Raw genomic sequence first — 57,143 nt, 5'->3', positions numbered from 1 at the left:
CGGGGGCGGCCTGCTGGGCTGGGCCTACTTCCCCAAGGACTACAACAACGGGCGCGACTACCTCGACGGCGTAGTGATGCTCGACGAGTCGATGCCGGGCGGCACCGCCGGCAAGTACGCGCTCGGCGACACCCTGGTCCACGAGGCCGGGCACTGGCTCTCGCTCTACCACACCTTCCAGGGCGGCTGCACGTGGTCCAACGACTTCGTCGCCGACACCCCTGCCGAGGCGCACCCGCAGTTCGACTGCCCCGTCGGCGCCGACTCCTGCGACGCTCCCGGTCTGGACCCGATCCACAACTTCATGGACTACACGCAGGACTCCTGCATGGACAGCTTCACCGCCGGTCAGGCCAAGCGCATGAGCGACGCCTGGCAGTACTTCCGCGACCCGGCCAACGCCTGATCACGCGTCCTGCCCCGCCGACGCGGCCGGCGGGGCCGTCGAGGCCGTTGAGGGTGCCTCAGCCCTTGACGGCCCCGCCGTTGGCGCCCCGGACGAGGTGCCGCTGGAAGACGAAGAACAGGACGGCGACCGGGATGGTCGTGATCAGGGCCGTCGCCATCTTGAGCGGGAACTGCGTCCCGGACCCCAGCCCACCCGCGGTCAGGTCCGCCAGACTGGTCACGAGCGTCTTGTGCTCGGGGCTGCCCGTGACCACCAGGAAGTGGCTGAACTCGTTCCATGAGCCCTGGAAGGACAGGATCGTCAACGTGATCAGCGCGGGCCGCGCCATGGGCAGGATCACCGACCAGAACGTCCGGAAGACCGAGGCGCCGTCCAGGCGGGCGGCCTCCTCGATGGTGACCGGCACGCTGTCGAAGAACTGCTTCATGATGAAGACGCCCGCCGCGTCGACCAGCAGCGACAGGATCATCGCGGCGTAGGTGTCGTAGATGCCGAGGTACTTGACCATGAGGAACTTGGGGATGAGCAGGGCGACGCCGGGGACCGACATGACGGCCAGGACCAGGGCGAAGACCGCGCCGCGCCCGCGGAAGTGCAGCCGCGACAGGGCGTAGCCGGCGAGGGAGTCGAAGAACACCCGGCCGGCCGTCACGGCCACGGTCACGACCACCGAGTTGGTCAGCCACCGCAGGACGGGCAGCTGGCTGTCGCCGCTGCCGAGCACCGCGCCCCACGCCTGGGTCGAGAGGGGGTGGGGGAGCAGCGACAGGGGGTTGGCCGAGGCGTCCGGGTCGGTCTTGAGGGACGTGGCCACCTGGATGACGAAGGGGTAGAGGTAGACCACGGCCGCCGCCACCAGCACGGCATACGCCAGGGTGCGTCGCAGGCTCATCATCCCACCTCGTCGCCCTCGGTCATGACCCGGCGCTGCACCCAGGTGAGCAGCACGATGATCACGAAGATGATGAAGGCCATCGCGGCCCCGGTCCCGAACCGGCCCTGCTTGAAGGACTGCTCGTAGGACAGGTAGGCCGGGGTGAGCAGGGTCTTGCCGGGGGAGCCGCCACCGGTCGCGTAGACCTGGTCGAAGACCTGCCAGGTGCCGATCAGGCCCAGCGTGACCACGAGGAAGAGCACGGACCGCAGCTGGGGGACCGTGACGTACCACAGCTTCTGCCAGCCCGTGGCGCCGTCGAGCGCGGCCGCCTCGTCGACGTCCTCGGGCAGGTCCTGCAGGGCGGCGAGGAACATCAGCATGAAGGTCCCGGTCGTGGTCCACACGGCCAGCAGGATCAGGACGAGCATCGCGACCGACGGGCTGCCGACCGAGGTCATGAAGTCGCGCCCGGTCAGGCCCTGGCCGGACAGCAGCGTCGCGTAGTTGTCCAGGCCGACCAACGGGGCGTTGGCCTGGACGAACGGGTCGCCGTTGCCGCTCCAGCGCGTGAAGGAGACGTAGAGCGCCATACCGATCGGCACGATCATGAAGGTGCCGAGGACCACGATCATCGGCAGGGTGAAGGCCCAACCCGCGGCGGTCTGCCCGGCGTGGATGCCGGGCCCGGACCGTCGCGAACGTCGCTCCGTCGTGGGGCTTGTCATGGCGTCCTCTCGCTGCCGACGGCCCGGTCAGCCCTTGATCGCTGCCTCAGCGTTGAGCTGCATCGTCGTGAGGATGGCCTTGGGGTCACCGGTCGCCAGGGACTCGATCTGGGGCGTTGGCGTCCGCGAGCACCGCGTCGAAGCCAGGCGTGGTGGGCATTCCCTTGCCGTACTACGCCCCGGCGACGAAGGCGGCGTCCGCCGGGGTGGCCGCCTTGTACTTGGCCATCGCGGAGGTGGTCGACGGCATGACCCCGAAGGCCTTGGCGGCGCTCAGCTGCTGGGCGTCCTCGCCGAGGAACTTCACGAGGTCCACCGCGGCGGCCTGGTTCTTGCTCTTGGCGGCGATGCCCCAGCAGTTGGTGAACATCAGGGTGCCCTTGCCCTTGGGGCCGGCGGGCAGCTCGACGACCTTGACCTTGAGGTCGGGGGCGTCCTTGGCGAGCGCGCCACGGATCCAGTTGCCCTCGATCGTCATGGCGGCCTTGCCCTTGACCAGGGCCTCGCCGCCCCAGCCCGCGTCGACCTGCTTGGAGAGCTTCATGGCACCGCTGCGCAGGAGCTTCTGCGCCTCGGTGAGGCCGGCGAGGTTCTCGGGGGAGTCGGCCGTCGCGGTCTTGCCGTCCTCGGACAGCACCCAGCCCCCGGCCTGGGTCATGAAGGCACCCACGCGCTGGAACTCGGGGGAGATCACCAGCCCCGTCTGGGATCCGGTGGTCAGGCGGGTGGCGACCCGCTCGAGGCCGGCCCAGTCCTTCGGGACGTCGGCGTTCGTGAGGCCGGCCTTGGTCCAGAGCTCCTCGTTGATCACGAGGGCAAGGGTGGAGAAGTCCTTGGGCGCGCACTGGAGCTTGCCGTCGATGGTGAAGGTCTGCCGCAGCGAGGGGACGTAGTCCAGGCCCGTCAGCTGGTCGCCGTAGGCGTACAGGTTGCCGGCCTTGGTGAAGGTGCCCACCTGGGCGGGCTCGAGGTAGAACAGGTCGGCGGGGGAGCCCCCGGCGAAGCCCTTGGCCAGCTCCTCGGGCAGCTTGGCGGTGCCGGTGACCTGCACGGAGCTGCCGGTCTTGGCCGCCCACGCCTCGGTGGCCTTGCGGACGGCCCCGAGCTCGACGTCGTTGGAGACGCCGACCAGCATCCGCAGGGAGGCCAGCCCGGACTGCGCCGCGGGTGCGCTGCTGCTCGGGGCGGCGTCGAACCCGCCTCCACCGCACGCACCGAGGGCGAGGGCGGTCGTGGCCGCGAGGCTGACGAGGACGACGGTGCGGGTGGGGAGAGTCATCGTTGGCTCCTGGTGGTCCGGGACGATCGGTGGGTGGCGCTTCGTGGGTGCTCGGGGTTGGATCGTTCAAATCTGTGGATCGACGGGTATGCCGCCCACCCGCCGCGGGGCGGGGTCGGGCTCGTGGTGAGGTCGCCCTCTCGTCAGGGCCGTCTCGTGCTGCCGGCCAGGCGCAGGGTCGGGGCCAGCAGGGCTCCCTGCGCCGGCTCGTCGCCGTCGGCGAGGAGGACGTCGATCTGGGTGAGCAGGTGCTCGACGATCTCGGCCAGCGGCTGCACGACGGTGGTCAGGTCGAACATGCCGGCCGTGCTGGTCCCGTCGAAGCCGACGAGGCCGATGTCCCGGCCGGGGACGAGGCCGGCGTCGACGACGGCCTGCCGGGCGCCGAGGGCGACCATGTCCGAGACGCAGACGATCGCGTCACCCGGTTGGAGCGACCCCAGCAGGTCGGCCGCGGCGGCCTGGGCCTGCGGGAGGTCCTGCTCGGTGCGAGCCACCAGCGACTCGTCGAGGACGCCGAGATCCGCCGCGGTGTCGCACCACCCGCTCAGGCGGTCGTCCCCGACGGCCGAGCCCTCGGGCCAGCCGAGGAAGGCCACCCGCCGGTAGCCCTGGTCGACGAGGTGACGCACCGCGGCGGTCGTGCCGGCGCGGCCGTCGACGTCGCCCCAGGCGGTGAACTCGGGGTCGTCCCAGACCCGCCCGAAGGTCGCGAAGGGGATGCCGTGCTCGTTGAGCCACTCGGGGCGCGGGTCGCCGTGGTGGGTGCCGTAGAGCACGAAGGCGTCGACCAGGTGGGCCCGCACCATGGACTCGTAGCCCGAGGTGGTGGGCGTGGGGGAGTCCGTCCCGAAGGTGACGACGTGGCAGCGGTGGCTGCGGGCGGCCAGGGAGAGCTGGGTGAGGAAGGGATAGGCCACCTCGGCGCTGGCGGCGTCGCCGCGGGCGTCGAGCTCGAGGCCGATCGCGCCCGCCCGCTGCTCGCGCAGGGACTTGGCGGCCGAGCTGGGGCGGTAGGAGAGACGGTCGATCTCGATCTGCACCCGCTGCAGCGTCTGGGGTGCGACGCGATCCGGCCGGTTGACGGCGTTGCTCACGGTCTGCCGTGACACGTTGGCCGCCCGGGCGACGTCGTTGATCGTCGCGCGGCGGTGCCCCATGCTGCTGCTCATCGTCACCATCGACTCCTTGGACAGGCTGTGCGATCGCTGCGAGGTATCATCACCTTTGAACGATCAGAATCATCGTCACCCCGGGCAATCAGCCTGTCAACAGCGGCGCTCGGGTCTCCACGAGAGGTCGTCCCGTGCCGGAGCAGAGCCGCTTGACACCAGACGCCAGCCGCCGGCAGCCATGGCTGCACGAGCTGGAGCTGGCAGTTCACGGTCATGCCACGGCGCTGTCCGCGCGCGACGGGACGATGACCGCGCCTGGCACGGGGGTCTTCGTCGACGACCGTCGTGTCGTCTCCCACCTCAGGGTGCTGGCCGACGACCACGCCGGCGACCTGGTGATGTCCTCGAGCGTCGGGCCCGAGACCCATGTCCTCACCTCTCTGCGCCACCTCGGCACCCCCGGCCCGGACCCCACGGTCGAGCTGCGGCGCGTCCGGGCGGTGCACGACGCGGGGATGACCGAGACCATCCGCCTGACCTCACGCGCGGCCGAGACCGTCCGCACCCGCCTGGTGGTGGAGATCGGCGGGGACGGGGCCTCCCTGGGCGCGGTCAAGTCCGGCGAGCCCGCGGGCCCGCTGCTGCCCACGATGACCGCGGGGGCCCGCACCCCCGACGTGGTCCTCACCTGGTCGGACGACCGGCACCTCACGCACGTCGTGACCGAGCCGCGACCCTCCGCCGTCGAGGCGGGGGAGCCGGACCGGCCCTCGCGCATCCGCTTCGACCTCGAGGTGCCCCCGGGCCAGACCAGGTCGGTGCGGGTGTCGGTGGTCACCCAGCGCCTCGCCGCCACGGCGTTCGACGCCGACCCCGGCGCGGACCTGGTGGACTGGTCCTCGGTGCTGGTCGAGGCCGCCGACACCCGCCTCGACGTCGTGGTCAGCAGCGCGCTCGAGGACCTGCGCCAGCTGACGATGCGGGACCCCGACGCCCCGGACGACGTCTTCGCGGGTGCCGGGTCCCCGTGGTACCTCACGTTGTTCGGTCGCGACTCGATCTGGGCCGCCCGGCTGTCCCTGCCCTTCGGGACCACCCTCGCGGGGGGCACCCTGCGCACCCTGGCCCGACGCCAGGGCCGCGTGGACGACCCCACGACCGCGGAGGAGCCCGGCAAGATCCTGCACGAGGTGCGCCGCGAGCGGTACGTCGACGACGTCACCGGCCTGGCCCTGCCGTCCACCTACTACGGCACGGTGGACGCCACGTCGCTGTGGGTGTGCCTGCTGCACGACGCGTGGCGCCACGGCCTCCCCGAGGACGAGGTGCGTGACCTGCTCCCGCCCCTGCGGGCGGCCCTCGGGTGGATCGCCCGACAGGTGCAGGACAGCCCCGACGGGCTGCTCCGCTACGTCGACCGCAGCGGGACGGGGCTGGCCAACCAGGGCTGGAAGGACAGCGGCGACTCGATGCGCCGCTCCGACGGCTCCATCGCCCCCGCGCCGATCGCCCTGCTCGAGGCGCAGACCTACGCGGTCGAGGCGGCTCGCGAGGCCCGAGCGCTGCTGGAGGCCCTGGACGCCGGCACGCCGCAGGAGCTCGCGGACCTGGACCGGCTGGCCGACGCGCTGGCGACCCGGGTCCGCGAGGCCTACTGGGTGCGCGGGCCGCGGGGTCCGCACCTGGCCATGGCCCTGGACGCAGACGGGCGCCCGGTGGACGGGATCGGGTCCAACATGGGCCACGCCCTCGGCTCGGGTGCCCTCACTGCGGACGAGGCCGCCCTCGTCGCCGACACCCTGACGGGGCCTGACCTGCTCGGCCCCTACGGCATCGCCACGCTCTCGCGCAGCAACCCCGCCTACAACCCCATCGGCTACCACACGGGCTCGGTGTGGGTCCACGACACGGCTATCGGGCTCCTCGGCCTGGTGGCCGAGGGCCGCACCGAGCGGGCCGGGGACGTGGCCCGCAGCCTGGTCGCCTCGTCGGTCGCCTTCGGCTACCGATGGCCCGAGCTGTATGCCGGGGACCCGGTCCTCGGTCGCCCGGCGCCGTACCCCGCGTCCTGCCGCCCCCAGGCCTGGTCCGCAGCGTCGGCCGCCGCCGTCGTGACCGCCGTCCTCGGCCTGCGCGTCGACGTGCCCGGGCGGCACGTCGAGGTGCGGCCGCTGCCGTCGCTTCCCTTCGGCCCGCTCACCGTGCGGGGCCTGCGCTTCGGCCCGACGGCGTTCTCGGTCACGGTGGCGGCGGACGGGACGGCCACGGTGGAGGGCCTGCCCGACGACGTCACGGTGGCGACCGCCTGACGGCACAGGGCGTGGGCACAGGGAGCACGGCGTCCGGCATACGGGGTCCGGCATCCGGCATCCGGCATCCGGCATCCGGCATCCGGCACGATCGGCGGGGACGACCACGTCCCGGGCGTCCCGCCGCCGAGGGTCTGTCAGAGGCCCGCGGCACACTGGTCCCATGACCGCGCACGTCCCACCCGGCTGGCCCGGGGAGATCCCGCCGCCCGAGAGCCAGGGCTGGCGCGAGCACGCCGTCCCGTGGCTGCTCGACCAGTGTCCGGCCGACTTCCGCGGCTACGCGTCGTGGCGCCGGCACCCGCAGGCGCTGGCCTGGGTGGCGGTGCAGCACGTGGACGCCCAGCTCGCCGCGATGCGGCAGGCCTACCGCCAGGTGCGGGTGGCGCTGGGCGAGGACCTGCCCCCGGAGGCGCTCCGCGACGTCATGGCCGACCTCGAGGCGGAGGGGGTGCGCCTGCGGGCCACGGCGCGCAGCGTCCACCTCGTGCACGAGGCCATGCAGGGGCGCCGGTTCGTGCCCCGGCTCTGAGCCCGCCGCGCCCGTCCGGGACCACCCGCTGGTCTAGACTCGCAAGTCGCGTCCTCTTCCGAAGGAGTCGGATCCACTCGTGGCTCAAGGTGTGCTCTCGACCATCACCAGCCCGACGGCACTGCGTCGGCTGCCCGCCTCTCGCCTCCCCGCCCTGGCGGCGGAGATCAGGGAGTTCCTGGTCAACCAGGTGGCCAGGACGGGCGGACACCTCGGCCCCAACCTCGGGGTCGTCGAGCTGACCATCGCGCTGCACCGCGTCTTCGAGTCGCCGCACGACACGATCGTCTACGACACCGGACACATCAGCTATGTCCACAAGCTGCTGACCGGGCGGCAGGACTTCTCGGCCCTGCGCGCCCAGGGCGGGCTCTCCGGCTACCCGTCCCGCGCCGAGTCCGAGCACGACGTGGTCGAGAACTCCCACGCCTCGACCTCCCTGTCCTGGGCCGAGGGGATCGCCATCGCCCACCAGCTCACGGGCGACCGCCAGCGACACACGGTCGCCGTCATCGGCGACGGGGCCCTGACCGGCGGCATGGCCTGGGAGGCGCTCAACAACATCGCCGCCCGCAAGGACCTGCCCCTCGTCGTGGTCGTCAACGACAACGAGCGGTCCTACGCCCCCACCACGGGCGGGCTCGCCGAGCACCTGTCGACGCTGCGCACCACCCAGGGCTACGAGCGGATGCTGAGCATCGGCAAGCGCGCCATCTCGGGGGCTCCCGTGGTCGGGCGCCCCGCCTTCGAGACCCTGCACGGGATCAAGAAGGGTCTCAAGGACATCGTCGCGCCGCAGGGCCTCTTCGAGGACCTCGGCATCAAGTATGTCGGTCCGGTCGACGGGCACGACGAGCATGCCCTCGAGGTGGCGCTGCGCCAGGCCAAGGGCTACGGCTCGCCGGTGCTGGTCCACGTCCTGACCAAGAAGGGCAAGGGCTACCGCCCCGCCCGCCAGCACGCGGACGACCAGTTCCACGCGGTGGGCGTCATCAACCCCGAGACCGGCCTGCCCCTCGAGGTGTCGGGCCGCTCCTGGACCGACGACTTTTCCGACTCGTTGGTCGCCCTCGGCCAGGAGCGCGACGACGTGGTGGCCCTGACCGCCGCCATGCTCATCCCCGTCGGGCTGCGCGACTTCTCCCTCAAGTTCCCCGAGCGGGTCATCGACGTCGGCATCGCCGAGCAGCACGCCGTGACCATGGCCGCGGGTCTGGCCTACGCCGGGCTGCACCCGGTCGTGGCGATCTACTCGACTTTCCTCAACCGCGCCTTCGACCAGCTGCTCATGGACTGTGCGCTGCACCGGGCGGGCGTGACCTTCGTGCTGGATCGGGCCGGCGTGACCGGGTCGGACGGCGCGTCGCACAACGGCATGTGGGACATGACCCTGGCCAACGTCGTGCCGGGGCTGCACCTCGCGGCCCCCCGCGACGGCGAGCAGATCGACCTCGCGCTGCGCCGCGCGGTCGACATCACCGACGCCCCCTCGATCATCCGCTTCGCCAAGGGCAACCCGCCCGCGCCGATCCCCGCCCTCGAGGAGCGCGGCACCGTCGACGTCCTGCACGGCCCGGGGGAGGAGCACGTCGACACCCTCGTGGTCGCGGTGGGCTCCATGGTGCCGACCGCCCTGGGCGTGGCCACCCGGCTCGAGGACGCCGGCCGGTCCGTCCGGGTCGTCGACCCAGTGTGGGCGCTCCCGGTCAGCGACGACGTGGTGGACGAGGCTCGCCGCGCCGACCAGGTCGTCGTCATCGAGGACAACCTCGTCTCCGGCGGCGTGGGCTCCGCGATCACGCTCGCGCTGCAGCAGGCCGGCGTCACGGCGCCGGTGCGACCCTTCGGGATCCCCAAGGAGTTCCTCGACCACGCCTCCCGCGGGCAGGTGCTCGCGGCCATCGGGCTCACCCCCGACGCGATCGCCGAGACGCTGCTCGCCTGAGGACCAGCCGAGGTCTACCGACCCGGCACCCACGGGTATGCCTGTCCCATGACCCGATTCGGCTACACCCTGATGACCGAGCAGGCCGGTCCCAAGGACCTGGTCCGCTTCGCCCGCAAGGCCGAGGACGTCGGCTTCGACCTCGAGGTCGCCAGCGACCACTACTTCCCCTGGCTGAGCGCCCAGGGTCACGCGCCGTTCGTCTGGAGCGTCCTCGGTGCCGTCGCGCACGTCACCGAGCGCGTCGAGCTCATGACCTATGTGACCTGCCCGATCCTGCGCTACCACCCGGCGGTCGTGGCGCAGCAGGCGGCCACCGTCCAGATCATGGCCGACGGCCGGTTCACGCTCGGGCTGGGCTCCGGGGAGAACCTCAACGAGCACGTCGTCGGTGCGGGCTGGCCCGCGGTCTCCGCCCGCCAGGACATGCTGGCCGAGGCCATGGAGATCATCCACGAGCTGCACTCCGGCGAGCTGGTCACGTACGACGGCGAGTACTACCGCGTCGACTCGGCTCGTATCTGGGACCTGCCAGACGAGGGCGTCGACATCGCGCTCGCCGCGGGCGGCCCCAAGGCGCTGGAGCGCTGCGCGGCCTTCGCCGACCACCTCGTCGCGACAGAGCCGGACCCCGACCTGATCGCGGCGTGGGACGACCTGCCGGGCAAGCCGAGCATCGGCGCCGGCGCCCGGGCCATCGGGCAGATCCCCATCAGCTGGGACCCCAGCAAGGACGCCGCCGTCGAGCGCGCCCACGAGCAGTTCCGGTGGTTCGCGGGCGGGTGGGACGTCAATGCCGACCTGCCGACCACGGCGGGCTTCGCCGGCGCCACGCAGTTCGTGAGGCCCGAGGACGTCGCCGAGAGCATCCCCTGCGGACCTGACCTCGACGCCATCGTCGAGAGCGTGCGCCCCTACTGGGAGGCGGGGTTCACCGACGTCGCGCTCGTCCAGATCGGTGGCGACACCCAGGACGCGTTCCTGGAGCAGGCCGCCGGACCGCTGCTGGAGCGGCTGCGGGAGGCCTCCCGTGGCTGACCTGCGACCTGGCGTCCTCTTCGACGTCGACGGCACCCTGCTCGACACCAACTACCTGCACACCCTCGCCTGGTGGCGGGCGCTGCGCGCGACCGGCCACGACGAGATCACCATGCAGCAGTGCCACTCGGCCATCGGCATCGCCAGCGCGGGGCTGGTCCGCCACCTCACCGGCGGCGAGGACGAGGAGGCCGTGGACCGGCACAGCGAGGAGTACGAGCCCCTCAAGGCCGACCTCACCGCCTTCCCCCGCGCCGCGGACCTGCTGCGCGCCTGCCACGACGCCGGGCTCCTGGTCGTGCTCGCGACGAGCGGCCAGGAGGGTGACCTCGACTGGATGGTCCCGGCGATCGGCGTCTCGGAGGACGTCCTCGCGGGTGCCACGACCAGCGGCGACGTCGAGGAGGCGAAGCCCGAGCCGGACCTCCTGACGGTGGCGGTCGAGCGCTACGGCCTCGACCCGGAGCAGACGGTCGTCGTCGGGGACACCGTGTGGGACGTCGCGGCGGCCGAGCGCGCCGGCCTGCGGTCGATCATGGTCACCTGCGGCGGGATCGGCCGGGCCGAGCTGCTCGAGGCCGGGGCCGACGAGGTGTATGACGACCCCGCCGACCTGCTGGCCCACCTCGACTCGTCCCTGCTGGGGCAGGTGGCGCGGGCGGTGCCCGACGACGTGGCCGGACGCTCCCAGCGCCAGGCCTCCGACCGCTGCGGTCAGACCTGAGGTCAGTCGAGGCCGTGCCGGTCCAGCAGGTGCTGCACGTCGGGGTCCTGCCCGCGGAACCTGCGGTAGACCTCGGTGACGTCCAGCGACCCGCCGCGGGCCAGCAGCTCGCGCCGGAAGCGCTCGCCGGTCTCGCGCGAGAGGCCGCCGTTCGCCTCGAACCACGCCACGGTGTCCGCGTCGTAGACCTCGGACCACATGTAGGAGTAGTAGCTGGCGGCGTACCCGCTCGCGAAGACGTGCGAGAAGTAGGTGGACCGGTAGCGCGGCGGGACCAGGTCGAAGGCCATGCCGGCCTGCTCGAGCGCCGCCCGCTCGAAGGCCTCCACCTCGTCGACGGACGACGGGAGCCGGTCCAGCGGGGTCTGGTGCCAGGCCTGGTCGAGCAGCATCGCGGCATACGACTCGGTCATCTCGTAGCCCTGGTCGAAGTGCCGGGCGTCGAGCAGGGTCGTGATCCACGCCGCGGGCATCGGCTCGCCGGTCTCGTGGTGCACGGCGTAGCGCGCGAGCAGCTGAGGGTCCCAGGCCCAGATCTCGTTGACCTGGCTCGGGAACTCGACGAAGTCCTGCGGGGTCGCGGTGCCCGACCGCGACGGGTAGCGCACGTCGGACAGGAGCCCGTGCAGGTCGTGCCCGAACTCGTGGAACAGCGTGATCACCTCGTCCCAGGACATCAGCGTGGGACGGCCGGGGGCGGGCCGGGACAGGTTGCACGTGTTGGTGACCACCGGGCGGTGCCCGAGCAGGGTGCTCTGGTCCAGCAGCGAGGTCATCCAGGCGCCACCCTGCTTGCCGGGCCGGGTCCACGGGTCCAGGACCACGGCACCCAGCACCGCGCCGTCCGGCTCGCGCACCTCGTAGACCCGGGCGTCCGCCGTGTAGCCCACGAGCTCCGGCTGCTCGTGGAAGGTGATGCCGTAGAGCGCGGTGGCCGCCGCGAAGACGCCCTCGTGGAGGACGCGCTCGAGCTCGAGGTAGGGGCGCAGGAGGCTCTCGTCCAGCGAGTAGCGTTCGCCGCGGACGAGGTTCGCGACATACGCCCAGTCCCAGGGCTCGAGCACGGCGCCCGGCTCGATCTCCTGCAGCCGCTCCTGCAGGACCTCGGCCTCGGCGCGGGCGTTGCGGACCGCGGCCGGCCCCACCCGGGTGAGGATCTGCATGACCGCCTCGGTCGACCCCGCGCAGCCGTCGGAGGCGACGTAGGCCGCGTAGTGCTCGTGGCCGAGCAGGGCGGCCTTCTCCGCCCGCAGCCGCGCCGTCCGCACGACGAGCTCCCGCGTGTCGTGCTCGCCCTCGAGCCCCCTGCCCACCGAGGCGTGGTGCAGCTCCTCGCGCAGCGACCGGTCGGCGAGCACGGCGAGCCGGGGCTGCCCGGTGGTGTTGACGAGCTCGACCAGCCAGCCGTCGAGACCCCGCGCCTCGGCGGCGGCGCGGGCACCCTCGAGGTCGGCCTCGTCGAGGCCCGCCAGCCGGTCCTGGTCGGTCACGTGCACGGCGGCGGCGTTGCGTCCGGCCACGGCGCGCTCGTTGAACTCGGCCGCCAGCGTGGCGAGCTCGGCGTTGATCGCCCGCAGCCGGGACTGCCCCGCCTCGTCGAGGGCGATGCCGCCCCGCTCGTAGCCCCGGACGGCCTCATGGAGCAGCCACGCCGTCTCCTCGTCCAGCGTCATGTCGCCGGCGTCCACCCGCGCCCGCAGGGCGAGGAGCCGGTCGTAGAGCCGGCGGTCGAGCATGATCGCGTCCCCGTGGGCCGCCAGGAGCGGGGCCAGCTCGGCGCGGATGGCGTCCCGGCGCGCATTGGTGTCGGCCGCCGCCACGGGCCAGAAGGCGTCCATCGATCGGCGCAGGGTCTGTCCGGAGCGTTCCCAGGCCTCGACGACGTTCTCGACGGTCGGCGCCGACGGGTCGGTGGCGACGGCGTCCAGCTCGCGCAGCTGCTCGGCCATGCCCTCGAGGATCGCCTCGCGGTAGTCCTCGTCCTGGAGGTCCGGGTAGGGCGGCAGGTGGTGGGGGAGGGCCGAGGGCGAGAGCAGGGGGTTGGTGCGCGTCATGCCTCGTAGTCAATCCCATCCCCGGGGTCCGTGTCGCCGGGCCCGCGCACTAGCGTGGTGGGTGCGCCCGCATTGACGGCGCCTATGCACCACATGCACACAAACGATCGACTCTGACTTTCGTTTCCGGGTCGATTCATATAGGTTCTATATCGGCAGTTCCCACCAGCACCGTAGCCAAGGAGCACGCATGAACCTCATGAACACCAAGATCCTCCCGTTCTCCACGACCGCCTTCAAGAGCGGCGAGTTCGTCGACGTGAGCGAGAAGGACGTCCTCGGCAAGTGGGCCATCTTCTTCTTCTACCCGGCGGACTTCACCTTCGTGTGCCCGACCGAGCTCGGTGACGTCGCGGACCACTACGAGGAGCTGCAGAAGCTCGGCGTCGAGGTCTTCTCCGTGTCCACCGACACGCACTTCGTGCACAAGGCCTGGCACGACACGTCCGACACGATCGGCAAGATCGACTACTACATGCTCGGCGACGCCAACGGCGTGATCACCAACAACTTCCAGAACATGCGCGAGGGCGCCGGCCTCGCCGACCGCGCCACCTTCCTGGTGGACCCGGAGGGCACCATCCAGTTCATGGAGGTCACGGCCGAGGGCATCGGTCGCAACGCGACCGAGCTGCTGCGCAAGGTCAAGGCCGCCCAGTACGTCGCCGCCCACCCGGGCGAGGTCTGCCCCGCCAAGTGGGAAGAGGGCGAGGCCATCCTCACCCCCGGCCTGGACCTCGTCGGCAAGATCTGACCTCACCTCGGGAGTCTCCCGAGCAGGTCGTATGGCGAGCCCACCCGCTCGCCGACGCACCACCACGTGCCGCGGCGGGTGGCCGGACCCCGGTCACCCGCCGCCGCCGTCCGGCCCACCCCAACCCCGCGCATCTACCCCACCTGACCTCACCTCGGCGCCGCGCAGCACCTGCGTCGCGCGCCCACCCCGCCGCCGTCTCGTCATACGCGATCCAAGGAGTGTCCCGTGCCCGTGCTCGACGCCGCCATGACCACCCAGGTCAAGTCCCTGCTCGTCAACGTCAAGGAGCCGATCGAGCTGGTCGCGTCCCTCGACGACCGACCCAAGGCCGGCGACATGCGTCAGCTCCTCGAGGAGATCGCGGCGCTGTCGGACCTGGTCAGCCTGCGCACGGACGGCACCTCGAGCCGTCGTCCGTCCTTCCGCATCGAGCGCGCGGGCACCGACGTGGGCGTCGAGTTTGCGGGCATCCCGCTCGGCCACGAGTTCACGTCGCTCGTCCTGGCGCTGCTGCAGGTGGGCGGGCACCCGATCAAGGAGGACGCCGAGACCATCGAGCAGGTCGCGGCGATCGACGGCGACTTCGAGTTCGTGACCTACATGTCGCTGTCCTGCCAGAACTGCCCCACGGTGGTCCAGGCCCTCAACGCCATGTCCGTCATCAACCCCCGGATCAAGCACACCGCCGTCGAGGGCTCGCTCTTCCAGGACGAGATCGAGGAGCACGGCATCAAGGCCGTCCCCACCGTCTACGTCAACGGCGAGCTGTTCGACTCCGGCCGCATGACGATGGCCGACATCCTCGGCCGGATCGACGCGGGCGCGGTGGACCGGGCGACCGAGAAGCTCAACGGCAAGGAGCCCTACGAGGTCCTCGTCGTCGGCTCCGGCCCGGCCGGCGCCGCCGCCTCCATCTACACCGCCCGCAAGGGGATCCGCACCGGCCTGGTCGGCGAGCGGTTCGGCGGGCAGGTGCTCGACACGATGGCGATCGAGAACTTCGTGTCCGTGTCCTACACCGAGGGTCCGCGCTTCGCGGACGCGCTCAAGGAGCACGTCGGCCAGTACGACGTCGACGTGGTCTCCGGCCCGGCGGCCACCGAGCTCGTGCCTGCCGACACCGAGGGTGGCTACCACACGGTGAAGTTCGGCGACGCCTCCCTGCAGGCCCGCTCCGTCGTGCTCGCCACCGGGGCGCGCTGGCGCCACATGGGCGTGCCCGGCGAGGAGGAGTACCGCAACAAGGGCGTGACCTTCTGCCCGCACTGCGACGGCCCGCTGTTCAAGGGCAAGCGCATCGCCGTCATCGGCGGCGGCAACTCCGGCGTGGAGGCCGCGATCGACCTGGCCGGCGTCGTCGGCCACGTCACCCTGATCGAGTTCCTCGACGAGATGCGCGCCGACCAGGTCCTGCAGGACAAGCTGCACAGCCTGCCCAACGTCGACGTCATCCTGTCCGCCCGGACCACCGAGGTCGTCGGCGACGGCAAGCAGGTCACGGGTCTGCGCTACGAGGACCGCGCGTCCGGCGAGGCCAAGGAGCTGCAGCTCGAGGGGATCTTCGTCCAGATCGGCCTGCTGCCCAACACCGAGTGGCTCAAGGGCGCGGTCGAGCTGACCGAGCGCGGCGAGCTGGTCGTGGACGCGATGGGCCGCACGTCGGTCCCGGGCGTCCTCGGCGCCGGGGACTGCACCAACGTCCCCTACAAGCAGATCGTCGTGGCGCAGGGCGCCGGAGCGACGGCCGCGCTGTCCGCCTTCGACCACCTGATCCGCACCTCGGCCCCGTCCCCGGCGATGGCCTGACGGGTCCCCCGTGAACCTCAGAGACCTGGAGTACCTCGTCGCCCTGGCGGACCACCGGCACTTCGGCCGGGCGGCCGCTGCGGCATACGTCAGCCAACCCACCCTGTCCACCCAGCTCAAGAAGCTCGAGACCGAGCTCGGCGTGGACCTCGTCGAGCGCGGCACCCGCCAGGTGCTGCTGACGGGCGCGGGGGAGCGCGTGGTCGAGCGGGCCAGGTCGATCCTGGGGCAGGCCCAGGACATCCGCGACATCGCCCGCTCCGCCCGGGACCCCCGGGCGGGGCGGCTGCGGCTGGGGTTCTTCCCCACGCTGGGGCCCTACCTGCTGCCCCACGTGGTGCCGGCGCTCCGCGAGCGGCTGCCGGACGCCGAGCTGCTGCTCACCGAGGCCAAGACCGGTGAGCTGCGCGAGCAGCTGCTGGCGGGCACGCTGGACGCCGCCCTCATCGCCCTGCCGGTCGTGGACGACGCCCTGCACGTGCGGCCGTTGTTCCGTGAGGACTTCCTGCTCGCGGTGCCCGCCGACCACGAGCTGGCGGGCGAGACCGGGAGGCTGCCCGCCGAGCGGCTCGCCGGCGAGGACCTCCTCCTGCTGGCGGAGGGTCACTGCCTGCGGGACCAGGCGCTGGACGTCTGCCAGACCGCCGGGGCCCGGGAGCAGTCCGGCTTCCAGGCCACCAGCCTGGAGACGCTGCGCCACATGGTCGCCGCGGGCGTCGGCACCACCCTGCTGCCGCGCCTGGCAGTGTCGCCGCCGAGCCGCAACCCGGACGGGGTCGTGCTGCGCGAGTTCGTGGGGGCGGCGCCGCACCGCGACATCGCGATGGTCTGGCGACGCAGCAGCGTGCAGGCGCCCCTCCTCGACGAGGTGGCCGAGGTGCTGGGCCGCCTGCCGGCCGGGCTCGTCACCCCGCTCTGACGCGCGGCTGCGGGTCGGTCCAGCCGTCCGCGCTGCCTCGTCGGTCAGTGTGCGGAGTGGCCCTCGGCCGGCTCGCCCTTGCCGCGCTTGACGAGGTGCAGGATCGTCACGATCACCGCCCCGACCGCCAGCCCCACGATCGCCGAGCAGATGGTGTTGGTCAGCCAGCCCAGGACCCCGCCGAGCGGTCCGGTCGCGTGCTTGACGGCCTCCTCCAGGTGGTGGACGAAGGCGTACGGCGGGGGCCAGCCCAGCGTGTCGACCCCCATGAGCAGGATGTGGCCACCGACCCACAGCATGGCCACGGTGCCGATGATCGCCAGCCAGCGCAGGAGCACGGGCATCGCCTTGACCAGGCCGTTGCCGATCGACTGCGACGCGCCGTTGCTCTGCTTGGCCAGGTGCAGGCCGATGTCGTCCATCTTGACGATCAGGGCGACGAAGCCGTAGACGCCGAGCGTGATGAAGATGGCCACGATCACCAGCGTGATGGCCCGGGTCCAGAAGGCCTCCTTGGCGACCTCGTTGAGGGCGATGACCATGATCTCGGAGGACAGGATGAAGTCCGTGCGGATGGCGCCGGACGTCATGGTCCCCTCGGCCTCCTCCCCGCTCATGGTCGCCGTCGCCTCGTCGGCGTCGTGCCCGTGGCCCGAGACCTTCTCCCAGATCTTCTCCGCGCCCTCGAAGCACAGGTAGGTGCCACCGAGCATCAGCAGGGGGGTGAGCGCCCACGAGGCGAACTGGCTGAGCAGCAGGGCCGCCGGCAGGATGAAGAGCAGCTTGTTGCGCAGGGAGCCGATCGCGATCTTCTTGATCATCGGCAGCTCGCGGTCGGGCGTGAACCCGGTGACGTAGCGCGGCGTCACCGCGGTGTCGTCGACCACCACGCCGGCGGCCTTGGCGCTGGCCCGCCCGGCGGCGGCGCCGACGTCGTCGACGGAGGCGGCGGCCAGCTTGGCCATGGTGGCGATGTCGTCGAGCAGGGCAGCGAGTCCGCCGGCCATGGAGGTCCTCCGAGGGTCGGGATGGGTGCGAGGGGAGTCTAGAGCGAGCACAGCACGGGAGGGGCGTTGGGAGTGCGCAGGGAGTGCGCGGGGCACGAGGGCGCGCAGGGCGTCGAGAAGGGCCCGCCCCACGATACGTGGCGCGGACCCTCGCCGGGCGCGATGCTGCGGACCGGACGACGGGCCGGCGACGCGGTGCCGCCGCCGGCCCGTCGCCCGGCGGATCAGATGTCGCGGAAGGTGCTGACGCCCGCACCGAGGGCGGTGAGCCGCTCGGCGAGGTCCTCGTAGCCGCGGTTGATGACGTAGACGTTGCGCAGCACCGACGTGCCCGGGGCCGCCAGCATCGCCAGGAGCACGACCACGGCGGGACGCAGCGCGGGCGGGCACACCACCTCGGCCGGACGCCAGCGGGTCGGCCCGCTGATCATCACCCGGTGCGGGTCGAGGAGCTGCACGTTGCCGCCCACGCGGGTCAGCTCGGTGAGGTAGATCGCGCGGTTCTCGTAGACCCAGTCGTGGATCATCGTGGTGCCCTCGGCCGTCGCCGCGATGAGGGCGAAGAACGGGAGGTTGTCGATGTTGAGCCCTGGGAAGGGCAGCGGGTGGATCTTGTCCCGCGGCGCCGTCAGCGGCCCAGGCACGTGCGTCAGGTCGACCAGGCGGGTCTTGCCGTTGCCCGAGAGGTACTCCTCGGACAGGGTGTAGCGCATCCCCATGGTCTCGAGGGTCGCGAGCTCGATCTCCATGAACTCGATGGGGACCCGCTTGATGGTGATCTCGGACTTGGTCACCACACCGGCGGCGAGCAGGGACATGGCCTCGATCGGGTCCTCCGAGGGGGAGTACTCGACGTCGCGGTCGATCACGCGCTGGCCGCGGACCGTGAGGGTGGTGGTCCCGATGCCGTCGACCTCGACCCCGAGCTCCTGGAGGAAGAAGCAGAGGTCCTGGACCATGTAGTTGGGCGAGGCGTTGCGGATGACGGTCTCGCCCTCGTAGCGGGCAGCGGCCATCAGGACGTTCTCGGTCACGGTGTCGCCGCGCTCCGTCAGCACGATCGCCCGGCGCGGCCAGGTGTCGGGGGAGACCTCGGCCTGGTAGGCCCCCTGGGTCGCCTCGACGGCGAGCCCGAAGTGGCGCAGGGCGATGAGGTGGGGCTCGACCGTGCGGGTGCCGAGGTCGCAGCCTCCGGCATACGGCAGGGAGAAGTCGTCGAACTCGTGCAGGAGGGGGCCGAGGAACATGATGATCGTGCGGGTGCGCTTGGCCGCGGCCTCATCCATCGAGGCAAGGTCGATGGTGGCGGGGGGCGTGATGCGCAGGTCGTTGCCGCCGTCGACCCACTCGGTGCGGACGCCGATGCTGCTCAGGACCTCGAGGATCCGATTGACCTCCTCGATCTTGGCGAGGTTGCGCAGGGTGGTCGTGCCCTTGTTGAGCAGGGAGGCGCACAGGGTCGCGACGGCGGCGTTCTTGGAGGTGCGCACCTCGATCGACCCGGCGAGGCGACGCCCGCCCTCGATGCGTAGGTGCTGGGGCCCGGAGTGGCCCATGGAGACGAATTCGGCCTCCAGCTCCTTGCCCAGGGCGGCCAGCACGTCGAGGCTCAGGTCGTGGTCGCCCGCCTCGATCTGCTCGATGTCGGTGCCGGTCATCCCGACCCGCTCGGCGAGGTCCTGGGTGGTGAACCCGCGTCGGACGCGCGCCTCGCGGACGAGCGTGCCGATGCGGCGGAGGTAGCCATCAGTCATGCCTTCCATCGTAGGTCAGCGAGAGCCGCTCGCCCGGATTCGTCCGCCTCCTCGGAGTGGCACCAGGGCAGACGGCGAGGAGCGCGGTGACGTCCCCCGACGACGGTCGTTGCTCGTGCGCAGGCCGCCCGGACGGTGCGCCGGCGTCGATGGACCGGTCCGACCATGCTGCCACGCAGCCTGGCCGGACCGGTGAACCCGTCGCTCGGTCAGCGGGTTGCGTCGGCGGCCCCCGCGGGCAGGAAGCGACGCCCCGTGACGCGCTCCGACGTGCCGGTCCGGTCGAGCAGCGGCGTGAGCCCGCCGTTCCAGAACTGGAAGCCGGCACCGGTGATCATGGCCAGGTCTAGGTCCATGGGGGCGCTGACGACGCCGCCGTCCAGCATGATCCGGGCCTCCTCGGCCAGGCCCGCCAGCACGCGCTCGCGCACCTGCTCCGCGGTCAGGACCTCAGGGTCCGCCGGCGTCTCGTGCAGGGCCAGGACCTCCGGGTCCAGCACCGTGCGCCCGTCGACCTTGGTGTAGTAGCCACGCTTGCCCGCCTCGACCACGCGACGCAGGTTGGGCGAGACGTAGAACCGGTCGGGGAAGGCCGCGGCGAGCGTCTCGTTGTTGTGCAGCGCGATGGCCGGACCGACCAGGCCCATGAGGACGAACGGCGGCATGGGGGCGACCCCTGCGAAGCCCTGGTCCGCCACGTCGACCGGCGTCCCGGCGTCGACGATGCGCGCCATGTCGGACATGAACCGACCGAGTAGCCGGTTGACGATGAAGGACGGTGAGTCCGCGCACAGCACGGTGGTCTTCTTGAGCGTCCTGCCGACGGCGAAGGCCGTGGCCAGCGTCGCGTCGTCGGTGCGCTCGCCCGAGATGATCTCGAGCAGCGGCATGACGGCGACCGGGTTGAAGAAGTGGAAGCCCACCACGCGCTCGGGGTGCTGCAGCCGCGAGGCCATCTCGGTGATGGACAGCGACGAGGTGTTGGTGGCGAGCACGCACTCGGGCGAGACCACGGCCTCGACCTCGGCCCACACCTGCTGCTTGACCGACATCTCCTCGAAGACCGCCTCGACGACGAAGCCGGCGTCGGCCATGCCGTCCTTGGACGTGTCCCCGGTGATGAGGGCCTTGTAGCGGTTGACCTGGTCGGCGCTCAGCCGACCCTTGGCCGCGAGCGTGTCGATCTCGGTGTGGACGTAGCCAACTCCCTTGGCGACCCGCTCCTCGTCGAGGTCGGTCATGACGACCGGCATCTCGAGGCGCCGGACGAAGAGCAGCGCCAGCTGGCTTGCCATCAGGCCGGCCCCGACGATCCCCACCTTGGTCACGGGGCGCGCGAGCGCCTTGTCGGGGGCACCGGCGGGTCGCTTGGCCCGCTTCTGCACCAGGTCGAAGGCGTAGAGCCCGGCGCGCAGCTCGTCGCTCATGAGCAGGTCGCCGAGGGCCTCGTCCTCGGCCGCGAAGCCCTCCTCGCGGCTCGTCGTGCGAGCCGCCGCCAGCAGGTCCAGGGCGCGGTATGCCGCCCGCGACCGGCCACCCGTGCGCTGCGTCACGGTGCGCCGGGCCGCCGCGACGGCGGCGTCCCAGCGGGACTCGTCGCGGTCGACCTCGGGGCGCTCGACGGTGACGGCGCCGGTGAGGACGTCCGCCGCCCAGGCGACGGAGCGAGCGAGGAAGTCCGCGGGCTCGAGCACCTCGTCGTACATCCCCAGGCGGGCCGCCTGGACACCGCTCAGCATGCGGTTGTTGGACAGCGGGTTGTCGACCACGACCGTGAGGGCGCCCTCGACGCCGACGAGGTTGGGCAGCATCCAGCAGCCGCCCCAGCCGGGCACGAGGCCCAGGAAGACCTCGGGGAGCGCGACGGCGGGGACCGAGGAGCTGACGGTGCGGTAGTCGCAGGCGAGGGCGATCTCGACGCCGCCGCCCATGGACGCGCCGTTGACGAAGGCGAAGGACGGGACGCCCAGCGAGGACAGCCGGGAGAATACCTCGTGCCCGAGCAGGCCCATGGCGACGGCCTGCTCGCGGTCGGTCACGCGCGGGACGCCCGTCAGGTCGGCCCCCACGGCGAACACGAAGGGCTTGCCGGTCACGCCGACGGCGGCGATCTCGCCGGCGGCGGCGCGCTCGGCGCAGCGGTCGAGGACGTCGCGCAGCTCCAGCAGGCCGCGCGGGCCGAAGGTGCTGGGGCGGGTGTGGTCGTGGCCGTTGTCGAGGGTGATCAGCGCCATGGTCCCGACGCCGCCGGGGAGCTGGACGTCGCGCTCGAGCGCGTGGGTGACGACCTCGTCGTCGAAGGCTGCCAGCAGGTCGGTGTCGGTCATCGCTGCTGCTCCTGCGGGTCGGTGGACGGGCGGTAGTCGGCGTGGTGCGGGTTCTCCCAGATGACGGCGCCGCCCATGCCGATGCCGATGCACATCGCGGTCATGCCGTAGCGCACCTCGGGGTGCTCGGCGAAGTGGGCGGCCAGCTGGGTCATGAGGCGGACGCCGGACGAGGCGAGCGGGTGGCCGGTGGCGATCGCGCCACCCCAGGGGTTGACCCGGGCGTCGTCGTCGGCGATGCCGAAATGCTCGAGGAAGGCCAGCACCTGCACGGCGAACGCCTCGTTGAGCTCGAACAGCCCGATGTCCTCGATGCTCAGGCCGGCCTGGGCGAGGGCCTTCTCGGCGGCCGGGACCGGGCCGTAGCCCATGACCTCGGGCTCGACCCCGACGAAGGAGTAGGTGACCATCCGCATCTTGACGGGCAGCCCCAGCTCGGTCGCGGCCTCCTCGGACGCGAGCAGGCAGGCGGTGGCGCCGTCGTTGAGCCCGGCGGCGTTGCCGGGGGTGACCCGCCCGTGAGGACGGAACGGCGTCTTGAGCGTGGCCAGGTCCGCCATGGTCACCCCGGGGCGGGGCGGCTCGTCGGCCGTGGCCAGGCCCCAGCCCTGCTCCGCGGAGCGGACCGCGACCGGGACCAGGTCGGGCTGGACCTTGCCGGCGGCGTAGGCCTCGGCCAGCTTGCGCTGCGAGCCCACGGCGAAGGCGTCGCTGCGCTCCTTGGTCAGGCTCGGGTAGCGGTCGTGGAGGTTCTCGGCGGTCTTGCCCATGACCAGCGCGGACTCGTCGACGAGCCGCTCGGACACGATCCGCGGGTTGGGGTCGACGCCCTCACCCATCGGGTGCCGTCCCATGTGCTCGACTCCTCCGGCCACGACGACATCGGTGGCGCCCATCGCGATGGACCCGGCGGACGTGGTGACGGCCGTCATGGCACCGGCGCACATGCGGTCGATCGAGTAGCCCGGGACGGTGCTGGGCAGTCCGGACAGCAGCGCTGCCATCCGGCCGAGGGTGAGCCCCTGGTCGCCGATCTGGGTGGTGGCCGCGACGGCGACCTCCCCGATGCGCTCGGGTGGCAGGGACGGGTTGCGGCGGACGAGCTCGCGGATGCAGGCGATGACCAGGTCGTCGGCGCGGGTCTGGGCATAGATGCCCTTGTCCCCGGCTCGGCCGAACGGCGTGCGGACGCCGTCGACGAAGACGACCTCGTGCAGGGTGCGGGGCACGGTGGCCTCCCAGGTCGAGGTGATCGGTACCCGTCGGATGCTACTTGCGGGTAATCCCGATGTCAGCACCAGCGCGCCGGGACGTGACGGGACCCACGTGCCGAGCCCCACGTGACGGGACCCACGCGCCGAACCCCGTCCTCCGGCCTAGGCCCGCGGGGGATAGGGGTTGTCCGACGCGGCCTCGGCCAGCAGCGGGGAGACGAGGGCCGCCTGCCACGGTCGGGCTCCGAGGTCGAGGAGGATCTCGCTGAAGCCGTGGGCCGACTCGTCCTCCGGGGGCGCCCAGATGACGCGCCGCCGCGTGTCGGGGGTGAGGAGGTTCTCCGCAGGGATGCTCACGCTGGCGCTCAGCCCGGTGACGAGCTCCTTGACGGCGCCGAGCCGGGCCGCGGCGACCGGGTCCTTGTCGGCCCAGGCACGTTGCGGGGGTGGTCCCTCGCTGGGGAGGTGGTATGCCGGGAGCTCGTCCTCCGGCAGGAGCATCGCGCGGTCCACGGCGGCGAGCCACACCTGCGGGTTGCGCTGCACGGCGCGGGGGGTGCGGCGGGGGCCGTCCGCGCCGGACGGCAGGGCCAGCTCGACGATCGCGGCGTCGCCGAGCACGCGTCCGGGGCTGCAGTCCCGGTCCTGGGCCAGGCGGTCCCGGGTCTCCCACAGCTCGCGCACGACCGCCAGGCCGCGCCGCGTGCGGACCTTGTGCAGGCCGGAGGTCTTGCGCCACGGGTCGACCTTGGGCGCCGGTCCGCGGAAGTGGGTGAGGGCCTCGAACTCCTCGGCGGCCCAACCGGACTTGCCCTGGGAGCGCAGGTCCTCGTCCACGGCGTCGCGCAGGTCCACGAGCACCTCGACGTCGAGCGCGGCATAGACGAGCCACGGCTCGGGCAGGGGCCGGGTGGACCAGTCCTGGGCGCTGTGCTCCTTGGCGAGGGTGATGCCGAGGTAGTGCTCCATCGCGGCGGCCAGTCCCACGCGGGGCCGGCCGGCGAGCCGCGAGCCGAGCTCGGTGTCGAACAACCGGGTGGGGTGCAGCCCCAGGTCCGCGAGGCACGGCAGGTCCTGGGTCGCGGCGTGCAGCACCCACTCGACGTCGGCGATCACGTCCTGCAGCTCGGACAGGTCGGGGCACATGACGGGGTCGATCAGCCAGGTGCCGGACCCGGCCCGGCGCAGCTGCACGAGGTAGGCCTTCTGCCCGTAGCGGAAGCCGGAGGCGCGCTCGGCGTCGATGGCGATCGGGCCGTGCCCGGCGGCGACGGAGGCGACCAGCTCCCGCAGGCGACGCTCGTCCTCGACCACGGGCCGCAGCGGCTCCGCGGGCGCCGAGACCAGGCGGGGCTCGGGGGTCTCCGCAGGAGCGTCCGCGGTGGGGTCGTCGATAGAGGTCAGGTCCGTCACGCCCTCCAACCTAACGCCCCGCGAGAGGTGTCCCGCGGCGACGTCCCGGCGGTCAGGTGATGAGGCCGCGGCGGAGCGCGGTGTAGGTCATCGCGGCCCGGTCACCGGTGCCGAGCTTGCGGGCGATGCGCGCCAGGTGGCTCTTGACCGTCAGGGCCGAGAGGCCGAGGGAGGCCCCGACCTCCTTGTTGGTCTTGCCCTGCGACACCAGCTGCAGGACCTCGACCTCGCGGGCGGAGAACTGCTCGTTGCCGGCTCCCCGGGTCCCCGGACCGGCCGGCGGCTGCCCGCCGGTGCGGATGTAGGCCCGGACACCGGTCTTGAGCGCACCCCGGACGTAGATCGGGTCCTCGGAGTCCGACAGCACGATCGTGCGACGCCACCCCCGGGCGCGCAGCTCGTGCAGGAGCGGGATGCCGGAGCCGTCCGGCAGGGTCAGGTCGGCGATGCAGAACTCGCCGGCCGGCACCTCGCGCGCCACGATGCGGGCGCGCTCGATGGTCTGCGCCTCGATGATGTGCCCCTCGGTGATGCGGCCGAGCGCGCGGCGCACCATGGCTCCCGTGTGCGGCCCCGCCGAGATGACCATGGCGCTGATGGGCTGCGGGCGTGCCATCCGGGCGTTCTTGGTGATGACGCTCACGGTGCCCCCTCCGTCTCTCCTGCACGACAGTGCTGATGTTGAAGACTGTAGAACAGGACTAGTGCCGAACGGGTGAGATTGGCCGACTTTCGTGACTGCCCGTGGTCACCGACGCGAGGTGAGCAGGGCGACGCCCTCCGGCAGCGGGGGCAGTCCCCCCAACGTGCACAGCAGCTGGGTCCAGGCCTCGAAGTGTGCCGCCAGGTCGTCGTCGACCGGCGTCCACGAGGCGCGGATCTCCATCTCGACCGTCGTCGCCTCGCCCTCGAGCTCACCGAACCGCTCGCTCACCACGTGGGTGACGGTGCCGGCCAGGGCGGTCGCGCTCGCCCCGGCGTCCGCGATGGCGTCCTCGAGCCAGGTCCAGCCCACCGCCCCGAGGGCGGGGTCGCCGGCGAGCTCGGTCTCCAGCGCGGCCTTGGCGAAGGTCACGACCCGCCACTGCCCCTCCCACTGCTCGGGGGAGGACGGGTCGTAGAGCACGACGAACCGGCCGGAGGCGACGTCCTCGTCGGTGCGCCGGTCGGGCACGACGTCGGCGGCCAGGGCCACGGAGAAGGGCGCCAGCCGCCCGGGGGCAGGCACCTCCTCGACGAGCACCTCGGGCCGACGCCGGGCGTCGCGCAGCCGGGCGAGCACCGCGTCGAACCGGCGCGCGCTGTCGTCCGTGAGGGGTCGATCGGCCACCTCACGAGGCTATGCGGACGACCACGCGAGGCCCGGGCGGCGCGCCGACCGCCCGGTCGGTCGTGCGAGGATCGTGCGCGTGGACACCCCTGCAGCCAGCCCGGCTCCCTCGACCCCGGCCGACAGCCTTCTCGTGCGCGCCGCCCGCCGTCAGCCCGTGCCCCACCCCCCGGTGTGGTTCATGCGCCAGGCCGGTCGCTCCCTCCCGGAGTACCGCGCGGTGCGTGAGGGCACCACGATGTTCGAGGCCTGCCGCAACCCGGAGCTCACCACCGAGATCACCCTGCAGCCCGTGCGCCGTCATCACGTCGACGCCGCGATCTTCTTCAGCGACATCGTGGTGCCGCTGGCCGCCGTCGGGGTCGACGTCGACCTCGTGGCCGGCGTCGGGCCGGTCATGGCCGAGCCGTTCCGCACCCGGGCCGACCTGGACCGGGTCCCGGAGCTGAGCCCGGACATGGTCCCGTACGTCACCGAGGCGGTCCGCCAGACCGTCGCCGCGCTCGGTGGGACGCCCCTCATCGGGTTCGCCGGAGCGCCGTTCACCCTGGCGTCATACCTGGTCGAGGGTGGGCCGTCCAAGAACCACGAGCGCACCAAGGCCCTCATGCACGGGGACCCGCAGCTGTGGCACGATCTGTGCGCCCGGCTCGCCCAGATCTCCGGCACCTTCCTGCGGGTGCAGGCCGAGGCCGGGGCCTCCGCCGTCCAGCTGTTCGACTCCTGGGTCGGGGCCCTTCCCCGCCGCACCTACGAGGCGCAGGTGCAGGAGCACTCCGCCGCCGTCCTGCGCACGGTGGCCGAGGCGACCGACGTGCCGCGCATCCACTTCGGGGTCGGCACGGGGGAGCTGCTCCCGGCGATGGGAGCGGCCGGGGCCGACGTCGTGGGCGTCGACTACCGCGTGAACCTCCTCGACGCCGTCGAGCGCCTCGGACCGGGGTATGCCGTGCAGGGCAACCTCGACCCGGCGCTGCTGTTCGCGCCCTGGGACGCCCTGGAGCGCGAGGTCCGACGCATCGTGGACGAGGGCCGCGAGGCTCCGGGCCACATCTTCAACCTCGGCCACGGGGTCCTGCCCAGCACGGATCCGACGGTGATCACCCGCGTCGTCGAGCTCGTCCACGAGCTGGGCCGGTAGCATGGGTGCTCGCGCCCGGTCCCGCCGGACGCCGCTCTCGACCCGTCCCGCCCGACGGCCCACCACCGGGCCGTCCCGACAGATGGTTGCCGCATGACCGTAGTCAAGATCGTCCTCGAGGTGCTGCTCGTCCTGGGCGGCCTCTTCCTGACCCTGCTGATCCTGCTCCACAAGGGCAAGGGCGGCGGCATGTCCGACATGTTCGGCGGCGGGGTGTCCAACACCCTGGGCGGGTCCAGCGTGGCCGAGCGCAACCTCGACCGCTTCACCATCGCCGTCGCGATCGTCTGGTTCGCGTGCGTCGTCGCGCTCGGGCTGATCCAGCGGTTCAGCGGCTGACGGCAGCCGCTCACCGGAGCCGGCGGCTCCCTGCGGAGCCGCCCTCCCACGCACTTGCGGGCACCTGGGCCCGCCCCGGTCCTGCAGCCAGTCGGGACCGGTAGCTCGAGGAGAAACCCATGTCGGGTGGTAACGCCATCAGGGGCAGCCGCATCGGAGCAGGCCCCATGGGCGAGGTGGAGCGCGGCGAGTCCGCGCCGCGGCTCGTCATCAGCTACTACTGCGCCCGCGGTCACGAGACCCGCCCGGCCTTCTCGCAGGAGGCCGGCGACGACGTCCCGGCCGAGTGGGACTGCCAGCGGTGCGGGCTGCCCGCCGGGCTCGACCCGGACGACCCACCCAACCCGCCGCGCACCGAACCCTACAAGACCCACCTGGCGTACGTGAAGGAACGACGCAGCGACGCCGACGGCCAGGCGCTGCTCGACGAGGCGCTCGCCGGTCTGCGGCGCCGCGGCCTGATCACGTAGCAGCGCGGCCGGATCACGTAGCAGAGGTCCCGCCCCGGTCGCCGACCACCATCGTCGGGCGGCCCGGGGCGGGTCGGCCGGTCAGGCAAGCTCGAACAGGGCAGGTCGATCAGGGCAGGTCGATCAGGGCAGGTCGGCGGCAGCGGCCTCGTCGACCAGCCAGAGCGTCCGGCGCCGACCGGTGACGCCGGCGGCGGGCGCCTCGTTCACGTCGGCCCCTCCGGTCGCAGCCGCGACGGCCTGGGCCTTGTCGCCGCCCGCGACCAGCAGCCACACCTCGTCGGCCGAGCACAGCACCGGCAGCGTCAGCGACAGCCGGGCCGGCGGAGGCTTGGGCGAGTCCTCCTCGGGCACCACGGTGCGGTCGGTGAGGCCGAGCGTGTCCTTGCCGGGGAAGAGGCTGGCGACGTGCGCGTCGGGGCCGACGCCGAGCATCACCACGTCGAAGGTCGGTGCGCCCTCGCCCCCGCGGTCCGACGTCCCCGCCACCCGCGCGAGCTCGGCGGCGTAGCGCTCGGCCGCCGCACCGATGTCGTCGCCCTCGGGATCGTCGATCGCGGGCATCTCGTGGACGTGCTCGGGGTCCAGCCCCAACGCGTCCATGCGGCCGAGCCCCGCCTCGCGCGCCTGGGTGGCGTTGCGGTCTGCGGACTCGCGGTCGACATACCGCTCGTCGCCCCACCACAGGTGCACGAGCTCCCACGAGACTGCAGGGGCGGCGGGGGAGTCGACGAGCGCCTCGATCAAGGCGTTGCCCATCGAGCCGCCGGTGAGGACGACGTGCGCCTCGCCGTGCTGGGCCTGCGCGTCCGTGATCGCCGTGACGAGGCGGGCGGCGATGGCGGCGGCGAGGGTCGCCTTGTCGGGGTGGACGATCACCTGCGAGGTCATGAGGATGCCTTCTTGCCGGTGGACTTCTTCGTGGACGACTTCGTGGTGGTGGACCTGGAGCCGGACGACTTCGTCGCGGCCGGCTTCTTGGTCGCGGATGCCTCCGCGGCCGGCGCGCTGCCCTGGCCGACCGTCGGCCCGTCGGAGACGCGGCTGCCGATGCGCTTCTGCCCCTCGGCACGGTGCCCGACCTCGGAGTCCGTCGCCTTGTCGGTCGCCACCACCTGGTCGCGCTCGGTGTCGACGGTCACCATGTCGCTGGACGTCTGCCGCGACCTCTCGCCGGCACGGCGGGCCATCAGGCGCGCCTCGTCCGGCGACGGCGCCTTGCCGGCCCGCACGAGGGCGCTCGCCAGCGAGGACCGGTCGGTCACGCGCCGCAGCCCCTCGACCAGGGCGAGCTCGTAGACCTCGTCGGGGTCGAGCCGGCGCAGCTCGTCGGTCAGGCAGTCCGCGTCGGACCGGCGCGTGAGCCCCACCCGGCGGACGGGCTGATCGGGGTGCGAGAGGGTGGCGATGGTGGTGCCCTCGGGCCGGACCAGGTCCAGGGGGCCGGAGGGTCGGTCGAGGCGGACGCTGATCAGGCCCGAGCCCTGGGGGCTGCGGCCTCGCGTCACCGGCACGTCCAGGGCCTCGGCGAGCCAGCCCGCGAGCAGGTCGGTGGCGGAGGAGTCGATGCCGCCGACCACGACCGCGCCTGTGACCGGCTCGTAGGGCTGCTGGTCGAGCGCCGCCGCGAGCAGGGCCCGCCACAAGGTGATGCGGGACCAGGCGAGGTCGGTGTCGCCCGGGGCGTAGTTCTTGGCCCGGCGCTTGAGCTCGGCGTGCGGGTTCTTGGCGACGGCCGAGTCGTTGATGCGACGCTGGCACATCGCGCCGACGGGGTCGCTCGCCAGGTCGGTGGGCGCATCGCAGGGCCACCACCCGACGACGGGGGAGTCCGGCAGCAGCAGCGGCAGCACGAGCGCCTCGCCGTGGCCGTTGACCTCGCCGTACAGACGCATCACGACGACCTCGGAGGCCCCGGCGTCCCCGCCGATACGGATCTGCCCGTCGACGCGGCTGGAGCCCCGGCGGTTGCCGTGGACCAGCGCGACCACGCGGCACGGATGCATGTGCGAGGCCTCGATGGCCGACTCGATGGCATCCTCGGCCCGGTCCTCGTCCACGACGATGATGAGCGTGAGCACCCGGCCGAGGGCCATGGCTCCGCTGTCGTTGCGGATCTGGACGAGCTTCTTGGTGAGGGCGGAGGTCGAGGTGTTGGGCAGGTCGATGATCACGGCATCCTCCACTCGCGGCCGTCACGGGCCATCATCTCGTCGGCACTGGCGGGTCCCCACGTGCCGCTGGGGTAGGGCTCGGGCCGGCCGTTCGCCGCCCAGTACTCCTCGACCGGGTCGAGGATGCCCCAGGACAGCTCGACCTCCTCGTTGCGCGGGAACATCGACGGCGCCCCGAGCAGGACGTCGAGGATGAGCCGCTCGTAGGCCTCGGGGGACTTCTCGGTGAACGAGTTGCCGTAGGTGAAGTCCATGGTCACGTCGCGGACCTCCATCTGCGCGCCCGGCACCTTGGAGCCGAAGCGGAGCGTGATGCCCTCGTCCGGCTGGACCCGGATGACGATGGCGTTCTGCCCCAGCTCCTCGGTCTCCGTGTCGTTGAACGGCAGGTGGGGGGCCCGCTTGAAGACCACGGCGATCTCGGTGACCCGCTTGCCCAGCCGCTTGCCGGTCCGCAGGTAGAAGGGGACGCCGGCCCAGCGGCGGGTGTCGACCTCGACCTTCATGGCGGCGTAGGTCTCGGTCGTCGAGCCGGGCTTCATGCCCTCCTCGTCGAGGAAGCCGACGACCTTCTCGCTGCCCTGCCAGCCCTCGGCGTACTGCCCCCGGGCGGTCGAGGCGCCGAGGTCGTCGGGCAGCCGCACCGAGGCGAGCACCTTCTCCTTCTCGGCCCGAAGGTGCTGGGCGGTGAAGGCGGTCGGCTCCTCCATCGCCGTCAGCGCGAGCAGCTGGAGCAGGTGGTTCTGGATGACGTCGCGGGCCGCGCCGATGCCGTCGTAGTAGCTGGCCCGACCGGCCACGCCGATGTCCTCGGCCATGGTGATCTGCACGTGGTCGATGTGGTGGGAGTTCCAGACCGGCTCGAACAGCTCGTTGGCGAAGCGCAGGGCCAGGAGGTTCTGGACCGTCTCCTTGCCGAGGTAGTGGTCGATGCGGAAGACCGAGTCCGGGGCGAAGACGCCCTCGACGATGTCGTTGAGCTCGCGCGCCGACTCGAGGTCGTGGCCGAAGGGCTTCTCGATGACGACACGGCGCCACTGGCCCGGCTCGGCCTCGGCCAGGCCGCTGCGTTCGAGCTGCTGGCACACCTGCCCGAAGAAGCCCGGCGGGATCGACAGGTAGAACGCGGTGTTGCCACCGGTGCCGCGATCGCGCTCCAGCTGCTGCACCGTCTCGGCGAGCAGGTCGAAGGCCTCCTCGTCGTCGAACGTGCCGGGCACGAAGCGGATGCCCTCGGCGAGGGCCTTCCACGTCGACTCGCGGAACGGCGTGCGCGCGTGCTCCTTGACGGCGTCGTGGACGATCTGGCCGAAGTCCTGGTCCGCCCAGTCGCGCCGGGCGAAGCCCACGAGCGAGAAGCCCGGCGGCAGCAGGCCCCGGTTGGCGAGGTCGTAGATCGCCGGCATGACCTTCTTGCGGGACAGGTCGCCGGTCACGCCGAACAGCACCAGGGCGCACGGGCCCGCGATGTTGGGGAGGCGCTTGTCCCGGACGTCCCGGAGGGGGTTGTGGTCGGCGGTGACTGCGGTGGGGCTCACGTGTGGTCTCCCGTCAGCGGTGGGTGCTCCCGCGGCCGCTCAGCGGCCGGGCGGGTGCGGTGCAACGTTATCGGAGTCGCACCGTGAGAGGGTCGTATGCCGCCGCGGCCCGCCGCACGACGTGCGAGGGTCCCCGCCGTGGTGGCGGGGACCCTCGCACGTCGCTGTGGTGGGGCCGGTCGGCAGCGGTGGGGCTGCTCGAGGTTCAGTGCTTGTCGAGCTCGCCCTGCACGGTCTCGAGGAGCTCGGTCCAGGACTTCTCGAACTTGTCGACGCCCTCGCGCTCGAGCTGCTCGACGACCTCGACGTACGAGATGCCCTGACGCTCCAGGGCGTCCATGACGGCGTCCGACTCGTCGTAGGTGCCGGTGATGGTGTCGCCGGTGATCTCGCCGTGGTCGGCCGCGGCGTCGAGGGTCTTCTCCGGCATGGTGTTGACCGTCTGGGGGGCGACCAGCTCGTCGACATACATCGTGTCCTTGTAGGCCGGGTCCTTAACGCCGGTCGAGGCCCACAGGGGACGCTGCACGTGCGCGCCGTCGTCGGCGAGGTTGGCCCAGCGCGGCGTGCCGAACTGCTCCTGCCAGGCCTGGTAGGCCAGGCGCGCGTTGGCCAGGCCGGCCTTGCCCTTGAGCGCGGCGGCCTCGTCGGTGCCGACCTCGTCGAGGCGCTTGTCGACCTCGGAGTCCACGCGGGACACGAAGAAGGACGCGACCGAGTGGATCTGCGACAGGTCCCGACCCGCCTCGCGAGCCTGCTCCACCCCAGTCATGAAGGCGTTCATGACGGCGCGGTAGCGGTCCAGGCTGAAGATGAGCGTCACGTTGACCGAGATGCCCTCCGCCAGGACCCGGCTGATCGCCGGCAGACCCTCGACCGTGGCCGGGATCTTGATCATGACGTTGGGCCGGTCGACCGCGGCATACAGCTCCTTGGCGACCTGCACGGTCCGCTCGGTGTCGTGCGCCAGCCGGGGATCCACCTCGATGGACACGCGGCCGTCGACGCCGTCGGTGCGGTCGTAGACGGGACGCATGATGTCGCAGGCGTCCCGGACGTCGGTGGTGGTCAGGGCGAACACCGACCGCTCCACGTCCGCGCCCTCGGCGATGAGCTCCTTGACCTGGGGCGTGTACTTCTCGCCCTTGGCCAGGGCCGACGCGAAGATCGAGGGGTTGGTGGTGACCCCCACGACGCCCTTGGTGTCGACGACCTCCTGCAGGTTGCCGGTGGAGATGCGCTCTCGGGACAGGTCGTCCAGCCAGATGGAGACGCCTGCGGCCGCGAGGGCCTCGAGGTTCTTGCTCGTCATACGATCACTTGCCTTCCTGGCGCTCGGCCGGGGCGGAGGACTCGAAGCCCGGGTCCTTGGAGGCGTAGCCGGGCGCCGTGTCGCCGGGGGTGGGGTCGCCGGACTCAGCGATCGAGGCCTTGGCGGCGTCGACGACGGCCTCCGGCGTGAAGCCGAACTCCGTGAACAGCGTCTTGGCGTCCGCAGACGCACCGAAGTGGTCGATGCCGATGACGCGGCCGGCGTCGCCGACGTAGTCGCGCCAGCCCATGGTGGAGCCGGCCTCGATGCTGACGCGGGCCTTGACGGCCTTGGGGAGCACCTGCTCGCGGTAGGACTCGTCCTGCTGGGCGAACCACTCCTGGCAGGGCATGGAGACGACGCGGGTCGCGACGCCCTGGGCCTCGAGCTGCTCGGCGCCGGCGATGGCGACCGACACCTCGGAGCCCGTGGCCATGACGATCACGTCGGGGGTCGGCTTGCTGCCCTCGACGAGCACGTAGGCCCCCTTGGCGACCTGCTCGACCGAGGTCGAGGACGGGTCCAGGATCGGGAGCGCCTGGCGGGACAGGGCGATGCCGGTCGGGTTGCCGTGGCGGGTCAGGATGGTCTGCCACACGTGGGCGGTCTCGTTGGCGTCGGCCGGGCGGACGACGTCCAGGCCCGGGATCGCGCGCAGCGAGGCGAGCTGCTCGATCGGCTGGTGGGTGGGGCCGTCCTCGCCGAGGCCGATCGAGTCGTGCGTCCACACGAAGATCGAGTCCGCCTCCTGGATCGCCGCCAGGCGCACGGCGGGACGCATGTAGTCCGAGAACACGAGGAAGGTGCCGCCGTAGGGCCGGGTGAGGCCCTCGAGCGCGATGCCGTTGACGATCATGCCCATGGCGTTCTCGCGGACGCCGAAGTGCAGGGTGCGGCCGTAGGGGCCGCCCTGCCACTCGGAGGTCTGCCGGTCCTCGGGCACGAAGGAGGGCTGACCACCCATCGTCGTGTTGTTGGACTCGGCGAGGTCGGCGGAGCCACCCCACAGCTCGGGCAGCACGTCGGCGAGGGCGCCGAGGACCTTGCCGGACGCCGCGCGCGTCGCCAGGCCTTTGTCGTCGGGCTCGAAGGTCGGGAACGCCTCGGCGTAGCCCTCGGGGACCTCGTGGGCCCGGACGCGGTCGAGCAGGGCGGCAGCCTCGGCGTGGGACGAGCGCCACGCCTCGTAGCGCTGGTCCCAGCCCTTGCGCAGCTCGGCGCCGCGGTCGCGGACCTTGCGCACGTGGGCGAGGACCTCGTCGGAGACGTCGAAGGTCTGGTCCGGGTCGAAGCCGAGGAGCGACTTCATGGCCTTGATCTCGTCGTCGCCGAGGGCCGAGCCATGGGACTTGCCGGTGCCCTGCTTGGTGGGGGCGGGCCAGGCGATCACGGTGCGCAGCACGATGAACGTGGGCTTGTCGAGGACCTTGCGGCCCTCCTCGATCGCGGCGTGGAGCGCGTCCACGTCCTCGACGTAGTCCTCGTCGCGGACCCCGTGCTTGGTGCGCCACTCGACCACGCGCACGTCCCAGCCGTAGGCCTCGTAGCGCGCCGCCACGTCCTCGGAGAAGGACACGTCCGTGTCGTCCTCGATGGAGATCTGGTTCTGGTCGTAGATCAGGGTGAGGTTGCCGAGGCGCTGCGTGGCCGCCAGGGAGCTGGCCTCGCTCGCCACGCCCTCCATCATGCAGCCGTCACCGGCGATGCAGTAGACGTCGTGGTCGAAGATGCTCTCGCCGGGGGCGGCCTCAGGGTCGAAGAGCCCGCGCTGGCGGCGCTGCGCCATGGCCATGCCGACGGCGGTCGCGACGCCCGAGCCGAGCGGACCGGTCGTCAGGTCCACGCCGGCGGTGTGGTGCACCTCGGGGTGGCCCGGGGTCTTGGAGCCCCAGGTGCGCAGGGCCTCGATGTCGCCGAGCTCGAGGAGGCCGGCGTAGTACAGCTGGATGTACTGCGTCAGGCTCGAGTGCCCGGCCGAGAGGACGAAACGGTCGCGGCCCAGCCAGTGCGGGTCAGCGGGGTCGTGGCGCATGACCTTCTGGTAGAGGAGGTAGGCGGCGGGAGCGAGGCTGATCGCGGTCCCGGGGTGACCGTTGCCGGTCTTCTGCACGGCGTCCGCCGCCAGGGTGCGCACGGTGTCGACGGCGCGGACGTCCACGTCGCTCCAGCCGACCTGCTCGGCGACGGGGTCGGACACCTGGCGGCCGTTGGCGTGGGGGGTGATGCTCACGTGGTCACACTTCCTTCGTGGTCGGAGTCACATCGAGCCTATCCATTCCTACCCACCGCGCGTGAGGTTGATCCGGCGTGGGCGAGGTCATAGCGGCCGGTGCCGCGCGGCGCGTCGCGCGCCTTCGCTCCCGCTCCCCGGAAGGGATAGGATCGGGGGGCCTATCCGCGACCCCCTGCTGTCGGCGCGAGCGCTCGCCCGGCCCCGACGGCACACGGTTTGGCTCGCGCCCGACGACCGAAGGACACCGTGACAGCTTCGCAGCCGCGCACCGCGCCGCGTGACCGGACCGGTGCCTCGTCGTCGCGCTTCTCCTACACCGTCAAGAACTACATGGCGCTGACGAAGCCCCGCATCATCGAGCTGCTCCTCGTGACGACCTTCCCGGTGATGTTCCTCGCGCAGCGCGGGTTCCCGGACTTCTGGCTGGTCGTCAACACCCTGGTCGGTGGCTCGCTGTCCGCCGGTGCGGCCAACACGCTCAACTGCTACCTGGACCGTGACATCGACCGGCTCATGGCGCGGACGCAGAACCGCCCGCTGGTGACCGGCGAGATCTCCCCGTCGAACGCGATGCGCTTCGGGATCGTCCTCACCGTGGTGTCGACGCTGTGGCTGGGCTTCCTGGTCAACTGGCTGTCGGCGGTCCTGTCGGTCAGCGCGATCCTGCTCTACGTCATCTTCTACACGCTCGTCCTCAAGCGCCGGACCTCGCAGAACATCGTGTGGGGCGGCGTCGCGGGCTGCATGCCCGTCCTCATCGGGTGGGCGGCGGTCACCGAGTCGATCTCGTGGACGCCGATCGTGCTGTTCCTGTGGATCTTCTTCTGGACGCCGCCGCACTACTGGCCGCTGTCGATGCGGTTCAAGGACCAGTACGCCGCCGCCGGCATCCCGATGCTGCCCGTTCTCAAGCAGGACACCTCGGTCGCGCGCCAGATCGTGGCGTACGCCTGGGCGACGGCGCTCATCTCCCTGGTGCTGGTCCCGGTAGCCGGCATGGGCTGGATCTACCTCGTCACGGCGATCCTGTCCGGCGGTCTGTTCCTGCTCGAGTCCTACAAGCTGCTGGGCCGCGCCAAGGACCCCGCCAACGCCACGATGGCCTCGCTCAAGCCCATGCGGCTGTTCCACTACTCGATCACCTACGTGACGCTGCTGTTCATGGCCGTGGCGATCGACCCCCTCGTGCACCTCCCCCTCCCGACCTCCCTCGGCTAGCACAGACCTACCTCAGGTAGTCACATCCGCCCGCCTTCGCACGGCAGGCCGATGTGCCCGAGGCCGGCTGATGTGACCAACCCCGGCTGACGTGACCAACCCGGGCTGACGTGACGTGGGCGGGCTGACGTGACCAACCCGGGCTGATCGTGCTGATCGTGGTGCCGGGCCACCAGCTCGTATGCCGAGCGCCCGCCGCCAGGACCAAACGTTCACCCCGCTCACCCCGCTCACCCCACAACAACGTGTGGGTTTCGTCCGACATTCTTGGACGAAACCCTCACGATCGTGGGGAGCGGTCAGCGGCGACGCGCGGTGAGGACGCCCTGGGTCAGCAGGACCGTGAAGACGGCGGACAGCAGCAGGTGCACCGCGACGACGGCGATCGGGCGGCCCGTGAAGTACTGCACGTAGCCGACCAGGCCCTGCAGCAGCGACAGCGCGAGCGTCCAGTCCCAGGCCCGGCGGAACGGCGCGGGCACGTCCACGAGACGAGACGCGACGACCAGCGCCACCGTCAGCCCGAGGAAGAGCATGACCGCGTCCGCGTGCAGCCAGCTGGTGGCGTGCGGGTCGAAGCCGAAGCGGACGTTCTCGTACTTGTCACCGCTGTGCGGGCCCGAGCCGGTGACGGCGGTGCCGAGCACGCACACGACGCCGCCCACGGCGGCCGCTGCCCAGGCGAGGCGCTGCACGACGGTCGGCACGACACGCTCCGGCGCCGAGTCGCCCTCGCGGTAGCGGTAGAGCAGGTAGGTCGCGTTGGCGACGAGGAACAACGAGATCAGGAAGTGGGGGGACACGGTGCGGGGGTCGAGCCTGGCCAGCACGATGATGCCGCCGACCACGGCCTGGACGAGCACGAAGAACAAGGGGATCGCGCAGGCGTAGACGAAGCGCCGACGGGACCTCCAGAACCGCCGGACGGCGAGGACCAGCACCCAGAGCGCGACGACGACGAGCACGGGTGACATCAGCCGGTTGCCGAACTCGATGAACTTGTGGAACCCCTCGGTCTGGTCGCCCGTCGGGACCAGCGACCCGGGGGTGCACTCGGGCCAGGTGGGGCACCCCAGGCCCGATCCCGTCAGCCGGACCAGACCTCCGGTCAGGATGATCGCGATGTTGCCGACGAGATTGGCGATCAGCGCGATCCACATCCAGTCGCGCGCCCCGCGGGGTGGTGCCACGACGTCCGTGGGGGAGTGGGTCGGTGCGCCGGGGGTGGTCGAGGTGCTCACCCGCCCAGCCTAGTGCGCGCGTGCACAAGCGCTGACGAGGGGCCCGGGTGCGTCCCCGTCGAGCGGCGACCGGGTCAGTCGGACCAGCGGAAGAACCGGGCCGCGGCGGTGCAGAGGATCGCACCCCAGACCAGCAGGACCACCAGGGCCTGCAGCGGCAGCCCGTGGTGCTCGAACGCGGAGCGGAAGCCGTCACCGAGGGCGGCGGACGGCAGGTAGGACACGACCCGGGACCACGGCTCGGGCAGGCTCGACCCGGGGATCAGCACCCCACCGAGCCCCAGCATGAGGACCCACACGAGGTTGGACAGCGCCAGGGTCGCCTCGGCCCGCAGCGTGCCGGCGAACAGCAGCGCGAACCCCACGAAGGTCGCCGTCCCGAGCAGCCAGAACGCGACGAAGGGGAGCACGCCCACGACGTCGGGTCGCCAGCCCATCGCCAGGCCCACGGCCGACAGCACGACGAACTGGATCACCTGGACCGCCATCACCGCGAGGACGCGGGCGAGGACCAGGCCCCCCTTGCCGAGCGGCGACGCCCCGAGCAGCCTCAGCACGCCATACCTCCGGTCGAAACCGGTCTGGATGGCCTGGCCGGTGAACGCGCTCGACAGCACGGCCAGGGCGAGGACGCCGGGCACGACCACGTCCGCGCGGCGGCCGGGTCCGAGGTCGGGCCAGGGCGCCAGCACCCCGCCCACCAGCGCCAGGGCGGGCAGCACGATGGACACGAGCGTCTGCTCGCCGTTGCGCAGGAAGGTGAGGGTGTCGAAGGTCGCCTGGGCGCGCACGCGCGCGGCGGTGGGTGCGGGGCGGCTCATCGGGCCTTCCTCGTCAGCTCGAAGTAGACGTCCTCGAGGGACCGGCCCGCGCACAGGTCGTCGGGGGAGCCGTCCCCGACGACGCGCCCGTCGCTGATGACGACGAGATGGTCGGCGAGGCGCCCGGCCTCCTCGAAGGAGTGGGTCGTGACGACGACGCCGACCCCGCGGTCCCGGGTCTCGCGAACGAGGTCCCAGACGTCGAGGCGCGCGTGCGGGTCGAGTCCGGCGGTCGGCTCGTCGAGGAACACCACCTCGGGGTTGCCCACGAGCGCCGCGGCCAGGGCCACGCGCTGCCGCTGCCCCCCGGACAGACGGCGGACCGTCGTGCCGGCGAAGCAATCGATCCCCAGCCGCGAGACCAGGTCGTCGAGGTGCACCGGGTCGGCATACAGGCTGGACAGGTGGCGCAGGAGACCGACCGGCCTGGCGCCGTTGGGCAGCCCGCCGTCCTGGAGCATCACCCCGACGCGGGCCCGGTGCTCGGCCGACGCGTTCCACGGGTCCGTGCCGAGCACGCGCGCGATGCCCTCGTCGGGTCGCTGCAGGCCCTCAAGGATCTCCATCGTCGTGGTCTTGCCGGCACCGTTGGGCCCGAGGACCGCGGTCACCCGACCGAGCTCGGCGCTCCAGGTCATGTCGTCGACGGCCCGCACCGAGCCGAAGCTCCTGCGCAGCCGCTCGGTGGTCACCGCTACCGTCACGGTCGGCGAGTGTACGCGGGATCCCCGGATCGCCCTGCGGCGGACCGGGTCACGCGCGTGATGATGGAAGGGTCGGCCTGGGCGAGGGCGGCCCGGACCGGGCACCACCCGAGGATAGGCAAGCCTTGGTAGATGCCTCCCAGGGAATTAGGTAACACTGGTGTTGTGTTTATCGGACGTGAGGCAGACGCGATGGGTGACCTGACCCCGCAGCGCGCCCGGACCGTCGAGGCGGTGCGGGAGTCCGGCACGCGCGGACGCGTCCAGCAGTTCGTCTCCGAGCACGGCCCCATCACCGCGACCGCCATCGCCGAGCGGCTCGGCGTCACCACCACCGCCGTCCGCCGGCACCTCGACGCGCTCACCGCCGCCGGGCTGATCGAGGAGCACGCCAGCGCGCCCGCGACCCGTGGTCGTGGCCGTCCGGCCCGCGCCTTCGTCCTCACCTCGGCCGGTCACCAGGCCCTGGACAGCTCGTACGACGACGTCGCCACCTCCGCCCTGCGCTACCTGTCCGAGCAGGTGGGGGAGCACGCCGTCGAGGCCTTCGCCCACCAGCACGTCGCGTCCTTCGAGGACCGCTACCGTTCCCTGGTCGAGGCGGCCGGCGAGACTCCCGAGGCCCGTTCCCGGGTGCTCGCCGAGGTGCTCACCAGGGACGGGTATGCCGCGTCCAGCCGCCCGCTCACGCTGGCGGACGGCTCGACGACGCTGGGCGTCCAGCTGTGCCAGGGTCACTGCCCCGTCCAGCAGGTCGCGTCCGCCTTCCCGCAGTTCTGCGAGGCCGAGCAGCAGGCCTTCTCCCGGCTGCTCGGCGTGCACGTCCAGCGCCTCGCGACGCTGGCGCACGGCGAGCACGTCTGCACCACCTTCGTGCCGGTGAGCGCGCTGAGCGCCCCGCCGGACACCCACACCGACGACCTCATCCACCCCCACCCCACCGACCCCGACGAAAGGTCCGAGCGATGACCACCAACATCGAGGAGCTGAACCCTGGACTGCAGGGTCTCGGCCGATACGAGTACGGCTGGGCCGACAGCGACGTCGCGGGCTCGACCGCCAAGCGCGGCCTGAACCCCGACGTGGTGCAGGACATCTCGTCGCGCAAGAACGAGCCGCAGTGGATGCTCGACCTGCGGATGAAGTCCCTGCGGCTGTTCGACAAGAAGCCCATGCCGAGCTGGGGCAGCGACCTCACGGGCATCGACTTCCAGAACATCAAGTACTTCGTGAAGTCCACCGAGAAGCAGGCCACCTCCTGGGAGGAGCTGCCCGAGGAGATCAAGGCGACCTACGACCGCCTCGGCATCCCCGAGGCGGAGAAGCAGCGCCTCATCGCCGGTGTGGCCGCGCAGTACGAGTCCGAGGTCGTCTACCACCAGATCCGCGAGGACCTGGAGGAGAAGGGCGTCATCTTCGTTGACACCGACACCGGGCTGCGCGAGCACGAGGACATCTTCAAGGAGTACTTCGCCAGCGTGATCCCTGCGGGCGACAACAAGTTCTCCGCCCTCAACACCGCGGTCTGGTCCGGCGGCTCCTTCATCTACGTCCCGCCGGGCGTCCACGTCGACATCCCGCTGCAGGCCTACTTCCGGATCAACACCGAGAACATGGGCCAGTTCGAGCGGACGCTGATCATCGCCGACGAGGGCTCCTACGTGCACTACGTCGAGGGCTGCACGGCGCCGATCTACAAGTCCGACTCGCTGCACAGCGCGGTCGTGGAGATCGTCGTCAAGAAGGGCGCCCGCGTGCGCTACACGACCATCCAGAACTGGTCCAACAACGTCTACAACCTCGTCACCAAGCGAGCCACCTGCGAGGCCGGCGCCACCATGGAGTGGGTCGACGGCAACATCGGCTCCAAGGTCACGATGAAGTACCCCGCGGTCTTCCTGCTCGGCGAGCACGCCCGTGGCGAGACGCTGTCCATCGCCTTCGCGGGCGAGGGCCAGCACCAGGACGCCGGCGCCAAGATGGTCCACGCCGCGCCCCACACCTCGAGCTCCATCGTGTCCAAGTCGGTGGCCCGCGGTGGCGGCCGGACGTCATACCGCGGTCTGGTCCAGATCGCCGAGGGCGCGCACGGCTCCAGGAGCAACGTGCGCTGCGACGCCCTGCTCGTCGACGACATCTCCCGCTCGGACACCTACCCGTACGTCGACGTCCGCGAGGACGACGTGCAGATGGGCCACGAGGCGACGGTGTCCAAGGTGAGCGACGACCAGCTGTTCTACCTCATGTCCCGCGGGATGTCCGAGGAGGAGGCCATGGCCATGATCGTGCGCGGGTTCGTCGAGCCCATCGCGCGCGAGCTGCCCATGGAGTACGCCCTCGAGCTGAACCGCCTGATCGAGCTTCAGATGGAAGGAGCCGTCGGCTGATGCCAGTCGAGCTCAAGTCACCCCCCACCCTCGCCGGGATCCCCGAGGCCTACGTCCCGGACCAGTCGCGCGGCGAGCGCCGCACCTCCTACGACCTGGCGGACTTCCCGGTCCCCAACGGTCGCGAGGAGGACTGGCGCTTCACGCCGGTCGACCGCCTGCAGGAGCTGTTCCAGCAGGCGCCGTCCGACGTGGCCGGCATCAAGACCGACATCCAGGTGCCCGCGGGCATCAAGGTGTCGGAGGTCCCCGCCGGCGACCCGCGGCTCGGCACGGTCCTCACGCCGGCCGACCGCGCCTCGGCCGCGGCCTGGACGTCCTTCGCGGACGGCCACGTCGTGCAGATCCCGCAGGGCCGCGAGTTCGGCGAGGCCGCCCGCCTCACCGTGCGTGGGTCCGACCAGGCGCGCATCAACGGCCACCTGGTCATCGACGCCGGCGCGCACTCCTCGGCGACCGTGCTGCTGTCGCACCAGGGCTCGGCCCAGTGCACCGCCAACGTCGAGATCCGCGTCGGTGACGGCGCGCACCTGACGGTGGTCACCGTGCAGGAGTGGGACGACGACGCGATCCACCTGGCTCAGCACGACGTGCTCGTCGGCCGCGACGCGACCGTCAAGCACATCGCGGTCACCCTCGGCGGCTCGATCGTGCGGCTGTCGACCAACGTGCGGTATGCCGGCCCCGGCGGCTCGGCCGAGTGCCTCGGCGTCTACTTCACCGACGAGGCGCAGCACCAGGAGCACCGGCTGTTCGTCGACCACGAGGCGCAGCACTGCACCTCGAACGTCGAGTACCGCGGCGCCCTGCGCGGCGACACCGCCCACTCGGTGTGGGTCGGCGACGTCCTCATCCGCGCCGCGGCCGAGGGCACCGACACCTACGAGCTCAACCGCAACCTGGTCCTGTCGGACGGCGCGCGCGCGGACTCGGTCCCCAACCTCGAGATCGAGACCGGCAACATCGTCGGCGCCGGTCACGCGGCGGCGACGGGCCGGTTCGACGACGAGCAGCTGTTCTACCTCCAGGCCCGGGGCATCCCCGAGCGCGAGGCCCGCCGCCTGGTGGTGCACGGCTTCTTCGCCGACATCATCAACCGTATCGGCGTGACCGACACCCAGGCCCGCCTGATGGAGGTCATCGACCGCGAGCTCGCCGACTCCGTCGACGCGGCCTTCGCGGCAGCGCCTGTCGCCACCGGGTCCGGGTCGCCGAAGGAGGCCACCGCGTGAGCTACGAGGTCGTCTGCCAGGTCGAGGACATCCCGGTGGGCCGCGTCGCGGCCGCCGAGGTGGACGGCGTGACCATCGCCCTCGCCCGCACGGGCCAGCGCGAGTTCCACGCCGTCAACGACACCTGCACGCACGCCAACGTGTCGCTCTCGGAGGGCGAGCTCGACGGATGCCAGCTCGAGTGCTGGCTGCACGGCAGCTCCTTCGACGTGCGCTCCGGCGAGCCCAACACCCCACCCGCGACCGTGCCCGTCGCGGTCTATCCCGTCATGCTCGAGGGAGACGACGTCCTGGTGGACGTCCACGGGACCCTCGACCAGCGCGTCAGCGCCCAGTCCGCCAGCAAGGAGAACTGAACCAATGGCCACTCTGCAGATCAACGACCTGCACGTCTCGGTCGACACCGAGCAGGGCTCCAAGGAGATCCTCAAGGGCGTCGACCTCACGGTCCGCTCGGGGGAGACCCACGCGATCATGGGCCCCAACGGCTCCGGCAAGTCCACGCTCGCCTACGCCATCGCCGGTCACCCGAAGTACCAGGTGACCAGCGGCACCGTCACCCTCGACGGCGAGGACGTCCTCTCGATGAGCGTCGACGAGCGCGCCCGCTCGGGCCTGTTCCTCGCGATGCAGTACCCCGTCGAGGTGCCCGGCGTCACGGTGTCCAACTTCCTGCGCACCGCCAAGACCGCGGTCGCCGGTGAGGCCCCCAAGCTGCGTACCTGGGTCAAGGACGTCAAGAACGCCATGGCCGACCTCAAGATGGACCCGGCCTTCGCCGAGCGCAACGTCAACGAGGGCTTCTCCGGCGGCGAGAAGAAGCGCCACGAGATCCTCCAGATGGAGCTGCTCAAGCCGTCCTTCGCGATCCTCGACGAGACCGACTCCGGCCTCGACGTCGACGCCCTCAAGATCGTGTCCGAGGGCGTCAACCGGGTGAAGTCCGGTGGCGACGTGGGCGTCCTGCTCATCACGCACTACACGCGGATCCTGCGCTACATCAAGCCGGACTTCGTCCACGTCTTCGTCGACGGCAAGGTCGTCGAGGAGGGCGGGCCCGAGCTCGCGGACCGGCTCGAGGACGAGGGCTACGACCGCTTCGTCAACGCGCCGGCGCCGGCGGCCGCGCCCGCGACGGTCTGATGACCGACGTCTTCACCCCGGAGGAGTCGGCCCGCATCCGGGCCGACTTCCCGATCCTCGCGCGCACCGTGCGCGGCGGGAACCCGCTCGTCTACCTCGACAGCGGGGCCACCTCGCACAAGCCGTCCCAGGTGATCGACGCCGAGCGCCACTACTACGAGACCGTCAACGCGGGCGCCCACCGCGGCGCGCACCTGCTCTCGGAGGAGGCGACCGACGCCTACGAGGGCGCCCGCGCCACCGTCGCGCGGTTCGTCGGTGCGCCGACGCCGGACGAGATCGTCTTCACCAAGAACGCCACCGAGTCGCTCAACCTCGTGGCCTACGCCTTCAGCAACGCCGGCTTCGACGGCGCGATGGACGGCGCGGACCCCGCTGTGGCGCAGCGGTTCTCGATGGGTCCCGGAGACGAGATCTGCATCACCGAGATGGAGCACCACGCCAACCTCGTGCCCTGGCAGGAGCTGGCCCGACGCACCGGCGCCACCCTGCGCTGGCTCGGCGTGACGGACGACGGCCGGCTCGACCTGAGCAACCTCGACGAGGTCGTCAACGAGCGCACCAAGGTGCTGGCGTTCACCCACGTGTCCAACGTCCTCGGCACCATCAACCCGGTGCACACCCTCGTGGCCCGCGCCCGCGAGGTCGGCGCGATCACCGTGCTCGACGCCTGCCAGAGCGTCCCGCACCTGGGCGTCGACGTGCAGGAGCTCGGGGTCGACCTGGCCGCGTTCAGCGGTCACAAGATGCTCGGCCCCACCGGGGTCGGTGTCCTGTGGGGACGCACCGAGCTGCTCGCCGCGATGCCGCCGTTCATCACCGGTGGCTCGATGATCGCCGTGGTGCGCATGGAGCAGACCACGTATGCCGCTCCGCCGCTGCGCTTCGAGGCCGGCTCGATGAACGTCGCGCAGGCCGTCGGCCTGGCCGCGGCGTGCGACTACCTCGACGAGCTCGGCATCGACCGCGTCCACGCCCACGAGACGATGCTCGCCGAGCGGCTCCTCGCCGGTCTCGCGCAGCGTCCGTGGGTGCGGGTCGTCGGCCCCACGACCCTGGAGGACCGCGGCTCCACCGTGGCCTTCGTCGTCGACGGCGCCCACGCCCACGACGTCGGTCAGGTCCTGGACGACCAGGGCGTCGAGGTGCGGGTCGGTCACCACTGTGCCTGGCCGCTGCACCGGCGGATGCGCGTGGCGGCGACCACGCGGGCGAGCTTCGCGCCATACAACACCGTGGACGAGGTCGACGCGCTGCTGTCGGCCCTCGACAGGGTCCCCGCGATCTTCGGGCTCGACGTCGCGCAGGAGCAGGAGGCGAGCTGATGGACCTGTACCAGGAGCTCATCCTCGACCACTCCAAGCGCCCCCGGCACCCGGGGCTGCGCGAGCCCTACGAGGCCGAGGTGCACCACGTCAACCCGACCTGCGGCGACGAGGTGACGCTGCGCGTCCACGTCGACCGCACCGCGGGCTCGCCGGACCAGATCACCCTCGAGGACGTGTCCTACGACGCGCTCGGGTGCTCGATCTCGATGGCGTCGACGTCGGTCCTTGCCGAGGAGTGCATCGGCCGCCCGCTGTCCGAGGTCTTCGAGACCTTCGGGGCGATGCGGCACATGCTCACCAGCAAGGGTGCCGACCACGGGGACGAGGAGGTCATCGGCGACGGCGTGGCCTTCGCCGGCGTCGCGCAGTACCCCGCCCGCGTCAAGTGCGCCCTCCTCGGATGGACCGCCATGGTCGACGCCCTCGCCCAGGCCGGCGTCGACATCTCCAGCACCAGCCAGACCAGCAAGGAGTCACGAGCATGAGCGACCAGACCACCACCCTGCCGCCCAACGTCGCGGACGTCGAGGAGGCCATGCGCGACGTCGTCGACCCCGAGCTCGGCATCAACGTCGTCGACCTCGGCCTCGTCTACGGCATCACCGTCGACCCGCAGTCCAACGCGGTCATCGACATGACGCTGACGTCGGCGGCCTGCCCACTGACGGACGTCATCGAGGACCAGACCGCGCAGGCCCTCGAGGGCCTCGTCGCCGACCACCGCATCAACTGGGTGTGGATGCCGCCGTGGGGCCCGGACAAGATCACCCCCGACGGCCGCGAGCAGCTGCGCGCCCTCGGCTTCAACGTCTGACCGTCGACGCACCGCACGAGGCCCCCTCGCTCGACTCGGAGCGAGGGGGCCTCGTGCGGTTCAATGGGCCGTATGACGACGCCCCCCGCCGACCGCGAGATCCTCACCTACGCCGACTTCGGGCGGTCCATGCGCGAGCTGGCGCAGGCGATCGTCGACGACGGCTACGAGGTCGACGTGGTCCTGTCGATCGCCCGGGGCGGCCTGCTGATCGGTGGGGCGCTCGGCTACGCCCTCGGGGTCAAGAACTGCTCGGTCATGAACGTCGAGTTCTACACCGGGGTCGACGAGCGGCTCGAGATGCCGGTCATGCTGCCGCCGACCCCCAAGGCCATCGACCTGTCCGGCATGAAGGTCCTCATCGCCGACGACGTCGCCGACACCGGCCGCACGCTCGAGCTGGTGCACGAGTTCTGCCGCGACCACGTCGCCGAGTCGCGCACCGCCGTGATCTACGAGAAGCCGCACTCGATCATCAAGCCCGACTACGCGTGGAAGCGCACCGACGCCTGGATCGACTTCCCCTGGTCGGTCGAGCCGCCCGTCACCCGCAGCGCCTGAGCTGGGTGTCGTGCCCACCGGCGGTGTCGTGCCTCGCAACGCTGCCGGGGCGTCCCGTGCGCTCCCTCAGGACGGCGCCGACCACCACCTCCACCACGTTCACGGCCCCCACGACGTCCACGTCGACCCGGCGCGCCTGACCTCGTGGGTCGGCGGCTTCCTCGACCGGCACGGCCCCGCCCGCTGGGGCCACGACCGGGGCAGCGTCGTCGTGCGGGCGGCGGACGGTGCGGTCGCCCGCCTCGACGCGCTGGACCCCACGGGCAGCGAGGCGGTCTCGTCCCTGCGCACCCTGGTCGGCTGGCCGGGCCCGCAGCCGCGCCTCGCCCTGGTCCTGCTGCGACGAGGCCGATATGCCGTGGGCCTCGCGGACGCCACCGACCTCGTGGCGCACACGGCGGGGAGCCGCTATGTCCAGTCCCGCACGGCGGCAGGAGGGTGGTCGCAGCAGCGCTACCAGAGGCGGCGTCGCAATCAGGCGGAGGCCCTGGTGCGGCACGTGGCCGATGAGGTCGTCCGCATCTGCTCGGGGGCTGGACCCGCAGGGGATCGGGGCGGTGGGGGAGGAGCGCGCGGTGGGCGAGGAGCACCGAGCGGGGTAGGAGCGCCTGGTGGATCGGTCTCGCTCGGTGGCGCCGAGGCGCTCGTGCTCGGCGGTGACCGCGGGCTGGTCGAGCGGGTGCTCGAGGACCCTCGGCTCGCCGCCTGGCGGGGGCTGCCGAGGCGGGAGGCGTTCGGCATACCGGACCCGACCCACGCGATCCTGCGCGAGGAGCTGAGACGGGCCCGGGCCGTCCGCGTGACCATCCACCAGCCGACCTCCACGGGAGCGCGCCGCGGTGGCATGGTGGAGGGCATGACCGGAGAGACGATGTCCGATGCCCGCGAGCTGATCCCCGCCGCTGCCGCTGCGGTGACCGACCTCGTCGAGCGCATCCCCGCCGACGCGTGGGGCCGCCAGAGCCCCTGCGAGGACTGGACGGTCCGCGACGTCCTCAACCACCTGACCAGCGAGCACCTCTGGGCGCCACGGCTGCTCGGCGGCGAGACGGTCGAGCAGGTGGGCGACGACTACGACGGCGACGTGCTCGGTGACGATCCCGTGGAGGCGTGGCGGTCGGCGCAGACGCGGTCGGTGCTGGCCTTCGGGGCGGTGGGGGACGACGACCAGGAGGTGTCGGTGAGCTCGGGGAGGATCCCGGTGCGGGAGTACGCCGCGCAGATGCTCGTCGACCTCACGGTGCACGCCTGGGACCTCGCGCGGGGTGCCGGGGTGCCGGTGACGCTCGTGCCCGAGGCGGTCGACGCGTGCCTCGGCTATGCCAACCGCGTGACCTCGGGCGGCGGCGTGGAGGGGATCTTCGGCGCGCCGGTGTCGACGAGCTCCCGCGATCGTGTCGACCAGCTCGTGGCGCTGCTGGGCCGCGACCCCGCCTGGCGGGACTGAGCTCGACGGACCTCGACGGACTGGGTCGTCAGGTGGTCTGCCGGCGACCCTGCGGAGCGAGCTCGCGCAGCGTATTCGCCGTCGCGACGGCCGCCGTCGCCGCCTCGTGACCCTTGTCCTCACGGGACCCGGGCAGCCCGGCGCGGTCCAGCGCCTGCGCGTCGTCGTCGCACGTGAGCAGCCCGAACCCGATCGGCACCCCGGTCGTCACGGCGACCCGGGTGATGCCGTCGGTGGCGGCGCTGCACACGTAGTCGAAGTGCGGTGTGCCCCCGCGGATCACGACGCCGAGGACGACCAGGGCGTCATACGAGGGTGCCAGGCGCGCGCAGGCCACCGGCAGCTCGAAGGACCCGGGCACGCGCACGAGGTCCACGTCGGTGACACCGGCCTGCTCGAGGGCTCGATGGGCGCCGTCGACCAGTCCGTCCATGACGGTGTCGTGCCAGGACGACGCGATGATCGCGACGCGCAGGCCGCTGCCGTCGACGGTGAGGGTGGGGGAGCCGTGGCCGGCCATGTCATGCCTCCTGGGCGAGGGTCGGGTGGGCGAGTGGGGTGCCGTCGACGGGGTTGGCATCGAGGGGGAGCGTGTGGCCGAGGCGGTCGCGCTTGGTGCGCAGGTAGGCCGCGTTGGCGGGGTTGGGCGGGACATGGGAGGGCTCGGTCGCGGCGACCTCGATGCCGGCGTCGGTGAGGGCGTCGACCTTGCGAGGGTTGTTGGTGATCAGGCGGACTCGCGTCAGACCCAGGTCGTGGAGGATGGCCGCCGCGCCGGCGTACTCGCGGGCGTCCACGGGCAGGCCGAGCAGCTCCTGCGCCTCGACGGTGTCGGCGCCGGCGTCCTGCTCGTGATAGGCGGCGAGCTTGGCCAGCAGCCCCACGCCGCGGCCTTCGTGCCCGCGGACGTAGACCACGGCCCCGCCCTCGGCCGCCACCCGCGCGAGGGCGTGCTCGAGCTGCGGCCCGCAGTCGCACCGCAGCGACCCGAACGCGTCGCCCGTCAGGCACTCGGAGTGGACGCGCACCAGCGGCGTCGCGTCGGCGTCGGTCCCGCGAGGGCCGACCAGGGCCACGTGCTCGGCCCCGGTGACCAGGTCGTGATAGCCGTATGCCGAGAACAGCCCGTGCCGCGTGGGCACCGTGGTCCCGGCCGCGAGGCTCACGCGGTCGTGCACCTGGCGGTGACGGACCAGCGCGGCGATGGTGATGACCGGCAGGTCGTGCTGGGCGCCGAGGGCCACGACGTCGGGCGTCCGCATCATCTCCCCGGTGTCGTGGACGAGCTCGCCGATGGCGCCGACGGGGGACAGGCCGGCGAGACGGCACAGGTCGACGGCGGCCTCCGTGTGTCCGGCGCGGGTGAGGACGCCGCCGTCACGAGCGCGCAGCGGCACGACGTGGCCCGGCCGGATCAGGTCGGTCGGTCGTGCGTCGGCATCGGCGAGGGTGCGCAGGGTCGTGGCCCGGTCGGCGGCGCTGATGCCGGTCGTGACCCCGGCCGCGGCGTCGACGGTCACGGTGTAGGCCGTCCGCAGGCTGTCCTCGTTTCGCTCGACCATGAGGGGAAGGTCGAGCCGGTCGGCCCAGGCGTCGGGCATGGGCGCGCAGACGTAGCCGGACGAGTGCCGGATCGTCCACGCCAGCCACTCGGTGGTCATGGTCTGCGCGGCGAGGACGACGTCGCCCTCGTTCTCCCGGTCGACGTCGTCGAGGACGAGGACCGGCCGACCCTCCCGCAGCGCCCGCAGGGCGTCCTGGATGGGTGGCTCGAGGAACATCACTGTCCTCCTGGGTGATCGACGCGATGGTGCACCGGTTGGGGCCGGAGGGTGATCCGGACGTCGCCGTCGAGGACGGCCACGTCGGTGGTCGTGAGGCGGTGCGCGTCGGCGATGGTGGCGACCCCGAGATCCCCCACCGCGGCCGCGCCGGCGCCGAGCAGCGCGGGTGCGACATACGCCACGACCCGGTCGACCACCCCGGCCCGCAGCCAGGCGGCGGCCGTCGTGGGGCCGCCCTCGAGCCACACGTGACGGACGTCCAGCTCGTGCAGGGTGGCGAGGACCAGGTGCGGGTCGCGCTCGCGGACGAGCAGGCTCGGGGCGCCGTCGTCGAGCACCCGGGCCGTGGGCGGTATGTCGCGACGGCCCACCACCACGCGCACCGGCTGCCGCTCGTGGTGGGACCCGTCGGCGTCGCGCACCGTCAGGCGGGGATCGTCGGCGAGCACGGTGCCGGTGCCGACCACGACCGCTCCGGCGGTGGCTCGCAGCCGGTGCACGTCGGCGCGGGCCGCAGGGCCGGTGATCCACTGGCTGCTGCCGTCGCTCGCCGCCGAGCGGCCGTCGATCGTGGCGGCGAGCTTCCAGGTGACGAAGGGCCGGCCGTGGGTCACGGCGTGCACGAAGGCCTCGACCAGCGTGGCGGCCCCCTCGACCGGCACCAGGTCGCACCGGACACCGGCCGCGCGGAGGGTGTCGGCGCCCCCGACGGCCACGGGGTTGGGGTCGGGCAGGGCATAGGCGACTCGTCGGACCCCCGCCTCGACCAGGGCCTCGGCGCACGGGCCCGTGCGTCCGGTGTGGTTGCAGGGCTCCAGCGAGACGTAGGCGGTGCCGCCGCGGACGTCGTGGCCTCCGGCCCTGGCCTGGGCGAGCGCGGCCAGCTCGGCGTGCGGCGTGCCGGCGCCGCGGTGCCAGCCCTCGCCGACGACCTCGCCGTCGCTGCCCAGCAGGACGCAGCCGACGCGCGGGTTGGCGTCAGCCGCCGGGCCGTTGGCGGCCAGGGCTACGGCGCGGTGCAGGAGCACGAGGTCGCGCTCGCGCTGCTCACGGTCTCCGTGGCTGTGCTGCTCGTCGTGCTGGTCGTGTCTGTCGTGCTCGGCGTGCTTGTGGTGGTGGCCGTGTCGGTCGTGCTCGCCCCGGTCGTCGTCGGCGGCGGTCTGGCCGGTCATCTCGTCCCTCTCGCTCGCTGCTGGTGCGCGAGCTCCGGGGAATGACGGCGACGGACACCCTGGCCGGCCGGGCCGACATACGGCCTGCCGCAGGGTGCCCTGCGTCGAGGCACCCTCTCGGGCACCTCTCGTGCTGACTCCCATCCGGACTTTCACCGTCGGTCCTGGAGTTCCACCAGGTCAACCGCCCACCTCGAGAGGTGGTCGGGTCGCGGACTGTCACCGCCGGCTCGGAATTGCACCGACCCCGGAGCACGTGCCGCCGACTATGCCACAACGGCCTGTGGGCCCACCTCGACGTCCGTCGCAGCCTCGGAGGGGCGGGTCACGGTGCGCCTCGGATTCGCCGCCCTCGCCCGGGGCCTGCACGGCACGCGACATCGACCGGGCTGCACCGGCTCTGACCTGCGGAAACACCTATCCAGACCCTTCCCTCGACCGGCCTCCGGCGGTATCCTAGGACCAGGTCCCACGGTGGGGCGTTGAGGTTGGGGAAGGGGCGGTTAACATGATCATCGACACCCGCTCTCTCGGTCTGCCCGACGTGATCGTCGAGGCGTTGGAGACGATCCTGGTCGCCACCACCGACACACCCCCTGGAGCCGAGCCGCGCCCTGACTCAGAGGTGCTGGAACAGCTGGCCCTGGCTCGCGTGGTGGCTGTCCAACGCCTGACCGGACACCTGCACGCCCTGGCCATCTCCGCCCACGCGGAGCTGCAGGACAGCATCGCCACCGAGCTGGGCGCGCTCGCGGGTCCCGACCCGTGCCCGAGCCGCGCCGCCAAGGCCGTCGCGGAGGGCCATCGGGTGGCCAACGCCGAGATCGTCACCGCCACAGGCCTGGCCTTGCACGAGGTGCAGCGGCGCTCGCGCCTGGCCGCCTCGCCACGCGAGTTCCTGGGGGCGCTGCTGAGTGCGCTGACCCATGGCCGCACCACCCTCGAACGCGCCACCGCGGTCCGCGACGACACGGCCGCCCTGCCCGACGAGGCGGCGGAGCGTGTCCTCGACCGGGTCCTCGCGCCCAAGCACGGACACGCCCCCGACGACCTCTCGCCCGAGGCGACGTTGAGCCACGCGCGCTTCCTGCGCCGGCTGCGCGAGCGGGTGGTCCACGAGACGGCACGGGTGCGCACCGCCGATGAGGAGCGCACCCGGCGCCTCGAGGAGCGTGACGTGTGGAGCCGGGTCGACGACCACGGCGTGGCCCAGCTCGGCCTCTCCGGGCACCCGGACCAGGTGGCTGCGGCCAAGGGCCGGATCGACCAGCTCGCCCGGGCCGCCAAGCAGGGCGGCGACTCACGTCGGCTGGCGCAGCTGCGTGCCGACATCGCTCTGGCCCTGCTCACGCACGGGACGACCGCGACCCAGCCAGGGACCGGAGACGTGACCCAGCCGGAGACCAGGGACCTTTTCCCACCCACGTCCGGCGCACCCGCGCCGCAGGGAGCCGATCGGCCGTGGGCAGCTGGACCCGGGGGTGGCGATCTCGGCACCGTGGCGGCCAGGTCGGCCCCCGATGTGGTTGCCGCAGCGGGCAGCTCGGGTGCCGACGTCACCCCTGCGGCTCCGGACCCGTGGGTGCACCCAGACCCCGGATCGCCGTTCGCCGACCTCATCCTCCGCGACCACGAGGAGCAGGTCGCCTCCGAGCTGCATCAGCAGGAGGAGCTGGCCGCCGCGGACAGCGAGCGCGCGCGTGCCGCACAGGCTGCGGCCGAGCAGATCGCCCGCACCGCCGCGGCGCTGGCTGACCTGCGTGCCCCTGCCCACGTCGACGTGCGGGTCGACCTGCTGACCCTGCTCGGCCTGCGCGACGACCCGGGATACCTGGATGGCATCGGTCCGATCCCTGCCAAGACCGCGCGCGAGATCGCCCTGCGCACCGACAGCAGGTGGCACCGGCTTGTCCACGACCCCGTGACGGGCATCCTCTACGACCGCCGAACGGTCTCCTACCACCCCACACCGACGATGCGCGACGACGTCGTGGCCCGTGACCTCACCTGCCGCGCACCCGGCTGCACCCGCCCCGCCCAGGTGTGCGACCTCGACCACGTGACCCCCTACCCCACGGGTCCGACGAGCCCGGCCAACCTCGTGGCCCTGTGCCGCTACCACCACCAGCTCAAGACCCGAGGCCACTGGGACTACCGGCTCGACGGCGAGGGCCGGCTCCACGTGACGACCCGCACGGGACAGCGCGTCGAGGGCGGCGCGCACGAGCACCGGGACGCCGACCCCGCCGACCGTGCTGCCGCTGAGGTGCGTCCAGCACCCGGGCTGGACGAGTGGTCCGGCGGCGAGGGGCCGCGAGGGAGTCTGCCCGGACTGCTCGTTCCTGATCTGGCGACATGGCGACACCTCGACCTCGACAAGGTGCGCGCGCTCCGCGCTCGCGGCTTCATCGTCGTCCTGACGCTGGCAGCCTGAAGCGGGGTCCGGATTCACAGGTGACGTCCACCAACCATGGAGATAGGTGCGGCGTCGGAGGGGGTGCAACCGCGTTCCACGCACCACTCAGCCCCGAAAGGCCCCTGCCATGTCGTCGTCCGACACCCCCGCGTCGCGTCGCTCCACCTCGACGCGATCGATCGCGTCCTCCGCCCTGGTGTCCTCGTCCGTCGTCGCGACCCTGCTCGCGGGCACGTTCGCTGCCGCACCCGTGGCCCAGGCCTCGTCCCAGGTCGAGCAGGACCGAACCCCGCGCCTCTCAACCGTGAGATCCACGGCATCCACGTCGCCGTCTGTGGATGGGGAGAACGACGGCCCGCACTCGCCCGTCAACCGCAAGCGCGCCGCCACCACCACCGTCCGGCGGGCCGGTGCGGTCATCCGGGACGTCGACCTGGGTGACGTGGAGCTGGGCAAGCGCAAGGGACAGTTCCGGTCCCCGGTCCGCGGCGTCCTGGTGACCCCGGACCGTCCGCGCGCCAACGCGCCCCTGGTGATCATGTCCCACCTCCGCTCGCCCGGCTGCGCCGATGACGTCAGCGCCTTGCCGTGCCCAGGCAAGGACGTGCGATACGACCGCGGCATGACCTACCTGGGGGAGTCGCTCGCCAAGCAGGGCTACAGCGTGCTCATCCCTGACCTGGCACCGCTGTTCATCGGCATCGGCATGGCCCAGCCCTACGACCAGCAGGCCGGCTACCGCACGATCGTGGGGCGGCTGCGCGACGAGACGGTGGCCGCCAGCGCGGGGCGCGCGACCGCTTTCGGCAAGGGGCTGAACGGCGCCATCGATGCCCGTCGCACCGCCTTGATCGTCCACTCCCGCTCGGCCTACGTTGCCGGCCCGCTGGTGCAGGCCTGGTCGCGCAGCAGCTCCCCGATCGTCTCGGTCATGGCCTACGGCGGCGCGTTCGACGCCCCCGACGACCACGGGCGGTTCACACCGATGATCCCGGACGTCCCGTTCCTCGGGATCGTGGGTGACCGGGGCAAGGACACGAAGTTCACGGGCCAGCTCTGGCTCACGCAGCACGCCGGCGCGAGCCGTCGCACCCCGGCCCTGATGAGCGTGGTGCCCGGTCTCGGTCACAACTACGTCAACCGCGCCCTGTCCTCCACGCGACTCGACGACCGTGCCGGGTGCGACGCCACCTGCCCGGGACCGGCGGCGCACGAGCGCTTCCTCAGCTCGGCCGCCCGCCTGTGGCTCGACGCCACCGTGCGCCGCACGCGCACGACGCTACCCATGACGGCCGCCGCCCCCCTCCCCGCCACCCTCGGTGGCCTGCCCGCTCACGGCTGGCGGTCACCAACGCTCCCCGCGTCAACGCCTACCTAGGCGGGATGCGCGGCTCGATGCGCCCGATCGGCCGCGGCGGCTCGGTGCGGCCCTGCCTGTACGTCGACCCGATGAATCCTGCCAAGCCCGCCAACGCCTGCCCCGAGCCGCAGCGCGGAGACGTCCAGAACGCGAGCCGCGTCGCTCGCGTCACCGTCACCCCCTCCGGTGGCGTGCGGGTGGCCGCCAGGACCAGGGGTGTGCGCGAGCTCGTCCTGCAGCTGAGCCCCAACGACGATCGGGCCGACCGACGCGCCGGCTCCCCGCTGCGGGTGACCGTCCGCACCGCGTCCGGGCGCCCCACCGTCATCGACGTCCCGGCCAACCACCCGGCGCTGCGCAACCGCGCCGGCGCGGACGCCAACGGCACCTACGCGATCGGCACGGTCCGCCTGATGATGCCGCGCTCCGTGACTGCGTCGACCGTCACCGGCATCGACCTCACCGGTGGGAGGGCCTCGAGCAGCCTCGACATCCGGGCGGTGGACCTGGTCACCGGCTGACCTGTCAGTGGCTGAACCGTCACTGGCTGAGTCCGCCACGCCCCCTCACCGGCCGCAGCCCTGACCCGCTGACCCCAGCAGGGGGGAGCCAGCGGGTCAGTCCAGCAGGCGCTCGATGGTGGCGGGCAGGGCGGCGAGGCTCGGTATGACGCTCGCCGCTCCCGCCTCCCGCAGCGCTCGGGTGTCGTGGGCCCCGGACACGACGGCGATGCCCAGGACCCCCGCGAGCGATGCGGCGTGCATGTCGGCCACGTGGTCGCCGACGTAGAACGCCGCGTCCTCCTCGCGCAACGGGATGGCCTTCTGCTCCCCGAAGTGGTCGCCGTAGTACGCGTCCACCAGGTCGCGCAGGCCCGCGTCGACCAGCGCCACGTCGACGACGGGGTGGTGCTTGGCGGACACGACCACCGTCCGGAACCCGTTGTCGCGCAGCCATTCCAGGGCGTCGCGCGCCCCGGGCATCGGCCCGGCCTCGCCCGGCCGCTCCTCGTCGTACGCGCGCCGGTAGAGCGGCACGAACTCGGCGGGGTCGGTGCCGGGGGCCACGCGCTGCAGGATCTCCTCCAGCGGGTAGCCGAACCACGGTGTGAACGCGGTGGGCTGGACGTCGGCGATCCGCATGGTGCGGAACGCCGAGCGGAAGGACTCCACGATGCGTTCGGTGGAGTCCACCAGGGTCTGGTCGAGGTCGAAGCCGACGGTGCGGGTCGTCATACCCTGATCCTCTCGCACCCGACCGACGGAGGACGCATGCTGCAGACCGACCTGCCCCGCGACTGGTGGGCCTCGGCCGTGGTCTACCAGATCTATCCCCGCAGCTTCGCCGACAGCGACGGCGACGGCGTGGGTGACCTGCGCGGCGTCATCGGCCGGCTCGACCACCTGCAGCGCCTGGGCGTCGACGTCCTGTGGCTCAGCCCCGTCTACCGCTCGCCCATGGACGACAACGGCTACGACATCAGCGACTACCAGGACGTCGACCCGGTGTTCGGGACGTTGGCGGACCTGGACGAGCTGATCGCGGCGGCCCACGAGCGCGGCATACGGCTGCTCATGGACCTGGTGGTCAACCACACGAGCGACGAGCACCCGTGGTTCCAGGAGGCACGCTCGAGCCGCCACTCGGACAAGCGCGACTGGTACGTTTGGCGCGACGAGCCCAACAACTGGGAGTCCTTCTTCTCCGGGTCGGCCTGGGAGCTGGACGAGGCGACGGGTCAGTACTACCTGCACCTGTTCAGCCGCAAGCAGCCGGACCTCAACTGGGAGAACCCGCAGGTCCGCGAGGCGGTCTACGCGATGATGCGGTGGTGGCTCGCCCGGGGCGTCGACGGCTTCCGGATGGACGTCATCAACCTGATCTCCAAGGTGCCCGGCCTGCCGGACGGCGAGCAGGCACCGGGCGAGCCCTTCGGCAACGGCTTCCCGCTCGTCGCGTGCGGCCCCCGCCTGGAGGAGTTCCTGCGGGAGATGAACCGGGAGGTCTTCGCATGCCACCCGGACGCCTACCTGACGGTGGGGGAGATGCCGGGGGTGACCGTCGAGCAGGCCCGGTCCTACACCGATCCCGCCAACGCCGAGGTCGACATGGTCTTCCAGTTCGAGCACGTCGACCTCGACGGTGGACCGGGCGGCAAGTTCGACGTGCAGCCGCTCGACATGGCGCGGCTGCGCGAGTCCCTCATGCGCTGGCAGGTGGGCCTCGCCGAGACCGGCTGGAACTCGCTCTACTGGGACAACCACGACCAGCCCCGCGCCGTCTCCCGGTTCGGGGACGACGATCCCGTATGGCGGGAGCGGTCCGCCAAGACGCTGGCCACCGTCCTGCACCTGCTCCGGGGCACGCCGTACATCTACCAGGGCGAGGAGCTGGGCATGACCAACAGCCCCTTCGCGACCATCGCCGACTTCCGCGACATCGAGTCGCTCAACTACTTCGAGGCGACCCAGCATGGGCACGTCGACGCCGAGGCGCTCCTCGAGGGGCTGCGCTACAAGGGCCGCGACAACGCCCGCACCCCGATGCAGTGGGACGACTCGCCGCACGCCGGCTTCACGACCGGCACGCCGTGGATCGAGGCCAACCCCGGCTACACCGAGATCAACGCGGCGGCGCAGGTCGACGACCCCACCTCGGTCTTCGCGCACTACCAGCGCCTGATCGCCCTGCGCCACGCCGACCCCCTGGTCGCGCACGGGTCGATCGAGCCGCTGGCCATGGATCACCCTGACCTGTGGGCCTACTCGCGGTCG

Annotated in this window: 51 protein-coding genes and 1 riboswitch (1 of these 52 running past the window's edge); of the genes, 27 read left to right on the top strand and 24 right to left on the bottom strand. The window is 72.0% G+C overall.

Annotated features, from left to right (window positions below; translation table 11 throughout):
* On the top strand, window positions 1-406 hold the final stretch of the coding sequence (locus tag B2P18_RS04215) for a zinc metalloprotease (RefSeq protein WP_286956020.1). The gene continues 575 nt to the left of window position 1, outside the view; 406 of the gene's 981 nt are visible here — the last part of the coding sequence; its start codon lies off the left edge, out of view; its stop codon occupies window positions 404-406.
* Window positions 407-464: 58 nt separating this feature from the next.
* On the opposite strand, the gene B2P18_RS04210 is transcribed toward B2P18_RS04215, so the two are convergent.
* The 4 genes from B2P18_RS04210 to B2P18_RS04195 form a co-directional block, all read right to left on the bottom strand.
* A complete protein-coding gene (locus B2P18_RS04210) occupies window positions 465-1,304 on the bottom strand; it encodes a carbohydrate ABC transporter permease (protein WP_376783696.1) in 840 nt (279 codons plus the stop codon).
* Window positions 1,301-2,011 carry a carbohydrate ABC transporter permease gene (locus B2P18_RS04205; protein WP_286956017.1) on the bottom strand — a complete coding sequence of 237 codons (711 nt, stop codon included), beginning with the start codon at window positions 2,009-2,011 and terminating at the stop codon, window positions 1,301-1,303. Before B2P18_RS04205 ends, B2P18_RS04210 begins: the two co-directional genes overlap by 4 nt.
* 172 nt (window positions 2,012-2,183) lie before the next feature.
* A complete protein-coding gene (locus tag B2P18_RS04200; RefSeq protein WP_313534806.1) occupies window positions 2,184-3,290 on the bottom strand; it encodes an extracellular solute-binding protein in 1,107 nt (368 codons plus the stop codon).
* 143 nt (window positions 3,291-3,433) lie between these two features.
* A complete protein-coding gene (locus B2P18_RS04195) occupies window positions 3,434-4,462 on the bottom strand; it encodes a LacI family DNA-binding transcriptional regulator (protein ID WP_286956015.1) in 1,029 nt (342 codons plus the stop codon).
* A gap of 134 nt (window positions 4,463-4,596) precedes the next feature.
* On the opposite strand from B2P18_RS04195, the gene B2P18_RS04190 reads away from it, so the two are divergent.
* The 5 genes from B2P18_RS04190 to B2P18_RS04170 all read left to right on the top strand — a co-directional run bounded on the left by B2P18_RS04190 (window position 4,597) and on the right by B2P18_RS04170 (window position 10,953).
* Entirely contained in the window at window positions 4,597-6,714 is a 2,118-nt protein-coding gene (locus B2P18_RS04190) for a glycogen debranching N-terminal domain-containing protein (protein ID WP_286956013.1), read from the top strand.
* Window positions 6,715-6,877: 163 nt separating this feature from the next.
* The gene (locus B2P18_RS04185) at window positions 6,878-7,246 is read left to right on the top strand and encodes a hypothetical protein (RefSeq protein ID WP_286956012.1); all 369 of its coding nucleotides are present in this window, start codon (window positions 6,878-6,880) and stop codon (window positions 7,244-7,246) included.
* Between the two features lie 91 nt (window positions 7,247-7,337).
* Window positions 7,338-9,191 carry a 1-deoxy-D-xylulose-5-phosphate synthase gene (gene dxs, locus B2P18_RS04180; RefSeq protein ID WP_286956010.1) on the top strand — a complete coding sequence of 618 codons (1,854 nt, stop codon included), beginning with the start codon at window positions 7,338-7,340 and terminating at the stop codon, window positions 9,189-9,191.
* Window positions 9,192-9,239: 48 nt separating this feature from the next.
* The gene (locus tag B2P18_RS04175; RefSeq protein ID WP_286956008.1) at window positions 9,240-10,229 is read left to right on the top strand and encodes an LLM class F420-dependent oxidoreductase; all 990 of its coding nucleotides are present in this window, start codon (window positions 9,240-9,242) and stop codon (window positions 10,227-10,229) included.
* Window positions 10,222-10,953 carry an HAD family hydrolase gene (locus B2P18_RS04170; protein ID WP_286956007.1) on the top strand — a complete coding sequence of 244 codons (732 nt, stop codon included), beginning with the start codon at window positions 10,222-10,224 and terminating at the stop codon, window positions 10,951-10,953. Before B2P18_RS04175 ends, B2P18_RS04170 begins: the two co-directional genes overlap by 8 nt.
* Before the next feature lie 2 nt (window positions 10,954-10,955).
* On the opposite strand, the gene B2P18_RS04165 is transcribed toward B2P18_RS04170, so the two are convergent.
* Entirely contained in the window at window positions 10,956-13,007 is a 2,052-nt protein-coding gene (locus B2P18_RS04165) for a M3 family metallopeptidase (protein ID WP_019284773.1), read from the bottom strand.
* A 190-nt stretch (window positions 13,008-13,197) separates the two neighbouring features.
* Here B2P18_RS04165 and ahpC point away from each other — a divergent pair, with 190 nt between their 5' ends.
* The 3 genes from ahpC to B2P18_RS04150 all read left to right on the top strand — a co-directional run bounded on the left by ahpC (window position 13,198) and on the right by B2P18_RS04150 (window position 16,489).
* Window positions 13,198-13,761 (top strand): alkyl hydroperoxide reductase subunit C, encoded by a 564-nt coding sequence (ahpC, locus tag B2P18_RS04160; RefSeq protein ID WP_019284774.1) that lies wholly within the window; start codon window positions 13,198-13,200, stop codon window positions 13,759-13,761.
* A 234-nt stretch (window positions 13,762-13,995) separates the two neighbouring features.
* Window positions 13,996-15,570: an alkyl hydroperoxide reductase subunit F gene (gene ahpF / locus B2P18_RS04155; RefSeq protein ID WP_029210037.1), complete on the top strand. Its 1,575-nt coding sequence runs from the start codon at window positions 13,996-13,998 to the stop codon at window positions 15,568-15,570.
* Window positions 15,571-15,580: 10 nt separating this feature from the next.
* Window positions 15,581-16,489, top strand: a complete 909-nt coding sequence (locus B2P18_RS04150) for a LysR substrate-binding domain-containing protein (protein WP_029210038.1) — start codon at window positions 15,581-15,583, stop codon at window positions 16,487-16,489.
* Between the two features lie 44 nt (window positions 16,490-16,533).
* Here B2P18_RS04150 and B2P18_RS04145 read toward each other — a convergent pair whose 3' ends face one another.
* From B2P18_RS04145 to B2P18_RS04115, 7 genes are all read right to left on the bottom strand, one after another.
* Entirely contained in the window at window positions 16,534-17,496 is a 963-nt protein-coding gene (locus tag B2P18_RS04145) for a DUF808 domain-containing protein (RefSeq protein WP_286956005.1), read from the bottom strand.
* Between the two features lie 224 nt (window positions 17,497-17,720).
* Window positions 17,721-19,250, bottom strand: a complete 1,530-nt coding sequence (locus tag B2P18_RS04140) for a UDP-N-acetylglucosamine 1-carboxyvinyltransferase (protein WP_286956004.1) — start codon at window positions 19,248-19,250, stop codon at window positions 17,721-17,723.
* A 209-nt stretch (window positions 19,251-19,459) separates the two neighbouring features.
* Window positions 19,460-21,577 carry a 3-hydroxyacyl-CoA dehydrogenase NAD-binding domain-containing protein gene (locus B2P18_RS04135; RefSeq protein WP_239264892.1) on the bottom strand — a complete coding sequence of 706 codons (2,118 nt, stop codon included), beginning with the start codon at window positions 21,575-21,577 and terminating at the stop codon, window positions 19,460-19,462.
* Complete coding sequence (locus tag B2P18_RS04130; RefSeq protein WP_029210041.1) at window positions 21,574-22,806, bottom strand: thiolase family protein; 1,233 nt, start codon at window positions 22,804-22,806, stop codon at window positions 21,574-21,576. Before B2P18_RS04130 ends, B2P18_RS04135 begins: the two co-directional genes overlap by 4 nt.
* Window positions 22,807-22,953: 147 nt before the next feature.
* Window positions 22,954-24,204: an HRDC domain-containing protein gene (locus B2P18_RS04125; RefSeq protein ID WP_286956000.1), complete on the bottom strand. Its 1,251-nt coding sequence runs from the start codon at window positions 24,202-24,204 to the stop codon at window positions 22,954-22,956.
* Between the two features lie 52 nt (window positions 24,205-24,256).
* Window positions 24,257-24,847, bottom strand: a complete 591-nt coding sequence (locus B2P18_RS04120) for a response regulator transcription factor (RefSeq protein ID WP_019284784.1) — start codon at window positions 24,845-24,847, stop codon at window positions 24,257-24,259.
* A 105-nt stretch (window positions 24,848-24,952) separates the two neighbouring features.
* Window positions 24,953-25,534 carry a DUF3000 domain-containing protein gene (locus B2P18_RS04115; protein ID WP_286955998.1) on the bottom strand — a complete coding sequence of 194 codons (582 nt, stop codon included), beginning with the start codon at window positions 25,532-25,534 and terminating at the stop codon, window positions 24,953-24,955.
* Between the two features lie 79 nt (window positions 25,535-25,613).
* On the opposite strand from B2P18_RS04115, the gene hemE reads away from it, so the two are divergent.
* From hemE to B2P18_RS04100, 3 genes are all read left to right on the top strand, one after another.
* Complete coding sequence (hemE, locus tag B2P18_RS04110) at window positions 25,614-26,675, top strand: uroporphyrinogen decarboxylase (RefSeq protein ID WP_239264898.1); 1,062 nt, start codon at window positions 25,614-25,616, stop codon at window positions 26,673-26,675.
* 93 nt (window positions 26,676-26,768) lie between these two features.
* Window positions 26,769-27,014 (top strand): preprotein translocase subunit SecG, encoded by a 246-nt coding sequence (gene secG / locus B2P18_RS04105; protein WP_019284786.1) that lies wholly within the window; start codon window positions 26,769-26,771, stop codon window positions 27,012-27,014.
* 119 nt (window positions 27,015-27,133) lie between these two features.
* Window positions 27,134-27,484: an RNA polymerase-binding protein RbpA gene (locus tag B2P18_RS04100; protein WP_019284787.1), complete on the top strand. Its 351-nt coding sequence runs from the start codon at window positions 27,134-27,136 to the stop codon at window positions 27,482-27,484.
* A gap of 123 nt (window positions 27,485-27,607) precedes the next feature.
* On the opposite strand, the gene pgl is transcribed toward B2P18_RS04100, so the two are convergent.
* From pgl to tkt, 5 genes are all read right to left on the bottom strand, one after another.
* The gene (pgl, locus tag B2P18_RS04095; RefSeq protein ID WP_034250896.1) at window positions 27,608-28,375 is read right to left on the bottom strand and encodes a 6-phosphogluconolactonase; all 768 of its coding nucleotides are present in this window, start codon (window positions 28,373-28,375) and stop codon (window positions 27,608-27,610) included.
* Window positions 28,372-29,658: a glucose-6-phosphate dehydrogenase assembly protein OpcA gene (locus B2P18_RS04090; RefSeq protein ID WP_286955993.1), complete on the bottom strand. Its 1,287-nt coding sequence runs from the start codon at window positions 29,656-29,658 to the stop codon at window positions 28,372-28,374. The genes pgl and B2P18_RS04090 overlap by 4 nt, the downstream gene beginning before the upstream one ends.
* Window positions 29,655-31,196 carry a glucose-6-phosphate dehydrogenase gene (gene zwf / locus B2P18_RS04085; protein ID WP_239264904.1) on the bottom strand — a complete coding sequence of 514 codons (1,542 nt, stop codon included), beginning with the start codon at window positions 31,194-31,196 and terminating at the stop codon, window positions 29,655-29,657. Before zwf ends, B2P18_RS04090 begins: the two co-directional genes overlap by 4 nt.
* Window positions 31,197-31,401: 205 nt before the next feature.
* Entirely contained in the window at window positions 31,402-32,508 is a 1,107-nt protein-coding gene (tal, locus tag B2P18_RS04080; RefSeq protein ID WP_286955990.1) for a transaldolase, read from the bottom strand.
* A 4-nt stretch (window positions 32,509-32,512) separates the two neighbouring features.
* A complete protein-coding gene (tkt, locus tag B2P18_RS04075) occupies window positions 32,513-34,738 on the bottom strand; it encodes a transketolase (protein WP_019284792.1) in 2,226 nt (741 codons plus the stop codon).
* Between the two features lie 249 nt (window positions 34,739-34,987).
* On the opposite strand from tkt, the gene B2P18_RS04070 reads away from it, so the two are divergent.
* Window positions 34,988-35,959: a heme o synthase gene (locus B2P18_RS04070; RefSeq protein WP_019284793.1), complete on the top strand. Its 972-nt coding sequence runs from the start codon at window positions 34,988-34,990 to the stop codon at window positions 35,957-35,959.
* 299 nt (window positions 35,960-36,258) lie between these two features.
* Here the strand turns inward: B2P18_RS04070 and B2P18_RS04065 are convergent, their stop codons facing one another.
* From B2P18_RS04065 to B2P18_RS04055, 3 genes are all read right to left on the bottom strand, one after another.
* Window positions 36,259-37,200 (bottom strand): COX15/CtaA family protein, encoded by a 942-nt coding sequence (locus B2P18_RS04065; protein ID WP_029210046.1) that lies wholly within the window; start codon window positions 37,198-37,200, stop codon window positions 36,259-36,261.
* 74 nt (window positions 37,201-37,274) lie between these two features.
* Complete coding sequence (locus B2P18_RS04060; RefSeq protein ID WP_019284795.1) at window positions 37,275-38,021, bottom strand: ABC transporter permease; 747 nt, start codon at window positions 38,019-38,021, stop codon at window positions 37,275-37,277.
* Window positions 38,018-38,725: an ABC transporter ATP-binding protein gene (locus B2P18_RS04055; protein WP_286955989.1), complete on the bottom strand. Its 708-nt coding sequence runs from the start codon at window positions 38,723-38,725 to the stop codon at window positions 38,018-38,020. The genes B2P18_RS04060 and B2P18_RS04055 overlap by 4 nt, the downstream gene beginning before the upstream one ends.
* A 192-nt stretch (window positions 38,726-38,917) precedes the next feature.
* Between B2P18_RS04055 and B2P18_RS04050 the strand changes: the two genes are divergently transcribed.
* From B2P18_RS04050 to B2P18_RS04005, 10 genes are all read left to right on the top strand, one after another.
* Window positions 38,918-39,694 carry a helix-turn-helix transcriptional regulator gene (locus tag B2P18_RS04050; RefSeq protein WP_019284797.1) on the top strand — a complete coding sequence of 259 codons (777 nt, stop codon included), beginning with the start codon at window positions 38,918-38,920 and terminating at the stop codon, window positions 39,692-39,694.
* On the top strand, window positions 39,691-41,112 hold the full coding sequence (sufB, locus tag B2P18_RS04045; RefSeq protein ID WP_019284798.1) for a Fe-S cluster assembly protein SufB: 1,422 nt from the start codon (window positions 39,691-39,693) through the stop codon (window positions 41,110-41,112). The genes B2P18_RS04050 and sufB overlap by 4 nt, the downstream gene beginning before the upstream one ends.
* Window positions 41,112-42,344, top strand: coding sequence for a Fe-S cluster assembly protein SufD (sufD, locus tag B2P18_RS04040; RefSeq protein WP_286955987.1), 1,233 nt, complete (start codon window positions 41,112-41,114; stop codon window positions 42,342-42,344). Before sufB ends, sufD begins: the two co-directional genes overlap by 1 nt.
* Complete coding sequence (locus B2P18_RS04035) at window positions 42,341-42,700, top strand: non-heme iron oxygenase ferredoxin subunit (protein WP_029210050.1); 360 nt, start codon at window positions 42,341-42,343, stop codon at window positions 42,698-42,700. Before sufD ends, B2P18_RS04035 begins: the two co-directional genes overlap by 4 nt.
* Window positions 42,701-42,704: 4 nt before the next feature.
* Window positions 42,705-43,487 carry a Fe-S cluster assembly ATPase SufC gene (gene sufC / locus B2P18_RS04030; RefSeq protein ID WP_029210051.1) on the top strand — a complete coding sequence of 261 codons (783 nt, stop codon included), beginning with the start codon at window positions 42,705-42,707 and terminating at the stop codon, window positions 43,485-43,487.
* On the top strand, window positions 43,487-44,812 hold the full coding sequence (locus B2P18_RS04025; protein ID WP_029210052.1) for a cysteine desulfurase: 1,326 nt from the start codon (window positions 43,487-43,489) through the stop codon (window positions 44,810-44,812). Before sufC ends, B2P18_RS04025 begins: the two co-directional genes overlap by 1 nt.
* Window positions 44,812-45,300 carry a Fe-S cluster assembly sulfur transfer protein SufU gene (gene sufU / locus B2P18_RS04020; RefSeq protein ID WP_019284803.1) on the top strand — a complete coding sequence of 163 codons (489 nt, stop codon included), beginning with the start codon at window positions 44,812-44,814 and terminating at the stop codon, window positions 45,298-45,300. Before B2P18_RS04025 ends, sufU begins: the two co-directional genes overlap by 1 nt.
* Window positions 45,297-45,629: a metal-sulfur cluster assembly factor gene (locus B2P18_RS04015; protein WP_019284804.1), complete on the top strand. Its 333-nt coding sequence runs from the start codon at window positions 45,297-45,299 to the stop codon at window positions 45,627-45,629. Before sufU ends, B2P18_RS04015 begins: the two co-directional genes overlap by 4 nt.
* A 72-nt stretch (window positions 45,630-45,701) precedes the next feature.
* A complete protein-coding gene (locus B2P18_RS04010) occupies window positions 45,702-46,190 on the top strand; it encodes a phosphoribosyltransferase (RefSeq protein ID WP_019284805.1) in 489 nt (162 codons plus the stop codon).
* A 28-nt stretch (window positions 46,191-46,218) separates the two neighbouring features.
* On the top strand, window positions 46,219-47,637 hold the full coding sequence (locus tag B2P18_RS04005) for an acVLRF1 family peptidyl-tRNA hydrolase (protein WP_286955980.1): 1,419 nt from the start codon (window positions 46,219-46,221) through the stop codon (window positions 47,635-47,637).
* Window positions 47,638-47,665: 28 nt separating this feature from the next.
* Here the strand turns inward: B2P18_RS04005 and ribH are convergent, their stop codons facing one another.
* From ribH to ribD, 3 genes are read right to left on the bottom strand one after another with little or no spacing between them, the layout of a single operon-like run.
* The gene (gene ribH, locus B2P18_RS04000; protein ID WP_029210054.1) at window positions 47,666-48,157 is read right to left on the bottom strand and encodes a 6,7-dimethyl-8-ribityllumazine synthase; all 492 of its coding nucleotides are present in this window, start codon (window positions 48,155-48,157) and stop codon (window positions 47,666-47,668) included.
* Window position 48,158: 1 nt separating this feature from the next.
* Entirely contained in the window at window positions 48,159-49,418 is a 1,260-nt protein-coding gene (gene ribB / locus B2P18_RS03995) for a 3,4-dihydroxy-2-butanone-4-phosphate synthase (RefSeq protein ID WP_286955979.1), read from the bottom strand.
* Window positions 49,418-50,593 (bottom strand): bifunctional diaminohydroxyphosphoribosylaminopyrimidine deaminase/5-amino-6-(5-phosphoribosylamino)uracil reductase RibD, encoded by a 1,176-nt coding sequence (ribD, locus tag B2P18_RS03990; protein ID WP_239264820.1) that lies wholly within the window; start codon window positions 50,591-50,593, stop codon window positions 49,418-49,420. The genes ribB and ribD overlap by 1 nt, the downstream gene beginning before the upstream one ends.
* 126 nt (window positions 50,594-50,719) lie before the next feature.
* Window positions 50,720-50,853, bottom strand: a riboswitch (FMN riboswitch).
* Window positions 50,854-51,101: 248 nt separating this feature from the next.
* Here ribD and B2P18_RS03985 point away from each other — a divergent pair.
* The 3 genes from B2P18_RS03985 (at window position 51,102) to B2P18_RS03975 (ending at window position 54,890) form a co-directional block, all read left to right on the top strand.
* The gene (locus B2P18_RS03985; protein WP_286955977.1) at window positions 51,102-53,027 is read left to right on the top strand and encodes a DUF222 domain-containing protein; all 1,926 of its coding nucleotides are present in this window, start codon (window positions 51,102-51,104) and stop codon (window positions 53,025-53,027) included.
* Window positions 53,028-53,136: 109 nt separating this feature from the next.
* On the top strand, window positions 53,137-54,387 hold the full coding sequence (locus tag B2P18_RS03980; protein WP_286955974.1) for a hypothetical protein: 1,251 nt from the start codon (window positions 53,137-53,139) through the stop codon (window positions 54,385-54,387).
* A 5-nt stretch (window positions 54,388-54,392) separates the two neighbouring features.
* Window positions 54,393-54,890 carry a hypothetical protein gene (locus tag B2P18_RS03975; protein ID WP_286955972.1) on the top strand — a complete coding sequence of 166 codons (498 nt, stop codon included), beginning with the start codon at window positions 54,393-54,395 and terminating at the stop codon, window positions 54,888-54,890.
* Window positions 54,891-54,986: 96 nt separating this feature from the next.
* Here B2P18_RS03975 and B2P18_RS03970 read toward each other — a convergent pair whose 3' ends face one another.
* A complete protein-coding gene (locus tag B2P18_RS03970) occupies window positions 54,987-55,604 on the bottom strand; it encodes an HAD family hydrolase (RefSeq protein ID WP_019284814.1) in 618 nt (205 codons plus the stop codon).
* Window positions 55,605-55,640: 36 nt separating this feature from the next.
* Here B2P18_RS03970 and B2P18_RS03965 point away from each other — a divergent pair.
* On the top strand, window positions 55,641-57,143 hold a 1,503-nt coding region (locus B2P18_RS03965), incomplete at its 3' end, for an alpha-glucosidase (protein WP_286955969.1).

The organism is Arsenicicoccus sp. UBA2120 (assembly GCF_002330965.1).
GTDB classification, from domain to species: domain Bacteria; phylum Actinomycetota; class Actinomycetes; order Actinomycetales; family Dermatophilaceae; genus Arsenicicoccus; species Arsenicicoccus bolidensis.
This window is presented reverse-complemented; position numbering and strand designations above follow the sequence as displayed.

What these genes read in the sequence shown, in the direction of transcription:
- B2P18_RS04210 (WP_376783696.1), bottom strand. Translation starts at nt 1,304, where the DNA reads ATGATGAGCCTGCGACGCACCCTGGCGTATGCCGTGCTGGTGGCGGCG.
- B2P18_RS04205 (WP_286956017.1), bottom strand. Translation starts at nt 2,011, where the DNA reads ATGACAAGCCCCACGACGGAGCGACGTTCGCGACGGTCCGGGCCCGGC.
- B2P18_RS04200 (WP_313534806.1), bottom strand. Translation starts at nt 3,290, where the DNA reads ATGACTCTCCCCACCCGCACCGTCGTCCTCGTCAGCCTCGCGGCCACG.
- B2P18_RS04195 (WP_286956015.1), bottom strand. Translation starts at nt 4,462, where the DNA reads ATGAGCAGCAGCATGGGGCACCGCCGCGCGACGATCAACGACGTCGCC.
- B2P18_RS04185 (WP_286956012.1), top strand. Translation starts at nt 6,878, where the DNA reads ATGACCGCGCACGTCCCACCCGGCTGGCCCGGGGAGATCCCGCCGCCC.
- B2P18_RS04175 (WP_286956008.1), top strand. Translation starts at nt 9,240, where the DNA reads ATGACCCGATTCGGCTACACCCTGATGACCGAGCAGGCCGGTCCCAAG.
- B2P18_RS04165 (WP_019284773.1), bottom strand. Translation starts at nt 13,007, where the DNA reads ATGACGCGCACCAACCCCCTGCTCTCGCCCTCGGCCCTCCCCCACCAC.
- ahpC (WP_019284774.1), top strand. Translation starts at nt 13,198, where the DNA reads ATGAACCTCATGAACACCAAGATCCTCCCGTTCTCCACGACCGCCTTC.
- B2P18_RS04145 (WP_286956005.1), bottom strand. Translation starts at nt 17,496, where the DNA reads ATGGCCGGCGGACTCGCTGCCCTGCTCGACGACATCGCCACCATGGCC.
- B2P18_RS04140 (WP_286956004.1), bottom strand. Translation starts at nt 19,250, where the DNA reads ATGACTGATGGCTACCTCCGCCGCATCGGCACGCTCGTCCGCGAGGCG.
- B2P18_RS04135 (WP_239264892.1), bottom strand. Translation starts at nt 21,577, where the DNA reads ATGACCGACACCGACCTGCTGGCAGCCTTCGACGACGAGGTCGTCACC.
- secG (WP_019284786.1), top strand. Translation starts at nt 26,769, where the DNA reads ATGACCGTAGTCAAGATCGTCCTCGAGGTGCTGCTCGTCCTGGGCGGC.
- B2P18_RS04100 (WP_019284787.1), top strand. Translation starts at nt 27,134, where the DNA reads ATGTCGGGTGGTAACGCCATCAGGGGCAGCCGCATCGGAGCAGGCCCC.
- pgl (WP_034250896.1), bottom strand. Translation starts at nt 28,375, where the DNA reads ATGACCTCGCAGGTGATCGTCCACCCCGACAAGGCGACCCTCGCCGCC.
- tal (WP_286955990.1), bottom strand. Translation starts at nt 32,508, where the DNA reads ATGACGAGCAAGAACCTCGAGGCCCTCGCGGCCGCAGGCGTCTCCATC.
- B2P18_RS04060 (WP_019284795.1), bottom strand. Translation starts at nt 38,021, where the DNA reads ATGAGCCGCCCCGCACCCACCGCCGCGCGCGTGCGCGCCCAGGCGACC.
- B2P18_RS04050 (WP_019284797.1), top strand. Translation starts at nt 38,918, where the DNA reads ATGGGTGACCTGACCCCGCAGCGCGCCCGGACCGTCGAGGCGGTGCGG.
- sufB (WP_019284798.1), top strand. Translation starts at nt 39,691, where the DNA reads ATGACCACCAACATCGAGGAGCTGAACCCTGGACTGCAGGGTCTCGGC.
- sufD (WP_286955987.1), top strand. Translation starts at nt 41,112, where the DNA reads ATGCCAGTCGAGCTCAAGTCACCCCCCACCCTCGCCGGGATCCCCGAG.
- sufC (WP_029210051.1), top strand. Translation starts at nt 42,705, where the DNA reads ATGGCCACTCTGCAGATCAACGACCTGCACGTCTCGGTCGACACCGAG.
- B2P18_RS04025 (WP_029210052.1), top strand. Translation starts at nt 43,487, where the DNA reads ATGACCGACGTCTTCACCCCGGAGGAGTCGGCCCGCATCCGGGCCGAC.
- sufU (WP_019284803.1), top strand. Translation starts at nt 44,812, where the DNA reads ATGGACCTGTACCAGGAGCTCATCCTCGACCACTCCAAGCGCCCCCGG.
- B2P18_RS04015 (WP_019284804.1), top strand. Translation starts at nt 45,297, where the DNA reads ATGAGCGACCAGACCACCACCCTGCCGCCCAACGTCGCGGACGTCGAG.
- B2P18_RS04010 (WP_019284805.1), top strand. Translation starts at nt 45,702, where the DNA reads ATGACGACGCCCCCCGCCGACCGCGAGATCCTCACCTACGCCGACTTC.
- ribH (WP_029210054.1), bottom strand. Translation starts at nt 48,157, where the DNA reads ATGGCCGGCCACGGCTCCCCCACCCTCACCGTCGACGGCAGCGGCCTG.
- ribB (WP_286955979.1), bottom strand. Translation starts at nt 49,418, where the DNA reads ATGTTCCTCGAGCCACCCATCCAGGACGCCCTGCGGGCGCTGCGGGAG.
- ribD (WP_239264820.1), bottom strand. Translation starts at nt 50,593, where the DNA reads ATGACCGGCCAGACCGCCGCCGACGACGACCGGGGCGAGCACGACCGA.
- B2P18_RS03985 (WP_286955977.1), top strand. Translation starts at nt 51,102, where the DNA reads ATGATCATCGACACCCGCTCTCTCGGTCTGCCCGACGTGATCGTCGAG.
- B2P18_RS03980 (WP_286955974.1), top strand. Translation starts at nt 53,137, where the DNA reads ATGTCGTCGTCCGACACCCCCGCGTCGCGTCGCTCCACCTCGACGCGA.
- B2P18_RS03975 (WP_286955972.1), top strand. Translation starts at nt 54,393, where the DNA reads ATGCGCGGCTCGATGCGCCCGATCGGCCGCGGCGGCTCGGTGCGGCCC.
- B2P18_RS03970 (WP_019284814.1), bottom strand. Translation starts at nt 55,604, where the DNA reads ATGACGACCCGCACCGTCGGCTTCGACCTCGACCAGACCCTGGTGGAC.